This is a genomic window from Rhizobium sp. M1, assembly GCF_002531805.1.
GTDB classification, from domain to species: Bacteria; Pseudomonadota; Alphaproteobacteria; order Rhizobiales; family Rhizobiaceae; genus Rhizobium; species Rhizobium etli_C.
The window spans coordinates 57,672-114,018 of record NZ_NWSW01000022.1 but is presented as its reverse complement, the minus strand read 5'-3'; the positions used below and the strand labels follow the sequence as shown (position 1 = coordinate 114,018).

The 56,347-nt window shown below is 62.1% G+C and carries 55 protein-coding genes and 3 pseudogenes (2 of these 58 only partly in view); 21 read left to right on the top strand and 37 right to left on the bottom strand.

The window, feature by feature from the left end; translation table 11 throughout:
- A protein-coding gene (locus tag CO655_RS21990; protein WP_097666594.1) for an efflux RND transporter permease subunit crosses the window boundary here: on the top strand, positions 1-2,126 show its 3' portion. The gene continues 1,027 nt to the left of window position 1, outside the view; only the last 2,126 of its 3,153 coding nucleotides appear in the window; the start codon falls outside the window, past its left edge; it ends in the stop codon at positions 2,124-2,126.
- Between the two features lie 265 nt (positions 2,127-2,391).
- On the opposite strand, the gene CO655_RS21985 is transcribed toward CO655_RS21990, so the two are convergent.
- From CO655_RS21985 to CO655_RS21940, 10 genes are all read right to left on the bottom strand, one after another.
- Entirely contained in the window at positions 2,392-3,813 is a 1,422-nt protein-coding gene (locus CO655_RS21985; protein ID WP_097666593.1) for a mandelate racemase, read from the bottom strand.
- Positions 3,810-4,826 (bottom strand): hydroxyacid dehydrogenase, encoded by a 1,017-nt coding sequence (locus tag CO655_RS21980; RefSeq protein WP_097666591.1) that lies wholly within the window; start codon positions 4,824-4,826, stop codon positions 3,810-3,812. Before CO655_RS21980 ends, CO655_RS21985 begins: the two co-directional genes overlap by 4 nt.
- 4 nt (positions 4,827-4,830) lie before the next feature.
- Positions 4,831-5,649 (bottom strand): TIM barrel protein, encoded by an 819-nt coding sequence (locus CO655_RS21975; RefSeq protein WP_097666589.1) that lies wholly within the window; start codon positions 5,647-5,649, stop codon positions 4,831-4,833.
- 11 nt (positions 5,650-5,660) lie between these two features.
- Positions 5,661-7,526 carry a glycosyl hydrolase gene (locus tag CO655_RS21970; RefSeq protein ID WP_097666587.1) on the bottom strand — a complete coding sequence of 622 codons (1,866 nt, stop codon included), beginning with the start codon at positions 7,524-7,526 and terminating at the stop codon, positions 5,661-5,663.
- 64 nt (positions 7,527-7,590) lie between these two features.
- A complete protein-coding gene (locus CO655_RS21965; protein WP_097666585.1) occupies positions 7,591-8,424 on the bottom strand; it encodes a 5-deoxy-glucuronate isomerase in 834 nt (277 codons plus the stop codon).
- Complete coding sequence (locus CO655_RS21960; protein WP_176539287.1) at positions 8,424-9,482, bottom strand: oligopeptide/dipeptide ABC transporter ATP-binding protein; 1,059 nt, start codon at positions 9,480-9,482, stop codon at positions 8,424-8,426. The genes CO655_RS21965 and CO655_RS21960 overlap by 1 nt, the downstream gene beginning before the upstream one ends.
- Complete coding sequence (locus CO655_RS21955) at positions 9,482-10,546, bottom strand: ABC transporter ATP-binding protein (protein ID WP_176539286.1); 1,065 nt, start codon at positions 10,544-10,546, stop codon at positions 9,482-9,484. The genes CO655_RS21960 and CO655_RS21955 overlap by 1 nt, the downstream gene beginning before the upstream one ends.
- On the bottom strand, positions 10,521-11,654 hold the full coding sequence (locus tag CO655_RS21950) for an ABC transporter permease (RefSeq protein WP_097666579.1): 1,134 nt from the start codon (positions 11,652-11,654) through the stop codon (positions 10,521-10,523). The genes CO655_RS21955 and CO655_RS21950 overlap by 26 nt, the downstream gene beginning before the upstream one ends.
- 12 nt (positions 11,655-11,666) lie before the next feature.
- Positions 11,667-12,653, bottom strand: a complete 987-nt coding sequence (locus tag CO655_RS21945; RefSeq protein ID WP_097666577.1) for an ABC transporter permease — start codon at positions 12,651-12,653, stop codon at positions 11,667-11,669.
- 104 nt (positions 12,654-12,757) lie between these two features.
- Positions 12,758-14,683 carry an ABC transporter substrate-binding protein gene (locus tag CO655_RS21940; protein ID WP_097666575.1) on the bottom strand — a complete coding sequence of 642 codons (1,926 nt, stop codon included), beginning with the start codon at positions 14,681-14,683 and terminating at the stop codon, positions 12,758-12,760.
- Positions 14,684-14,874: 191 nt separating this feature from the next.
- Between CO655_RS21940 and CO655_RS21935 the strand changes: the two genes are divergently transcribed.
- Positions 14,875-15,882, top strand: a complete 1,008-nt coding sequence (locus tag CO655_RS21935; RefSeq protein ID WP_097666573.1) for a LacI family DNA-binding transcriptional regulator — start codon at positions 14,875-14,877, stop codon at positions 15,880-15,882.
- A 24-nt stretch (positions 15,883-15,906) separates the two neighbouring features.
- Positions 15,907-17,250, top strand: a pseudogene (locus CO655_RS21930) (alpha-L-fucosidase); the annotation flags it as partial.
- 28 nt (positions 17,251-17,278) lie between these two features.
- Here CO655_RS21930 and CO655_RS21925 read toward each other — a convergent pair.
- Both CO655_RS21925 and CO655_RS21920 read right to left on the bottom strand, forming a co-directional pair.
- Positions 17,279-17,506, bottom strand: a pseudogene (locus CO655_RS21925) (FCD domain-containing protein); the annotation flags it as partial.
- Positions 17,507-17,616: 110 nt separating this feature from the next.
- Entirely contained in the window at positions 17,617-18,675 is a 1,059-nt protein-coding gene (locus tag CO655_RS21920; RefSeq protein WP_097666569.1) for a LacI family DNA-binding transcriptional regulator, read from the bottom strand.
- 145 nt (positions 18,676-18,820) lie between these two features.
- Between CO655_RS21920 and CO655_RS21915 the strand changes: the two genes are divergently transcribed.
- From CO655_RS21915 to ugpC, 5 genes are all read left to right on the top strand, one after another.
- Positions 18,821-21,142, top strand: coding sequence for an alpha-L-rhamnosidase (locus tag CO655_RS21915; RefSeq protein ID WP_097666567.1), 2,322 nt, complete (start codon positions 18,821-18,823; stop codon positions 21,140-21,142).
- A gap of 37 nt (positions 21,143-21,179) precedes the next feature.
- Positions 21,180-22,463, top strand: coding sequence for an extracellular solute-binding protein (locus tag CO655_RS21910; RefSeq protein ID WP_097666565.1), 1,284 nt, complete (start codon positions 21,180-21,182; stop codon positions 22,461-22,463).
- Positions 22,464-22,529: 66 nt separating this feature from the next.
- Positions 22,530-23,408: a sugar ABC transporter permease gene (locus CO655_RS21905; RefSeq protein ID WP_097666563.1), complete on the top strand. Its 879-nt coding sequence runs from the start codon at positions 22,530-22,532 to the stop codon at positions 23,406-23,408.
- The gene (locus CO655_RS21900) at positions 23,405-24,232 is read left to right on the top strand and encodes a carbohydrate ABC transporter permease (RefSeq protein ID WP_097666561.1); all 828 of its coding nucleotides are present in this window, start codon (positions 23,405-23,407) and stop codon (positions 24,230-24,232) included. Before CO655_RS21905 ends, CO655_RS21900 begins: the two co-directional genes overlap by 4 nt.
- 4 nt (positions 24,233-24,236) lie before the next feature.
- Positions 24,237-25,214 (top strand): sn-glycerol-3-phosphate ABC transporter ATP-binding protein UgpC, encoded by a 978-nt coding sequence (gene ugpC / locus CO655_RS21895; protein ID WP_097666559.1) that lies wholly within the window; start codon positions 24,237-24,239, stop codon positions 25,212-25,214.
- A gap of 22 nt (positions 25,215-25,236) precedes the next feature.
- Here ugpC and CO655_RS21890 read toward each other — a convergent pair whose 3' ends face one another.
- The 4 genes from CO655_RS21890 to CO655_RS21875 form a co-directional block, all read right to left on the bottom strand.
- Positions 25,237-25,587: a type II toxin-antitoxin system RelE/ParE family toxin gene (locus CO655_RS21890; protein WP_097666557.1), complete on the bottom strand. Its 351-nt coding sequence runs from the start codon at positions 25,585-25,587 to the stop codon at positions 25,237-25,239.
- A gap of 2 nt (positions 25,588-25,589) precedes the next feature.
- On the bottom strand, positions 25,590-25,841 hold the full coding sequence (locus CO655_RS21885; RefSeq protein ID WP_096769271.1) for a transcriptional regulator: 252 nt from the start codon (positions 25,839-25,841) through the stop codon (positions 25,590-25,592).
- Between the two features lie 97 nt (positions 25,842-25,938).
- Positions 25,939-27,231, bottom strand: coding sequence for an FAD-dependent oxidoreductase (locus CO655_RS21880; RefSeq protein WP_097666555.1), 1,293 nt, complete (start codon positions 27,229-27,231; stop codon positions 25,939-25,941).
- 1 nt (position 27,232) lies between these two features.
- Positions 27,233-28,630 (bottom strand): PLP-dependent aminotransferase family protein, encoded by a 1,398-nt coding sequence (locus CO655_RS21875; protein ID WP_097666553.1) that lies wholly within the window; start codon positions 28,628-28,630, stop codon positions 27,233-27,235.
- A gap of 229 nt (positions 28,631-28,859) precedes the next feature.
- Here CO655_RS21875 and CO655_RS21870 point away from each other — a divergent pair, with 229 nt between their 5' ends.
- From CO655_RS21870 to CO655_RS21850, 5 genes are all read left to right on the top strand, one after another.
- Positions 28,860-29,942, top strand: coding sequence for an ABC transporter ATP-binding protein (locus tag CO655_RS21870; RefSeq protein WP_097666551.1), 1,083 nt, complete (start codon positions 28,860-28,862; stop codon positions 29,940-29,942).
- Positions 29,943-29,991: 49 nt separating this feature from the next.
- Positions 29,992-31,041 (top strand): ABC transporter substrate-binding protein, encoded by a 1,050-nt coding sequence (locus CO655_RS21865; protein WP_097666549.1) that lies wholly within the window; start codon positions 29,992-29,994, stop codon positions 31,039-31,041.
- A gap of 65 nt (positions 31,042-31,106) precedes the next feature.
- On the top strand, positions 31,107-32,363 hold the full coding sequence (locus CO655_RS21860; protein ID WP_097666547.1) for an ABC transporter permease: 1,257 nt from the start codon (positions 31,107-31,109) through the stop codon (positions 32,361-32,363).
- A complete protein-coding gene (locus CO655_RS21855) occupies positions 32,363-33,184 on the top strand; it encodes an ABC transporter permease (protein WP_097666545.1) in 822 nt (273 codons plus the stop codon). Before CO655_RS21860 ends, CO655_RS21855 begins: the two co-directional genes overlap by 1 nt.
- 14 nt (positions 33,185-33,198) lie before the next feature.
- Positions 33,199-33,588, top strand: a complete 390-nt coding sequence (locus CO655_RS21850) for a RidA family protein (RefSeq protein WP_097666646.1) — start codon at positions 33,199-33,201, stop codon at positions 33,586-33,588.
- Positions 33,589-33,600: 12 nt separating this feature from the next.
- Here CO655_RS21850 and CO655_RS21845 read toward each other — a convergent pair.
- From CO655_RS21845 to CO655_RS21790, 12 genes and pseudogenes are all read right to left on the bottom strand, one after another.
- Positions 33,601-34,401 (bottom strand): annotated as a pseudogene (locus CO655_RS21845) (PhnD/SsuA/transferrin family substrate-binding protein).
- A gap of 41 nt (positions 34,402-34,442) precedes the next feature.
- Entirely contained in the window at positions 34,443-35,897 is a 1,455-nt protein-coding gene (locus CO655_RS21840) for an NAD-dependent succinate-semialdehyde dehydrogenase (protein ID WP_097666543.1), read from the bottom strand.
- Positions 35,898-35,907: 10 nt separating this feature from the next.
- On the bottom strand, positions 35,908-36,987 hold the full coding sequence (locus CO655_RS21835; RefSeq protein WP_097666541.1) for an ABC transporter ATP-binding protein: 1,080 nt from the start codon (positions 36,985-36,987) through the stop codon (positions 35,908-35,910).
- Positions 36,984-37,784 carry an ABC transporter permease gene (locus tag CO655_RS21830; RefSeq protein ID WP_097666539.1) on the bottom strand — a complete coding sequence of 267 codons (801 nt, stop codon included), beginning with the start codon at positions 37,782-37,784 and terminating at the stop codon, positions 36,984-36,986. Before CO655_RS21830 ends, CO655_RS21835 begins: the two co-directional genes overlap by 4 nt.
- A gap of 1 nt (position 37,785) precedes the next feature.
- The gene (locus CO655_RS21825) at positions 37,786-38,658 is read right to left on the bottom strand and encodes an ABC transporter permease (protein ID WP_097666537.1); all 873 of its coding nucleotides are present in this window, start codon (positions 38,656-38,658) and stop codon (positions 37,786-37,788) included.
- A 113-nt stretch (positions 38,659-38,771) separates the two neighbouring features.
- Positions 38,772-39,782, bottom strand: a complete 1,011-nt coding sequence (locus tag CO655_RS21820) for an ABC transporter substrate-binding protein (RefSeq protein WP_097666535.1) — start codon at positions 39,780-39,782, stop codon at positions 38,772-38,774.
- Between the two features lie 46 nt (positions 39,783-39,828).
- Complete coding sequence (locus CO655_RS21815; RefSeq protein ID WP_097666533.1) at positions 39,829-40,152, bottom strand: NIPSNAP family protein; 324 nt, start codon at positions 40,150-40,152, stop codon at positions 39,829-39,831.
- Positions 40,153-40,157: 5 nt separating this feature from the next.
- Positions 40,158-41,621 carry an aldehyde dehydrogenase gene (locus CO655_RS21810; protein WP_097666531.1) on the bottom strand — a complete coding sequence of 488 codons (1,464 nt, stop codon included), beginning with the start codon at positions 41,619-41,621 and terminating at the stop codon, positions 40,158-40,160.
- 4 nt (positions 41,622-41,625) lie between these two features.
- On the bottom strand, positions 41,626-42,666 hold the full coding sequence (locus CO655_RS21805; RefSeq protein ID WP_097666529.1) for an LLM class flavin-dependent oxidoreductase: 1,041 nt from the start codon (positions 42,664-42,666) through the stop codon (positions 41,626-41,628).
- The gene (locus tag CO655_RS21800) at positions 42,663-43,598 is read right to left on the bottom strand and encodes a flavin reductase family protein (protein ID WP_097666527.1); all 936 of its coding nucleotides are present in this window, start codon (positions 43,596-43,598) and stop codon (positions 42,663-42,665) included. The genes CO655_RS21805 and CO655_RS21800 overlap by 4 nt, the downstream gene beginning before the upstream one ends.
- The gene (locus CO655_RS21795) at positions 43,595-44,440 is read right to left on the bottom strand and encodes an alpha/beta fold hydrolase (protein WP_097666525.1); all 846 of its coding nucleotides are present in this window, start codon (positions 44,438-44,440) and stop codon (positions 43,595-43,597) included. Before CO655_RS21795 ends, CO655_RS21800 begins: the two co-directional genes overlap by 4 nt.
- A gap of 12 nt (positions 44,441-44,452) precedes the next feature.
- Positions 44,453-45,055: an amino acid synthesis family protein gene (locus CO655_RS21790; RefSeq protein WP_097666523.1), complete on the bottom strand. Its 603-nt coding sequence runs from the start codon at positions 45,053-45,055 to the stop codon at positions 44,453-44,455.
- Between the two features lie 790 nt (positions 45,056-45,845).
- On the opposite strand from CO655_RS21790, the gene CO655_RS21785 reads away from it, so the two are divergent.
- From CO655_RS21785 to CO655_RS21765, 5 genes are all read left to right on the top strand, one after another.
- Positions 45,846-46,232: a hypothetical protein gene (locus CO655_RS21785; protein WP_245423871.1), complete on the top strand. Its 387-nt coding sequence runs from the start codon at positions 45,846-45,848 to the stop codon at positions 46,230-46,232.
- On the top strand, positions 46,229-46,600 hold the full coding sequence (locus CO655_RS21780; RefSeq protein WP_097666519.1) for a hypothetical protein: 372 nt from the start codon (positions 46,229-46,231) through the stop codon (positions 46,598-46,600). Before CO655_RS21785 ends, CO655_RS21780 begins: the two co-directional genes overlap by 4 nt.
- 221 nt (positions 46,601-46,821) lie before the next feature.
- Positions 46,822-47,136 (top strand): metalloregulator ArsR/SmtB family transcription factor, encoded by a 315-nt coding sequence (locus CO655_RS21775; RefSeq protein WP_028759067.1) that lies wholly within the window; start codon positions 46,822-46,824, stop codon positions 47,134-47,136.
- Positions 47,133-47,492, top strand: coding sequence for an SRPBCC domain-containing protein (locus CO655_RS21770; protein WP_097666517.1), 360 nt, complete (start codon positions 47,133-47,135; stop codon positions 47,490-47,492). The genes CO655_RS21775 and CO655_RS21770 overlap by 4 nt, the downstream gene beginning before the upstream one ends.
- Positions 47,493-47,534: 42 nt before the next feature.
- Positions 47,535-48,146 (top strand): ATP-dependent Clp protease proteolytic subunit, encoded by a 612-nt coding sequence (locus CO655_RS21765; protein ID WP_097666515.1) that lies wholly within the window; start codon positions 47,535-47,537, stop codon positions 48,144-48,146.
- A 192-nt stretch (positions 48,147-48,338) separates the two neighbouring features.
- Here CO655_RS21765 and CO655_RS21760 read toward each other — a convergent pair whose 3' ends face one another.
- The 3 genes from CO655_RS21760 to CO655_RS21750 form a co-directional block, all read right to left on the bottom strand.
- On the bottom strand, positions 48,339-48,806 hold the full coding sequence (locus CO655_RS21760) for an NUDIX domain-containing protein (protein ID WP_097666644.1): 468 nt from the start codon (positions 48,804-48,806) through the stop codon (positions 48,339-48,341).
- 313 nt (positions 48,807-49,119) lie between these two features.
- Positions 49,120-49,815: a GntR family transcriptional regulator gene (locus CO655_RS21755; RefSeq protein ID WP_097606171.1), complete on the bottom strand. Its 696-nt coding sequence runs from the start codon at positions 49,813-49,815 to the stop codon at positions 49,120-49,122.
- Positions 49,816-49,960: 145 nt separating this feature from the next.
- Complete coding sequence (locus tag CO655_RS21750) at positions 49,961-51,331, bottom strand: FAD/NAD(P)-binding protein (RefSeq protein ID WP_097666513.1); 1,371 nt, start codon at positions 51,329-51,331, stop codon at positions 49,961-49,963.
- A 202-nt stretch (positions 51,332-51,533) separates the two neighbouring features.
- On the opposite strand from CO655_RS21750, the gene tauA reads away from it, so the two are divergent.
- Genes tauA through CO655_RS21735 form a run of 3 tightly spaced genes read left to right on the top strand, consistent with a single transcriptional unit; the run spans position 51,534 to position 54,241 of the window.
- The gene (tauA, locus tag CO655_RS21745) at positions 51,534-52,547 is read left to right on the top strand and encodes a taurine ABC transporter substrate-binding protein (RefSeq protein WP_097666511.1); all 1,014 of its coding nucleotides are present in this window, start codon (positions 51,534-51,536) and stop codon (positions 52,545-52,547) included.
- A 54-nt stretch (positions 52,548-52,601) separates the two neighbouring features.
- Complete coding sequence (locus tag CO655_RS21740) at positions 52,602-53,390, top strand: ABC transporter ATP-binding protein (RefSeq protein WP_010030314.1); 789 nt, start codon at positions 52,602-52,604, stop codon at positions 53,388-53,390.
- Positions 53,387-54,241 carry an ABC transporter permease subunit gene (locus CO655_RS21735; protein ID WP_097666509.1) on the top strand — a complete coding sequence of 285 codons (855 nt, stop codon included), beginning with the start codon at positions 53,387-53,389 and terminating at the stop codon, positions 54,239-54,241. The genes CO655_RS21740 and CO655_RS21735 overlap by 4 nt, the downstream gene beginning before the upstream one ends.
- A 204-nt stretch (positions 54,242-54,445) precedes the next feature.
- Here the strand turns inward: CO655_RS21735 and CO655_RS21730 are convergent, their stop codons facing one another.
- The 6 genes from CO655_RS21730 to msuE all read right to left on the bottom strand — a co-directional run.
- Positions 54,446-55,021: a shikimate kinase gene (locus CO655_RS21730; RefSeq protein ID WP_097666642.1), complete on the bottom strand. Its 576-nt coding sequence runs from the start codon at positions 55,019-55,021 to the stop codon at positions 54,446-54,448.
- Positions 55,022-55,191: 170 nt separating this feature from the next.
- Positions 55,192-55,773, bottom strand: a complete 582-nt coding sequence (locus CO655_RS21725) for an alpha/beta fold hydrolase (protein ID WP_097666507.1) — start codon at positions 55,771-55,773, stop codon at positions 55,192-55,194.
- Positions 55,773-55,922, bottom strand: coding sequence for a hypothetical protein (locus tag CO655_RS33925; RefSeq protein WP_176539285.1), 150 nt, complete (start codon positions 55,920-55,922; stop codon positions 55,773-55,775). Before CO655_RS33925 ends, CO655_RS21725 begins: the two co-directional genes overlap by 1 nt.
- A 12-nt stretch (positions 55,923-55,934) precedes the next feature.
- Positions 55,935-56,099, bottom strand: coding sequence for a hypothetical protein (locus tag CO655_RS33920; RefSeq protein WP_176539284.1), 165 nt, complete (start codon positions 56,097-56,099; stop codon positions 55,935-55,937).
- 12 nt (positions 56,100-56,111) lie between these two features.
- The gene (locus CO655_RS21720; RefSeq protein ID WP_064811799.1) at positions 56,112-56,300 is read right to left on the bottom strand and encodes a hypothetical protein; all 189 of its coding nucleotides are present in this window, start codon (positions 56,298-56,300) and stop codon (positions 56,112-56,114) included.
- A gap of 34 nt (positions 56,301-56,334) precedes the next feature.
- Positions 56,335-56,347, bottom strand: partial view of an FMN reductase gene (gene msuE, locus CO655_RS21715; RefSeq protein ID WP_097666505.1) — the 3' portion only. 548 nt of this gene lie beyond the right edge of the window; 13 of the gene's 561 nt are visible here — the last part of the coding sequence; the start codon falls outside the window, past its right edge — the gene reads right to left on this strand; it ends in the stop codon at positions 56,335-56,337.

The window sequence follows — 56,347 nt, the reverse complement described above, 5'->3', positions numbered from 1 at the left end:
CGATCATCGTCGTCTGGCTTTTCCTGCGGGACTGGCGGGCAACGATCCTGTCGGCCGTGGCGCTGCCCTTGTCTGTCATACCGACCTTCCTTGTCATGTATTTCGCCGGCTTCAGCCTGAATATCGTCACGCTGCTTGCGCTGTCGCTGGTGGTCGGCATCCTCGTCGACGATGCCATCGTCGAGATCGAGAACATCGCCCGCCACCTGCAGATGGGCAAAAGGCCGCTCGATGCCGCTCTCGAAGCGGCCAACGAGATCGGGCTTGCCGTTATCGCAACCACCTTCACGCTGGTCTCGGTCTTTCTGCCGACGGCCTTCATGAGCGGCATACCGGGCCTCATTTTCCGCCAGTTCGGCATCACCGCTGCCGTCGCCGTCCTCGCCTCGCTCGTGGTCGCGCGCCTCCTGACGCCGATGATGGCCGCCTATTTCATGAAGGCCCATCCGACCGAGGAGAAGGATGGCCGGATCATGCGTGCCTATATATCAATCGTGAAGGCCGCCATGAACCGCCGGAAGACGACCGTGGCCGTCACCGCCATCGTCGTGGCGCTGTCGCTTGCGACCATCCCCTTGCTGAAATCGGGCTTCCTGCCGGCGTCCGACGACGCGCGAACCCAGATTACGCTGACCATGCAGCCGGGCGCCACCATCGAGCAGACGGATGCCACGGCCAGGAAGGCCGCGGATATTATCGGCAAGCTTCCCGACGTGACGCATGTCTTTTCCGCCGTCGGTTCGACCTCCTCGGGCGGCGGCCCCGACGCCAGCACCACGAGCGATGTCGGATCGGCGACGATCGTTGCCGTGCTGCCGCCCATCGACGAGCGCGACCGCAAGCAATCGGAAATCGAAAACGATATCCGACAGGCGCTTTCCGTCCTCCCCGGCGTGCGTGTGGAGGTCGGCGGCGGCGGCAATGGCACGAAGCTCGAGATCACGCTCGCAAGCGACGATGCCAACGTCCTCGACAGCGCCAGCACGGCGCTTGAGGAACAGCTCCGCTCGCTGCAGGGCATCGGCGCGGTGACATCGACCGCGGCCAGGCAGGCGCCCGAGATCCAGATCACGCCCGATTTTGCACGCAGCGCCGCGCTCGGGGTCACGTCGAGCGCTATCGCCGAGGCTGCGCGCGTGGCGACGAACGGCGAATATTCCTCCGATCTGCCGAAGCTCAACCTGCCTCAGCGGCAAATCCCCATCGTCGTCCGCTTCTCGCCCGAGACGCGCACCAATCTGGACGACATCAAGAATATGCGGGTGGCGGGAACGAACGGCAACGTCGATCTCGGATCGATTGCCGATGTGAAGATCGGCGGCAGCCCCTCCGAGATCGACCGCATCGATCGGATGCGCAATGTCACCCTTTCCGTCGAACTCAACGGCCGCATCCTCGGCGACGTCAACCGTGAGGCGCAGGCGCTGCCTGCCCTCCAGCACCTGCCGGCGGGCGTCACCCTGGTCGAACAGGGCGAACTTCAGCGCAGTTCGGAGCTGTTCCAGAGTTTTGCTCTTGCCATGGCAATCGGCGTGTTCTGCATCTATGCGGTCCTCGTCCTTCTCTTCCACGATTTCCTGCAGCCGCTCACACTGCTGATGGCTCTGCCGCTCTCGCTCGGCGGCGCGCTGGTGCCGCTGGTGCTGACCGGAACGAGCTTCTCCATGCCTGTTGTCATCGGCCTGCTCATGCTGATGGGCGTGGTGACGAAGAACTCCATCCTGCTCATCGAATATGCGATCATGTCACGTCAGCGGGGCATGGCGAGGTTCGACGCCCTGGTGGATGCCTGCCACAAGCGCGCACGGCCGATCGTCATGACCACCATCGCCATGGCCTCAGGCATGCTGCCGGCCGCACTCAGCCTGATGGGCGGCGATTCGAGCTTCCGCCAGCCGATGGCGATCGTGGTGATCGGCGGCGTGGTGATGTCGACGCTGCTCAGCCTGATCGTCATCCCCGTCATCTTCACCTTCGTCGACGATTTCGAACAGATCCTCAAACGGGTCCTGCGCCGGCTCGGACTGGCCCAGGACATCGCCGGGGATAAGCCGTATGCGTCCAACGATCACGCAGCGATCGCCTTCCAGCCCGAGCAGGCAAGACGAGGGCAAGGTCACAGATGATGTCCGCTGCCCGACAAGGCAACAGCCGGTGACGGCAAGCTCTTCGGTCGCGTTCTCTCCCCCACGGGAACAAGACCGCGGGACGTACTCCCCCGCAGGCGGCCCCAAGCCGCCTGCGCGTCCTGCATCCCGATCAGGAGGTACAGAAATGGTTCGGAAAGAGCGTGATGCCCTGTCGGGAGACATATCAATTGGTGGAACGGGGTGATCCGATCTCCCAGTTCAACAGAGCAGCGCTGCTGCCTATGCTGAATGTTGCCAAGTCTCACGACAATGGCTTCATCGATCCGAAATCGGGTAAAGCGCCGCTCGCGTAGCCGACGGCCCCGAGCGAAGCGATGGCGATCCGGCCGTCGCGGATCGACAGCAGCGGCCCGTCCCGCCCCTGCTCGTAGAGATCGGAATGGGCAGCGGCAAAACGCACCTTCTCCGCCTGCGGCGCGCCCTGCATGCCGGCCACATAATGATGGCCGTTGCGCTCGACATGGGAGAGGCCGAGCAGGGAAACCAGCGCCAGATCCTGTTGCACGGCAAGCCCGGCCTGGCAGGTCAGATCCTCGCCGGAGAGAAACAACCCCGGCACGCCTGCCGTTTTGATGCGGATCGCTTTCAGCAGCGAGCGGTAAATGCCCTTGCAGGTCTTCGAGGAGACGCCGGTATAACCAAGCCGCCGGGCGCGGGCGAAGGCGCCGTCGCCATCGTCGCTCTCATCAATCAGGAAGGGCAGTTCCGCGGCCAGATTCCCGAGCGGTGTTTCCATGGTGATCGCGCGCGAGAACGGCTGTTCGACAAAGGCAATGGCCGCACGCAGCCGCGCCGGCCGCGGCATGGCCGCGATCCGCACCAGCAGGGCGGCAAGCTCGTCGACTGCTGTGAACTGTTCGTTGCCATCGACCGTCACCCGATAGTCCGGCAGATGGTCCAACACGGCGGCGATGCGCGCCAGCCGGTCGATATCGGCATCGGCCGCGCCCGAAAGCTTGATCTTGAACCAGCGATTGCCATAGCGCGCGATCACCGCCTCGAGGCTCTGCGGCAGGTCGTCATCGACGGGATCGACGATCTCGCTTTCGGTGATCGGGTCGAGAAGTCCGATCGTATGCCGAGCCGAGATGGAACCGGCGGGACGAAAGCCGGCCAGCACAGCCGACACTGCATCCGCGTCGATATCGCCGGGCAGCATCGGGCCGCCGATGCCGATGAGGTTGCGGCTCACCGCCTCGAAAAAGGAAAACCCCGCAAGACGGCAATAGGCATCGAGCGCCGCGCGGGCGATCAGCGAAGGACCGAAACCGGCGGCCAGTGGATTTCCAGGCAGGCGCCGCACGGTTTCCATCTCGTTCAGACGGGCGGCGGCGAACAATGTCATCGGGGCGGACGGTTCCCGCGACGCAGCCGTGGCGACGCGGATAGAGCCACGCAATTGATCGACATTCTGCGCCGGCGTCAGCGCCGGGTTTTTGTCGAACCATTTCGGCACCATCATTTCGGCGGCGGCGCCGATGGCGGTTTTCCCTGCCTCATCCTCTACGCGCACCCTGAGAAAGGCCTGCGGCGCCTTTTCCAGGGTTGCCGCGCCGAAGCGAAACGGCAGGCGCAGCCTGATATCGCGCTCGAAGGCATCGATCTCGACAATTCTGATGCGCGGCGCCGTCACGGAACCTCCGATGCTTCGGTCCATGGTCATGCCATCCGGTCCAGCATGGCGCGCGACACTTCGTGCTGGAGCGGCTCCCGGCGCAGCAGCCGGCCGATCTCGTCGACCATGGCCTGCCCTTGGGCGAAATGTGCCTCTTCGGTGTGGCCGGCGGCATGCGGCGAAATGGTGACATTGGTCAGCTGGGGGTCGCGGAACGGACTGTCCTGAGGCAGCGGCTCATTGTCGAAGACATCGAGAGCCGCCTCGATGCGGCCGGACCTGATTTCGGCGAGCAATGCGGCTTCGTCAACCAGCTCGGCCCGCGCCGTGTTGATGAACAGCGCGCCTGGACGCAGCAGCGCCAGTTCGCGGGCGCCGATCATCCGGCGCGTCTCGGGCAGGACGGGCGCATGCAGGGAAATCACATCGCTCTGGGCAAGCGCGTCGTCCAATCCTGTTCTGACGACGCCGAGCGCTGCGGCCCCGCCGTCGTCGAGATAGGGATCGACGACAAGCACGCGGCAGCCGAATGGGACGAGCAGACGCATGGCTGCCCGCCCGACATATCCGGCCCCGACAATACCGACCGTTCTGGCGCCGAGCAATCTTTGCGGCACGGCGGCGCGGACATCGAGCCATTCACCGCCTCTGCGCAATCGATGATGCAGCCGGTGAATGCCGCGCATGGCGAGAAGCGCTTCGGCGACGACGAATTCGGCAACCGAGGCGGCAATTTTCGAGGCGGCATGGCTCACGCGCAGGCCGTCATCGAACAGACGGGCGGGAACGAGCGTGCGGATGCTGCCAGCCGAATGGGCGACGAGGGCAAGTTGCGGATGGCGCTGGCGCGCGGCCGGATCGAAGGGCGGCGTGCCCCATCCGGTCAGGCATGCCGTAGCGCCCTGCAGCAACCGGTCGGCATCGGCGGCATCGATCGTGGCGCCGGTCGGCCAGCGCACCTCGCCGAGGCCGTTCAACCGGGCGGTCGCCGCATCGTCGAGCACCATGCGGCGGGTCTTTTCGGTCAAAAGGACGGCGATGACGGGGGCCTGTCTGCGCATGGTTCTACTCTTTCGCTGCAGCGACGAGGCGCCTGAGATGGGCAAGATCGGCGCGGGCCTTGGCGAGCGCCTGGTCCCGGGGAACCCGGTATTGCGAATGCATCGAGAGCACGCCGGCAAAGCCGGTGGCAACCAGATGCGGGACGATGTGGTTCCAGGGCACCATGCCTTCGTCGAGCCCGTACCAGTCCGAATGCCAGGCACGCTGGCCTTGGGCGCCGTAAGCGCCGGGAAACCAACCGCAATTCTTGACACCCATGCAGCAGAACCAGGGATCGAGAAGATCGAGGGTCAGACGCCAGTCTTCGCTGCCCTCGCGAATGAGCTGGTTGGCCGGATCGGGATAAGCGCCGATCCTGATCGGATCGCGCCCGGCCAGCAGTTGCGCCGCCAGCGCGCCCGAGGTGTGCAGGGTCCCGCCGTGAAGCTGGATGGTGAGCTTGATGGCGAATTTGTCGGCCAGGTGTTCGAAGCCATCGAGGTCGCCGCGCGCTTCGTCGAGCTGCGCCTGCCAGCGCCGCGACGGATCATACTGCCAGAAGCCGAGCCGAACCTGTCCAATGCCGGCCTCGCCGCAGCAAGCAAGCAGTCGGGACGCGGCATCGTCCGGCTGCGTGGCGTCGATGGTCGCCATCGGGATGCGCAGGCCGGCCGCAGCAAAAAGCTTGACCGCCTTGACGATTTCCTCCGGCCGGTCGGGCGAGACGGCGTGACCCTCGCGAACAAGAAAATCGGCACAGTCGAAGCCCAGCCCCGCCGTGATCTCCGCCGCCGTCTGTAACGGCAGGCCTTCCAGGGTCTTGGTGAAATAGGCGATATCCATCGTTGCATTGCTCATCGACGAGAAGCACAGAGCTCGCTGTGGCGGCCGAATGCATCCCGGGCGCGCACCGCGTATTGCGCGCCCGCCGGCGGCGACATGTGCAGGAATGCCGTCGAGATCAGCGGCGCGGGGCTGACCTTTTCAAAGGTCTCGCCATCCCTGCTGACGAGGACATCGTAGAAGATGGCGGGGCGGCTATCGCCGGCCGCCCAGAACAGCATGCGCTCCTCCCGGCCGCCGAGACCACGGTAGCGTTCGACGGTAAGGCCGGTGGGTGCGGCCGGAGACGCGCCGGCGTCGGGAACGACGAGCACCTGCGTCAGCGACGGCAAGGGTACATCCAGATCGACGCTGATCCGGCCCTCGTCGCATTCAACGACACTGATCGGATGCAGCAAAGCCGGTTCCTGGGCGCGGCGCAGTTCGCCAAACTGCGCTTCATCAGGTTCGGGCGGCGCGCCGACCGGCTCGAAGGGTCCGCGCGGATTGCTTTCGTCGCGCTGGGCCTCCCAGACTTCCATCGGATTGGTGAATTCCTCGTCGATGCGCAGCAGGCACAGCGCGTGGCGGCCGGGAGTGAGCCCGTCGACCTCCAGGCGGACGGCGGTCCGGCCCGAACGGTTGATGGCATCGACGCTATGGATGAGGCTGATCGAAACACCACCGCCCGGCAGCCGTGTCGGCAGGATCGCCAACCCATCCTGATCGGGTGTCAGCGGCGGCTCGGCCGTTACCTTGCAGACGGTGTCGCCGAGCGTCGCCAGCAGCTCCATCGACGTAAGACCGGGCTTTTTGATGATGTCGAAGGGTGGCGCCGTGTCGATGTCGGTGGCCAGCCTGTCCAGATCGGTCTTATGCTCCCACTGCGCCTTGGTGAAATTGCGCGAACCGAAATAGGCGAAGATCGTGCGCTGGCTCCAGCCGCCGATAAAAGCGTGGTCATTGCTGAGGAAGGTGAAATTCGCCGCTTTCGGGGCGATGATGCGCCGATCGTGCTGTTCGATGATGCGGGCAATGATGCCGGCATAATAGGCCTTGCCGTGCCAGCTGTGATGATCGCTCCAGCCGAGCTGCGGGTCGCATTCGTCATTGATGATCGGCAGGCCGGCAAGGCGCGGATGGTGCTCCTTGAGATAATCGACGACGAGCAGCGTGCGGTCGACAATGGCATGGGTTTTCGGGGTCAGGTCGTCCTTGCTGCCGTTGACGCCCTTCTCGTGGATCGAGATGTAGTCGAGGCGCGGCGGGCCGCCGCCGGTCAGGCAGCTCGTGCCGCTGTCGCAATGGGCCATCAGGGCGCGAAAGATCGGCGAGAGCGTGCGGGCGGTACCTGGGCCACCCATCGGCAGGCTGGGATCGACCGCATCGAGCCCTGCGACGCAGGCGTCGTAATAGTTGGTGTAGCCCTTGATCCCATAGGTCCACCAGCCGGAATCGGCCTCGTTCGTCGTTTCGAAGTACCAGGTGCGCAATTCGTCCATGCCGTAGCGCGCGCCGTAGCGATCAGCCGTCACCGTCACCAGATCCCGCCAGCGCTTGACCTGATCCATGTCCTCATAGTCGGTGAAAAGGCCCGAGGGATTGCCCATCAGCTCGAAGAACGGCTTCAGGCGGTGTTCGATCATCACGTCGAGCGCCCGGTCGAGCAGGGACCAGTCATAACCGGCGCTGCCGGTCGAGCGCAGCAGATTGTAGAGATAATGGACGCGCAGATATCGGATGCCCTCGTTCGGCAGGCCGCCGATATAGGCGAGCATCTGGCGCATTTCGGGTTCGAGCAGCAGCTCGGCCGGCGAAAATCCGGTGCCGCGCCAGAACCGGTTGAACGGGCGCACGGCTTGGCCGGCATCAACGTTTATTCGCGTACGCTCGCGCATGGATCGTCTCTCCTAGGACGGAAATGGCGGTGCCGACTGAGCCGGCAGGCGGCCAATGGCCTGACTATTTGAATTTGTCGCGCATCGCATCGATGCCGGGGATGGTTTTGGTCAGATGCTGATGGGCGGGATCGAAGCGCTGGATCAGTCCGCGGCGATGTTTGCCGACCAGGATGGTGAAAATGTAGCCCCGATGGCCGGGCGAGGTGACGGTCGGGTGGTAACCGCGATCGACCAGGACGGTATCGCCATCACGGGTCATCAGGATCTTGACCGGACCGTCGTCGTCATAGGTGATCTGGCTGCCGAAGCCGGTCTCCGGCAGGAACCGGTAGTGATAAAGTTCCTCGTGCAGGGTCTCGGCGTCGCCGTCTTCGGTGTCGTGCTTATGCGGAGGATAACCCGACCAGCAGCCCTCGCCGGCATAGAGCTCGCTCACCAGCAGATTGCCGCAGCGCCCGTTCTGCCCTTGGCCGAGCAGGTGGACGATCCGCCGCTGGCTGTGCGTATCGGGCGAGCCGACATTGACCGCGTCGACCTCCTCAGGCGTGACGCGGAACGGGGCGTAGCGCCTGTCGCAGATGCCGCCGGCAATGGCGACTTCGGCCGGGCCGCCACGAGCCGATACCCGGACGTTGGCGTTGACGGGCGCGTAAACCGAGTCCGCATCGCCTTCCCAGATATCGGCTCGCCGGCCCACCGCCCCGAAGCTGACGTCATCCACCTCGATATCCACCTGCCCCGACAGCACGACGTAGAGGCTTTCGTGCAAGGGCAGCCGCCGCGTCTCCCGGCCATCCAACGGAAGCGCGAGGAGATCGAAGTAGATGAGATCGAGCGTCCCGGAGGAGGTATCCACAATGGGACGCTGCTCGGAGCGTGGAATGAATTCGGGCATCAATTGAACTCCGGAACGATACGGTCGGCAAAGGGATTGAGCGACAGGGATTCGGCGTAGTGACAGGCGGCCGCGTGCCCATCGGCCGTCACTGCGCGCAGGGCCGGCACCTCCTGCCTGCAAAGCTCGGTGGCGTAACGGCAGCGCGGATCAAATGCGCAGCCGGGAGGCGGATGCGCGGGGTCTGCGACCTCGCCCGCCAGCCGGATGCGCTTGCCGTGACGGCGCATCCTCGGATCGGCGATCGGCACGGCCGAAAGCAGCGCTTCGGTATAGGGATGGCGCGGGCGCGAAAAGATCTGCTCCGTCGGTGCCTTTTCGACCACCCGGCCGACATACATGACGGCAATATTGTCCGAGATGTGCCGAACGACCGAGAGGTCGTGGGCGACGAAGAGATAGGTCAGGCCGAACTGTTCCTGCAGATCCTGCAACAGGTTAATGGTCTGGGCCTGCACGCTGACATCGAGCGCCGAGACCGCCTCATCGGCGATGACAAGGCGCGGGTTGGACGCCAGCGCCCGGGCAATCCCGATGCGCTGGCGTTCGCCGCCCGAAAAGGCATGCGGGTAGCGGCGCATATATTCGGGCCGCAGGCCCACACTCTGCATCAGCTCGGCGACCCGGTGCTCGAGTTCCCGGCCCTTGGCGATGCCGTTGACGCTCAATACCTCGCCGATAATGTCGATGACGGGAAGACGCGGATTGAGCGAGGATTGCGGATCCTGGAACACGATGCGCAGGTCACGGTGGACTTCATCGAGGGCGGGACCGGAGAGGGCCGCGAGATCCACCGTGCCGCCGCTGCGATCGCGATAGCGGATCTCGCCGCTGGTCGGCTGGTAGATGCGCAGCACGGTGCGGGCGAGCGTCGACTTGCCGCAGCCGGATTCGCCGACAATGCCGAGCGTCTCGCCGTCATCGACGCGAAGCGAGACGCCGTCGACCGCCTTGACGTGGCCGACGACCCGTCGGAACGCGCCCTTGCGGATGGGGAAATGCATCCTGAGATCGTTCAGTTCGAGCAGGGGGCTTGGCTGCGTCATGGGATCGGCCATCATTGTCTTCCCTCGTACAGCAGGCAGCTGGCGACGTGCCCGTCACCGATGACGACGGATCCGGGGTCTTTCTGATCGCACAGCCCCGCCCTCGCCTGCCTGCACCGGGGATGAAAGCTGCAGCCTTCGGGCCGGTCGAAACGCGAGGGCACCATGCCCTCGATGGTCGCGAGCCGTTCGGTCGATTGCCCGTGCATGCGCGGCACCGATTGCAGCAGGGCCTTGGTGTAGGGATGAACGGGCGCATGGAAGATCGTGTCGACGTCACCCGCTTCCACCACCCGGCCGACATACATGACGACGACCTCGTCGGCGATTTCGGCCACCACGCCGAGATCATGGGTGACGAACAGTACCGAGAGCCCGAATTCGGCCTGCAGCGAGGCGAGGAGATCGAGGATATTGGCCTGGGTGGTCACATCGAGCGCCGTGGTCGGCTCGTCGGCGATCAGCAGTTTCGGGCGACAGGCGAGCGCCAGCGCGATGCAGACGCGCTGGCGCATGCCGCCGGAAAACTGGAAGGCATAGCTTTCCATGCGTTGGGCCGGCCGGGGAATGCCGACGAGAGCCAGCGTCTCGATCGCATGCTCGCGTGCTTCCTTCTTTCCCATTTTCAGATGCAGGCGGATCACCTCCATCATCTGGTTGCCGATCGTATGGACGGGTGAAAGTGCTGCCATCGGCTCCTGGCTGATCAGGCCGATCTGGGCGCCGCGGATCGCCCGCATATCGCGGCCGCGCGGGTCGAGCGCCGCGAGATCAATCGCGGGGGCTGCCGGATCGGGCCGGTAGCGGATCGCGCCCGAGACGATCCGCCCGCCGCGCGGGACCTGGTTGAGGATCGAGCGGCCGGTGATGCTCTTGCCCGAGCCGGATTCGCCGACGACGCAGACCGTCCTGCCGCGCGGGATGGAGAAGGAGACGCCGTCCACCGCCCTCACCGTACCCGCGCCGCCGAAGAAATGGGTCCTGAGGTCGTCGACCTCGATCAGCGGGTCGCGATCGGTGCGCCCACGGCCGGCCGCGGCGAAATTGGCGTCAGTATTCATAGGGATCTGCAGCATCGCGTAATCCATCACCAAGGAAATTGAGGGCGAGCACCGTGACGATCACCGCCAGGCCCGGAAGAAACAGCCAGGGTGCGCTCGTGACCGCGAGAATGTTCTGCGCCTCCTGCAGCAGCACACCCCAACTGACCACCGGCGGCCGCAGGCCGATGCCGAGGAAGGAAAGTGCGGTTTCGGCAAGGATCATCGTCGGGATGGCGAGTGTGACCGAGGCGATGATGTGGCTCATGAAGGACGGGACCATGTGCCGCCAGATGATGCGCATCCTGGAGCAGCCATCGAGATGGGCGGCGATGACGAAGTCTTCGGTCTTCAGCGACAGGAAGCGGCCGCGCACCACACGTGCCAGGTCGGTCCAGCCGATCAGCGACAGGATGATCGTGATCCAGAGATAGACCAGGATCGGATCGGCGCTGATCGGCACGGCAGCCGCAAGGCCCATCCATAGCGGGATGGTCGGAATCGAGTTGATGAGCTCGATCGAACGCTGGATGACGTCATCCACCCAGCCGCCGTAAAGACCGGAAATGCCGCCGAGGATGATGCCGAGGACGAGGCTGATCGCCACGCCGATCAGGCCCACGGACATCGAAACACGTGTGCCATGCACCGTCCGGCTGAAGACGTCGCGGCCCAGCCGGTCGGCGCCGAACAGATAGAAGGGTTTACCCGCCTCGACCGGGCCGATCAGGTGACGGTCGAGATCGAACAGTCCCCAGAGCCGGTAGGGTTCGCCTTTGACAAAAAAGCCGACGGGAATGACGACGGCCGGATCGGCGACATAATTGCGGCTGAGCGCGATCGGGTCGACCTTCATCGAATAGCCGTTGACATAGAGTGGATGAAACTGGCCCGTCGCGTCGTAGCCGGCGACTTTGAGCCGCTGGGGCGGCGCATAAGTGTAGCGGGAATCGTAGGTCTGCGATGAAACCGGAGCGATAACCTCGGCAAAGAGGGCGACCAGGTAAATCAGCAGGATGACGACGCCCGCCCCAAGCGCCAGCCGGTGGCGGCGGAAGCGGCGCCAGATGAGTTTCCACTGGCCGGCGACCGCATCGGAATTGCGAACACGTTCAGGAATCAGGGCGATGGCTTGATCGGTCATTGGTATCGTTCCTCAGCAATTGCGAATGCGTGGATCGAGCCAGGCGAGCAGCAGGTCTGAGATCAGCGTGCCGATCAGCGTCAGCATGCTCATCAGCAGGATGAAGGTGCCGGCGAGATACATGTCCTGGGCAAACAGGGCGTTGAGCAGAAGCGGCCCGGTGATCGGCAGGCTGAGGACGATGGAGACCACCACCGAACCCGAAACGAGGTGCGGCAGCACCCAGCCGACCGTCGAGACGAAGGGGTTGAGCGCCACCCGCACCGGATATTTGAGCAGCAGCCGGATTTCGCTCAAGCCCCGGGCACGCGCCATGTCGACATAGGGCTTGTTGAGCTCGTCGAGCAGGTTGGCGCGCATGATGCGGATCAGCGCCGCCGTCGCACCGGTGCCGAGCACGACGACCGGGATCCACATATGCGAGATGAGATCGCCGAGCTTGGCCCAGCTCCAGGCAGCGTTGATATAGAGGGGCGAAAACAGCCCGCCGACGCCTTGACCGAAATACTGGGCCGAGACGAACATCAGCACCAGCGCCAGCAGGAAATTCGGGATGGCAAGGCCGAGAAAGCCGAAGAAGGTGGCGAAGTAATCGCCGAGCGAATATTGCCGCACGGCCGAATAGATGCCGATCGGAAAGGCCACCGCCCAGACGAAGAGCAGCGTGGTGACCGCGACCACCATGGTCAGGCCCATGCGTGCCCAGATCAATTCGCTGACCGGCTTGTTCCAATCGAGGGACTGGCCGAAATCGCCATGCAGCAGGATGCCGCTGATCCATTTCCAATATTGCACCGTCCAGGGTTGATCGAGGCCATAGCGCTCGCGCAGGCCGGCGATGACGCCGGGATCGATGGTCTCGTTCTGCGAGGCAAGACGCGCGGTCATCGCGGTCAGGAAATCGCCCGGCGGCAGCTGGATGATGATGAAGGTCACGACCGAGATCGCGAACATCATCGGGATCATGTAAAGCAGACGTCTGATGATGAAGCCGGCCATATTCAAGCTCCTTCAACCGGCGATCGCCGCTCGGTCTGGGTGATGGGGCGGGGCTGCTGCCGGAATGGCGCCACGGACGCCATTCCGCCGATCGGATGTCTTTTTTATTGCTGGTAGTAGAAGGTCTCAGGCTTTGCCGGTCCCGGCGTCATGTAGAAGGACGTGCTGGGAATGACCTTCGGAACGTTATGCATATTGGTCTTGACGATACCGACGCGATCCGGCTCGAGATTGGTGCCGATGACGTAGAACTCGTCCCGGGTGATCGCCAGCAGCTCCTTCATCGCTTCAAGCTGCTTTTCGAGCGTCGGCGCTTCCTGCACCTGCCGGTAGAGATCCATCTGTTTCTTGGCGGCCGGGCTCGGTTCCTGAGCGTTCGGATCCTTGGGATTCTGGTAGTAGAGGCCCCAAGCGGTGGCGAAGCTCGATTCATATTCGTGCGGGAAATACCATTTGGGATCGAGCAGGCCGAGGAAGTCATAGCCCCCGCCGCCGACCCATCCGAGGCCGTCATTTTCGTTGTTCTGCAGGCGGGAGAAAATCAGCGAGCGTTCTGCCGGGCGCGGCTGCATGTCGATGCCGACGGCCCGCCAGTAGCGCTGGATCAGTTCGAGGGCGTCGACCTGGATCGGGCTTCCGGTCAGCGCATCGATCGCGAAGGTGATGCGCTTGCCGTCCTGACCGAGGCGATAGCCTTCGCCGTCTTTCTTGGTCAGGCCGGCCTTGTCGAGATATTGATTGGCGAGGTCGACGTTATATTCCAGATATTGCGTCGCCATCTTCTCGTCGTAGAGCGCCGTGCCTTCGCGGGGCGCTGCCTGATAGGGCTTGGCCTGCCCGGCATAGATCAGCTGATTGAGCTCCTCGCGATTGATGGCGTAGCTGAGGCCGATGCGGAAATCCTTATTGGAGAAGACGGCGCGCAAGGCTGGGTTCTTGTGGGTCTGGTTGAGCGTGATCAGCAGGGCGTTCGACCAAGCCGGCCGGGCGATGAACAGGCCGTAGCCGCCCTTCTGCTGGTTCTGCACAATCACCGTGCGGGCGTCCGTCGTCTCGATGAAGCGGTTCTGCATATCGATTTCGCCGCTGATCGCCTTGAGGATGATTGCCTGCGTATCCTGCATCACGTCGATGGTGATGCGGTCGAAGTAGGGCAGCTGGTTTCCTGATGTATCCACCTTGGCATAATAAGGGTTGCGCTCGGCGACGACCTGGGTCGTGCCATTATAGGGCGCGGTCAGCACCCAGGCATCGAGCGTCGGACGGCCCAGATCGCGCCAGCGGCCGGGGAACCCGATCTTGTTGTTGAAGAGCTGGACCCAGTCGGTCGCGCCGGCCGCCTTCACCAGGGCGTCGATGCCATCGGGATTGAAATCCTTGTGGAATTGTTTGAGGTAATGCGCGGGTGCCGCCGCCAGGATATCGGAGCCGCGCACGGTCGCCATGTTCATCAGGAACAGGCCGTTCGGTGCGGCAAACTTGAAGACGACCTTGTCGTCGGCGAGCTTTTCGACCTTGACCGGCTCTCCGCCGGCCGTCAGCCAGTCGGGTGCCGCAGGGGTGATCTTCGTGTTGCGCAGCACGTTCTCGTTCCACCAGACCAGGTCGTCGGCCGTGAAGGGCTCGCCATCCGACCAGTGTGTGCCCTCCCGCAGGGTGAAGGTATAGTCGGTGGCGTTCGCATTGACCTCGACGCTCTTGGCGATGTCGGGGATCACCTCGGTCCATTCCGGATTCCAGCGGACCAGCCTGGTATAGCCGATCGAACGCTCGATCTCGCTGTCGCCGCCGCCGAAGGTGGCCGTGCGCCAGGTGCCGCCATAGGTGCCGACCGATTCAAGCGGCGTCAGCACCAGCGGCTCCTTCGGCAGCCGTTTTTCCACCAGCGGCAGCTTCCCGGCATCGACGAGCGCCTTGAGTTCCGGCGCCTCCTGAAAGCCGAGCGCGGCGCCGGCCCAGCCGGCACCGATGAGGATGGCCGCGGCAATGGTCGAAACGACCTGCCGTCGTAGAATTCTGGCGTGCTGCATTCTCTCCTCCCGATGATGTCGTTCTAGGTTATCGTTAACGTATTCTCCTCTTTTTCTAACGTTATCGTTACCGTAATTCTTTGTCAAAGAGATTCTCTCGCCCACGTGATACGCCGAGGCAGCCTTGGCTTTTCAGGAAATTATGTTAGTTATCGTTATCGTAAATTTCCGCCCTTCTCAGAGACAATCCATTGAGCCGTCCCAAAGACCTGGAATCCAAGATAACCATCGCTGATGTTGCCCGCGCCGCCGGCGTGTCGCCGATGACGGTGTCGCGCGTGCTGAACGACCAGGGCGGAGCGAGTGCCGAAACCACGCAGCGCATTCTTTCGGCCGCGAACGAACTCAATTACCGCCCCAATCCTTTTGCGCGCGGATTGCGGTCCGACCGGTCGAAGACCATCGGCCTTCTCGTTCCCGACATCACCAATCCGTTTTTTCCCGAGGTCATCCGGGGCGCCGAGGATGCGGCGAGTGCGGCTGGCTACAATCTGCTTTTGTCCAATGTCGTCGAAAACAGCAAACGGGAAGAGGAACTCATCGAGGCGCTCCTCAGGCATCGGGTCGACGGGATCATCGTCTGCAGCGCGCGACTGCCCGACGCCGCCCTGCACAAGGCGCTCGCCCACCACCGCGCCGTTGTGCTCATCAACCGCGAGGCTCCCCCCGAAGTCGCCGGAACGATCGTCACGGACTACGAGACTGGAGCCTCGCGGGCCATCGACCATCTGGTCGAACGCGGCCGCCACAAAATCGCGATCATTGCCGGGCCGCGCAGCTCCTTCGGCGGCAAGAGCCGTCTCGTTGGCTTCCGCAAGACGCTGGCAGCCCATGGGCTGAAGGCGCACGACATCGTCTACTGTGATCCCACGGCTGCCGGCGGACAGACGGCGGCGGCGCAATTGCTGGCGGAAACACCTGATATCGATGCCCTCATCTGCTACAACGACCTCAATGCGATCGGCGCCATGAAGGCCTGCCGGGCAGCCGGCATTTCGATCCCCGAGCAGATCGCCCTGATCGGTTTCGACGACATTCCGGCTGCCGAACTTCTGTCTCCGGCGCTCACGACGCTGCGCGTGCAGAAGCGGGAAATGGGCGAGGAAGCCGTGCGCCTGCTGCTCAGCCGCATCGCCACCAAAAATCGTCAGCACGGCATCGTCATCGTGCCCGAACTCATCGTCCGCGAAACGACATGATCCGACGATCAACAGGAGGAGGAATATCCCATGGATGCCGGCAATCTGCAGTCATTGGCGTTGCCCGAGGAAAAGAAGGCCTGGTTCGTTCACGACCGTTTCGGCATGTTCGTGCATTGGGGTCTCTATGCCCTGCCGGCCCGCCATGAATGGGTCAAAAGCCGCGAAGAGCTTGATGACGCCGATTATCAGAAATATTTCGAGCATTTCGACCCCGATCTCTACGACCCCCGCGAATGGGCCAGACGCGCCAGGGCCGCGGGCATGAAATATGTGGTGCTGACGACCAAGCACCATGAAGGTTTCTGCCTCTGGGATACCAAGGCTACCGACTTCAAGGTGACCAACACGCCTTATGGCAAGGATCTGCTGCGCCCCTTCGTCGACGCCTTCCGCGCCGAGGGCCTGAGGATCGGCTTCTACTATTCGCTGCTCGACTGGCATCACCCCGATTTCACCGTCGATCCGCGCCACCCGCAGCGCAATCATCCCGATGCGCTTGAGATCAACGAAGGCCGGGACATGCAGCGTTATGCCGCCTTCATGCGCGAGCAGGTACGCGAGCTGCTGACCGAGTTCGGCCGGATCGACATCCTGTGGTTCGACTTCAGCTACCCGCAGTGGAAGCTCGGAGACTTGGTCGGCAAGGGTCATCGGGATTGGGAAAGCGAGAAACTCGTGCGCCTAGTGCGCGAGCTTGCACCCGACATCATTATCAACAACCGCCTCGATCTCGCCGGCCTGCAGCCCGACATTGTGACGCCGGAGCAATATATGCCGCGCGCCTGGCCGAAACGCGACGGCAGGCGCGTCGTCTGGGAAGCCTGCCAGACGCTCAGCGGCTCCTGGGGCTATCATCGCGACGAGTACACCTGGAAAAGCACGGAGCAGCTGGTGCAGATGCTGATCGGCACTGTTGCGATCGGCGGCAATCTGCTGATGAATGTCGGCCCGACGGCGCGCGGCACACTCGATCACCGCGCACTATCAGCACTTGGCGCCTATGAGGAGTGGATGACGCTGCATGAGCGCAGCATTGTCGGCTGCACCCAGTCCGACTTCACCGCTCCGCCCGATTGCCGCCTCACCCAGAACGGCGACCGCCTCTACATCCACCTCTTCAACTGGCCCTATAAGCATCTGCATTTCGATGCTCTGGCTGGCAAGATCGAATATGCGCAATTCCTGCATGACGCCAGCGAGGTCACCTGGCTGCGCCCATCGGCCAACACGCTGTGGGCGAACACCCAGTTCCCCGTCGGCGAGGACGAACTGACATTCGTGTTGCCAGTGCGCCGCCCCAAAGTCGTGGTCCCGGTCATCGAGGTCAAGCTCAAGGCAGGGAGCGACTCTGGCGCTCAGGATTGATGCATTCGCTGTGCCCTGATCCGGCGCTTCAGGACAAGCTGATCGCCATCGGCCGGTCGAGGTCGCGGGCGAGATAATACTGGATCTGGCGGACGATCTGGCCGGCGTGGGCGATTGCCAGCCGGTCGGCCCGCTCGGCATCGCCGGCCTCGATCGCGGCGATGATTTCCTCGTGTTCATCGATATATTGGCGCGGCAGGCGGTCATCGAAGGTCGAGTAGTGAAGGCGAAGGATGCGCCCGCCTTCATCGAGCAATATCAAGGCCGTCAAGGAAAGTGCGCCGATCCGCGCCGCTTCACACGTCCCTCGAATCTCAGCTGCCTGAACCGATGGGCCGGCAAGCTCGATAGCTGCTGCCGGCCTCTTCATCCGTCGTGTTTCGTATCCTTGGACCGGGTCAGACTGTTGCGGCTGACCAGCGACGGCACTTGGAGAATATGCTCTGAAGCGGTGCGGCCCTCGATCCGGGAGATGAGGGCCCGGGTTGCGATCTGGCCGAGCTCCCTGCCCGACTGGTCGATGCTAGCAAGATTGACGAGGCCGAGCGCTGCGGTCGAGGAGTTGTCATATCCGACGACGGCGAGGTCCTCGGGCACGCGCACGCCCATCTCCATCGCGAGGCTGAGAAGCGTGATCGCATCGAGATCGCTCCAGCAGAACACGGCGCGCGGCCTGTCCTTCCTCGCCAGGAATTTTCGCATCGCGTCTTCCCGCCTCGGTGAAGCGATAGGAATCTTTCCGATCGGCGCCGAGCCGAGCCCACCCCGCTGCATTGCCCGGCGAAAGCCGATCTCCCGCTGGCGGACGACGGATACCGCGTGCCCTTCGCGCTCGCCGAGACTGAGCATTTCGATGTCGCGATAACCGCAGGCCAGCAGCGCCTCCACCGCAATCTCGGCGCCGCGCTGATCGTCGGCATTGACGGTGTCGAAGGCCATGGCGCCGGCATCGTGATAACCCACAGTGACGATCGGGATCTGGACGGCGAATTTTGCAATGATCTCGGAGGGCAAGCGCGGTGCAACGAGGATGAGGCCGTCCATTTTGTAGTCGATCATCGACTCGATCAATGACGTCTCCAGCTGCACGCGCGCATCGCTGACGCCGATCATCGCCTGATAATGCGAAGGCGCCAGCACTCCGTTGACGCCGGCGATCACTTCAGGGAGGAAAGGATTGCGGATGTCGATCAGAAGCACGCCGATGGTGAAGCTGCGCCCGCGCAATCCGCGCGCCGCCCGCGAGGGACGATATCCGAGCGCCTCGATCGCGTCGGTTACCTTGGCCCGCAACGCTTCGCTGACGCCGTAAGCGTTGCGCATCACCTTGGACACTGCTGCGACCGATACGCCGGCATGGGTGGCCACTGTGCGGATCGTCACGCGCTCGTTTCGTTGCAGCTTTTGTTTGTCTTCGACTGGCATGAAATCTCTGCACTCGCGGCCGCGGACCGTCAATATTCGCCCGCAGAATCACCATGGCAGACTGGCGAGGAAATTTCTATTGCGCTCCCGAAGAAAATGTAGAACGTTATATGGAGAACGTTCTACAAATCATCGGGAGGACTTGATGAACTTTCAGCCAGCAGCCATCAGCGGCAATCCCGGTTCGCGCACATGGTCGGGGGAGATGATCGCGCCGCTGTCGGATGGCGGCCAGGGAACGGCCGCAAGCTTTGTCTCCAAAACCTTCGATCACGATGGTGCCGGCCCTCCGATCGAACTCTTCATCTCGGCGCTCGGCCTCTATCGCTGCTTCATCAATGGTGAGCGCGTCGGCGAGGATCTGCTGACACCAGGCTGGACGAATTACGACGATCGCATCGCCTATCAGCGATATGATGTTTCCAGCCTGCTCAAGCCGGGTCTCAACCGCGTCGAGATCTGGCTTGCCGACGGATGGTACCGCTCGCCTTTGATGTGGGGCGCCAAGGCGATTGCGAATTGCTGGGGCGACAGGATCGGCACCATCGCCGACCTGGTCGGACCGGGCGGCGTCGTTCTTTCCACCGATACCACATGGCGCAGCGGCGCTTTGCCGATCCTGAAGTCGGGGATCTATTTCGGCGAGGTCTACGATGCCCGCGAAGCAAATCTCGTCGAGACCGACGGTACGGAGAGATTACAGTTCGACAAGGCGCTGCTGGTCGCCCATGAAACAGCGGCGGTTCGGGAATTACGGCCGCTCGACCCGGTGGAAAGCTGGATCGATGATCATGGTGGGACCGTCTATGATTTCGGCCAGAATGCCGGCGGCTACGTCAGATATACCGTCCGCGGCACTGCCGGGGCTAGTGTACGGGTGGAGCATTCGGAAGTCCTCGGCCCCGCTCGCCATTTCGACAATCGCAATTATCGCACGGCCGCGGCGCACACGCTCTACACGCTGCGCGGAGACGGCGACGAGACCTACGCGCCGCATTTCACCTTTCATGGCTTTCGCTACGCCCGGGTAACGATCACTGGAAACGCCGAGATTCTCTCGATCGCCTCCATCCCGATTTCCTCAGTGCCCGAGCCGGCCGGCGGTTTCACCTCCGGCAACCCTCTCGTCAATCGCCTCGTCCAGAACACCATCTGGTCGCAGCGCGCCAATTTCGTCGAAGTACCCACAGATTGCCCGCAGCGTGACGAGCGCCTGGGCTGGACGGGCGACGCCCAGGTGTTTGCCGCAACGGCATGTTGGCTGAGCGACAGCCAGTCCTTCCTCAGGAAGTATCTGCGCGACGTGGTGGCCGACCAGCGCGAGGACGGCGCCGTCTCGCATTTCTCGCCGGACCCGACGCGTCTGCATCCCGCCGACTTTCCGGGTTATGCCGGCTCGACCGGCTGGGGCGATGCGATCGTCGTCATTCCCTGGGTTCTCTACACCCATTACGGCGACCGGGCGGCTCTTTCGGAGTGCCTGGATTCGATGGTGCGCTGGGTCGATTTCGTCTGGTCGATCTCCGACGGTCCGATCGTGCGCCCGCCGTCGCACTGGGGGGCGCGCGGCTTCACCTTCGGTGATTGGCTGCAACCGGTCGGCGACAACAGGAAGCCGCGCCCGACAATTGCTGACGATTGCGCCGCCACCCTCTACCACTTCATCTCGACAGATCTTCTGGCAAAGATCGCCGCCGTTCTCGGCGAAGACGCGCTTGAAGAGCAGATGAAGCGGCGCGCCGGAGAAATCAGACAGGCTTTCGCCAGCGAGTTCATCACCCCGGCGGGGCGGCTCGCCCATAACGACCAGACGTCCTATGCTCTCGCCTTCCTTTACGACCTGATACCGGCGGAGCATCACCAGGCGGCCCGGCAGCATTTCCGGCAGGTGATCATCGATGCCGACTACAAGATCGGCACCGGCTTCATCGGCACCCCTGCCCTTTTGCCGGCCCTGACGAAGCTCGGCATGGACGACCTCGCCGAAAAGGTCTTCCTGCAGGACGACGTGCCGGGCTGGCTCTACCAGGTCTCCAAGGGAGCGACGACGATCTGGGAGCGCTGGGATTCCATGGCGCCCGACGGCACCATCTACGAACCCGATATGAACAGCTACAATCATTACGCCTATGGCGCCGTCTGCCAGTGGCTGTTCGAATGCGTCGCCGGCATTTCGCCGAAGCCGGATGCGCCGGGGTTTGCCGAGGTCATCGTCGATCCCGCGCCGATCCCCTCGCTTTCCCCGGTTTCAGCCTATCACGATATCAGCCAGGGGCGCATAGAGGCCGGCTGGCACTGCACCGGCAACGAGATCACCTATGTGCTGACGCTTCCGGAGGGTTGCGTCGGCCGCTTCCGGCCCGGCCGGCGGCACCAGAACCCGTCGCTCAATGGGGAGGCTGTCATCGAGGAGGCGGTTCTTCCCCCGGGCACGCACCGACTGGTCTTTTCCCTACCCGATTTCTGAGGAGCATACAGGTCACACCGTTCAGAGGAGGAACGTCATGACACATCGGATAAGGCTCATTCTCGCGGGCGCATCCACGCTTCTGGCGCTGGCAGCGGCCAACCCGTCGCATGCGGAAGTCACCCTGTCATTCCTGATCGACAACAGTCCCGATACGGTCGCGGCCGCCGAAGCGCTGGTTGCCGCCTATCAGGCCAAGGCGCCTGATGTAACGATCGAAATCGAACAGCGGCCGGGCGGCGGTGAAGGTGACAACATCGTCAAGACGCGTCTGGCGACAGGCGAGATGCCAGACGTGTTCCTCTATAATTCCGGCTCGCTGCTGCAGGCGCTGAAACCTGCTCAGGCGCTTGTCGATCTCAGCGGCCTTCCCTCGCAGGCAAAGGTGGATGACGGTTTCAAATCCGTCGTCCGCGCCGGTGACAAGCTTTACGGCGTTCCGTTCGGCACAGCGATGGCGGGCGGGATTCTCTATAACAGAAAGATCTATCAGGATCTCGGCCTCTCCGTTCCGAAGACATGGGCGGATTTCATGGCCAACAACACCAAGGTCAAGGCATCGGGCAAGGTCGCCGTCGCGCAGACCTATCGCGACACCTGGACCTCGCAGCTCTTCGTTCTGGCCGATTATTACAATCTGCATGCCGCCGTGCCGAACTTCGCCGCCGACTATACCGCCAATAAGGCGAAATACGCCGAGACGCCGGCGGCCATGAAAGGCTTCGAGCGGTTGAAGGATGTTCACGACGCCGGCCTGATGAACGAGGACTTCGGCGCGGCAAGCTATGACGACGGCCTGAAAATGGTAGCGACCGGCGAGGCGGCGCATTACCCGATGCTGAGCTTCGCAGTCGGCGTGCTCAAGCAGAACTATCCGGAAAACCTCGGCGATGTCGGCTTCTTTGCGCAGCCGAGCGACGACGCTGCTGTCAATGGCCTGACGGTGTGGATGCCGCCTGCCCTCTATATTCCCGCCGCCAGCCAGCATATCGAAGAAGCGAAGAAGTTCGTGGATTTCGCCGGGGGCGTCGAGGGCTGCAAGATCATGGTCGAGACCAACACGGTTCAGGGTCCCTCGCTGGTCGATGGCTGCGGTCTGCCTGCCGATGTGCCCCCTGTCGTCAAGGACATGCTCCCTTACTTCGAGACCGAGGGCAAAACGACGCCGGCGCTGGAATTCGTTTCGCCGGTCAAAGGGCCGTCACTCGAGCAGATCACCGTCGAAGTCGGCTCCGGCATCCGCCAGCCCGCCGATGCGGCGAAACTCTATGACGACGATGTGCGCAAACAGGCCAAGCAGCTCGGTCTGCCCAACTGGTAGCGGTCTTTCGGGCCATCTAACCTCGCGCCTGATGGGGCGAGGTTCCACCCGATCGAAGAGGTAGTCATGACCGAGACACGCCCCCGCTCGCGCAAGTCGCCCTACCCGCTGTGGTTTTTCATTCCGGCTGCCATCATATACGGCGTGCTGTTTCTGGTTCCCACGGTCTCGTCTCTCTGGTTCAGCCTGACGCGCTGGGATCTGTCGACGGCCGAATTCATCGGGCTCGAAAATTTTCAGCAGTTCTTCTCCGAGCCGTTCCTGATCAAGGGACTGATCAACACCCTGATCTATGCCGTGACGACATCCGGGCTGAAGACGGTCTGCGGGCTGCTGCTGGCCGTGCTCCTGACCGGCAATATCTTCGCCCGCGGCTTCCTGAGAACGCTGGTCTTCTTTCCTGTCCTGGTCTCGACGATCGGCATCGGCATTACCTTCGCGGTGATGATGCATCCGACGAAGGGCATCATCAACGTCACGCTCGAGACGCTCGGCATTCCTGGACCGGGATGGCTGACCAATCCGGCGCTCGCCCTGTTTTCGGTAGCCCTGGTCGACCTATGGAAGGGTGTCGGCCTCGCTACCCTGATCTTCATCGCCGGTCTAGCCGCGATCAGCCCCGATTACTACGAGGCGGCAAGGATCGACGGAGCGACGCGCCTGCAGCAATTTTTCCGGGTCACCCTGCCGCTTGTGCGCCCCGCCACCATCACGGTGGTGACATTGTCGCTGATCGGCGGCCTTCGCTCGTTCGACCTGATTTGGGCGATGACCCGCGGCGGACCTGGTTTCTCCTCCGACGTGATCGCCTCGGTCATTTACAAGCAATATCAGGCAGGCTTCTACGGTCTGTCGACTGCCGGCAACGTCATACTGTTCGCGCTGATTGCCGCAATCATCCTGCCACTCACTTTATGGTTCAACCGGCGCGGGGTCGAAGAATGAGAAGCATCCGTCCCTATATGACCGGCGCGATATCGCTTGCCGTTGCCGCGATCATCTTCGTCATGCCTTTCGTTTTCGTCGCTCTGCAGGCGGTGAAATCGAAATCCGAAGCGTCCCATCTCGATTTCGAGTTGCCGGAGCGATGGCTCTTCTGGGACAATCTCGTGGCCGTCTTCAAGGCGCGCGATTATCAGCTTGTGCTCGCCTATTTCAATTCGACGCTGATCACCGTCGCTTCCGTCACGATCCTCATCCTGCTGTCAGCGATGGTAGGCTATGTGATGCAGCGCCGCAGGACCGCCTGGAACAAGGTCGCATCCGTTGCCCTCTTCATGGGCCTGATGATGCCGCCCGCCGTGGTTCCGACGATCGGCCTGCTGCAGGAGATCGGCCTCTTCAAGACGATGACAGGGATGATCCTGATCCAGGTCGCCTATAACCTCTCCTTTTCGATATTGCTCTACCGCTCGTTCATCTCGACCATCCCGCGCGATCTCGATGAGGCGGCGCTGATCGACGGCGCCAAACCCCGGCAGATCTTCTTCCGGGTGGTCCTGCCGCTTCTGAAGCCGGTGACCGTGACCAATATCGTCGTGCAATCGATCGCGATCTTCAACGATTTCACCAACCCGCTCTACTACTTGCCGGGCAAGGAGAACGTGACGGTGCAGCTGACGCTCTATAATTTCCAGAGCATGTATTCGAGCCAGTACAATCTCCTCTTCATGAACATCCTCCTCGTGACAATCCCGCCGCTGATCGTCTTCATCTTCTTCAACCGGCAGATTGTCGCGGGCATGACATCAGGCGCAGTCAAAGGGTAGCAGAATGGCTGAACTCACACTCAAACAGGTTCGCAAGAGCTTCGGCGCCCTTGAAGTCATCAAAGGTATCGATCTGGAGGTGGCCTCCGGCGAATTCGTCGTATTCGTCGGCCCGTCGGGATGCGGAAAATCGACACTGCTGCGCATCATCGCCGGCCTGGAGGAGACGACGTCCGGCACGCTGACCATCGGCGGCAAGGACGTGACCTATGCCGAACCCTCCGAGCGGGGCATCGCCATGGTGTTCCAGAGCTATGCGCTCTACCCGCATATGACGGTTGCCGAGAATATCGGCTTTGGCCTTTCACTCGCCCGCCGTCCAAAGGCGGAAATTGCCGCCAAGGTCGCGGCGACTGCGGAAACGCTGCAGCTCACGCAGTTGCTGGAGCGAAAGCCGAAAGCACTCTCCGGCGGACAGAGGCAGCGCGTCGCCATCGGCCGGGCGATCGTCCGCGATCCCAAGGTCTTCCTGTTCGACGAGCCGCTTTCCAATCTCGACGCGTCGCTCAGAGCCCAGATGCGTCTTGAGATCGCCGATCTCCACGCCCGGCTGAAATCGACGATGATCTATGTCACCCACGACCAGGTCGAAGCCATGACGATGGCCGACAAGATTGTCGTGCTGAACGGCGGTTCGGTCGAGCAGGTCGGCAGTCCGATGGAGCTCTATCGCAATCCGGCGACCCCTTTCGTCGCCGGCTTCATCGGCAGCCCGAAGATGAACCTCTATGGCGGCGAGACGGCGCGACGATTGAATTGCACGACCTACGGCATAAGGCCGGAACATATCCGGCTTTCGGAAAATGCCGGGCAATGGCAGGGCAGAGTCCGCCACATCGAAAGGCTCGGCGCCGATGCTATCCTCTACCTCGACGTTCCCGAACTCGGCGAGATGGTCGTGCGCGCCGAAGGCGAGACGCCGTTTTTACCCGGTATGATGGTCTGGGCAAATCCGGTGGAGGGAGCGGAGCATCGGTTTTGAACGTGGACGAAGATAGTCCGCGTCACGGCTGCTTGCGTGAGAGAGCCGCCAAGTCCTCTTTGAGCCGGACAGGCAGATTCATTCGTTCGTGAAGAATGCTCATGACACCGAGATCACCATTCTCGAGCTCCCGAAAGAACACATAGTGATGCTCGTAGCGACCGAAATAGGCCGAACGTTTGATGTCTGCCGGGACGGCCGGACGTTGTGGAAGTTGTTGCCAGATCGGTCGATCCCCGCATAGGCGCTGCAAATAAGCATGCAGCCCGAGAATGTAAGCGTCCGCCTGCTTTTCTCCCCATGCCTCGAAGGTATCGCGCCAGATCTTGTCCTGCGCGGCGTCGGCGCGCGGATAAAAGCGATAAGCCGGCATGGCTATCGGCGCTTGTTGCGGCGGATGACGTCTTCAGCCGAAACGGCGACAAACTCGCTGTCGTCGGCCCGCATTGCGGGCGCAAGCTCTTTTTGCAGCATATCCCACGCCTCATCACGCGTCTGCAAATCTCGCCGGATCAGAGCACGGATATATTCGCTGGCATTTTCATAGAGGCCGTCATCGCCGATCTGCTGCTGGATATGATCCTGCAACTGCCCACTGACTTTCACATGAATGCTGCCCGACGCCATCGGCATACCCTTTCACTCTCCCTTATCATGGGCGGCGTAGCATATATTGTCAATATTCATCACCGTCAGTCCTCGGGGAACGGGAGCCATCAGAGGCTCAAAAGCTATCGGGACGCAGCGGCGTCAGATCGATGACTGGGCATTGTCCGGCGACAAGTTGGGAAATCAGATAGCCGGTCAATGCGGCCAGCGTCAGGCCGAGATGGCCGTGACCGAAAGCATAGGTGACGCACGGCGAGCGACCGGAGCTGCCGATGACGGGAAGTGAATCCGGCATGGATGGGCGAAAGCCCAGCCACTCGTCGCTACCTTCGCCGGCCGACGGCAAGAGCTTTCTCACCCCTTCGCGGATCATCGCGGTCCGCTTCGGGTTCAAGGGAGCGGCAAGCCCGCCGAGTTCGACGGTTCCGGCGGCGCGCAATCCGTCCGCCATCGGCACCATGTAGAAGCCGTGCTCTGGATAGAAGACCGGGCGCGACAGAAGATTGCCTGCCTGCGGGAACAGGACGTGATAGCCGCGCTCGGTATCGAGCAGCACGCGATCGCCGGCCGCTGCCGCAAGCTTGCGGGAATGGGCGCCGGCGGCCACCACGGCGTGGTCGGCAAGGATCGCCCTGTCCGCGATCCTGAGGCCGATGCCGTCATCGCGCGGCTCGATTGCCGAGACTTCCCCGCGGACGATCTCTCCTCCGCCGTTCACGACCGTTTTCGCCATCGCGAAGGCGAGCTGCCTGGGGCTCGAAAACACATAGGCGTCACCGAACAACACGCCCTTGTGGTAGAGCGGCGCAAGATTGGGCTCCATGCTCTGGATATCGGTGCGGCTCAGCCGATCCATGGCGACGCCATGGCGTTCACGCAGCGCATACTCGGCATCGGCTGCCTGGAATTGCGCTTCCGTCTTGTAGAGATAGAGGCAGCCCTCATGCCGCTTCAGCCGTTCGGCGCCGGCCTGCGTCACCAGCGGTTGCCAGGCGGCATCGGCGTGAGAGAGCAGCGTTGCCAATGTCGCGGCGATCCGCTCGACCTCGGCTTTCGTGCTCGACGCCAGGAAGGCGCTGAGCCACGGCGCCAGTTGCGGCAGGTATCTCCAGACGATTGCCAGTGGACCGAGCGGATTGAGCAGCATTCCCGGCACACGCCAGATGACACCCGGCATAGCCACGGGAACGACGCCGTGCGGCGCGAAGGTGCAGGCATTCCCATAGGAACAGGCCTGCCGGCAGGACGCATCGCCCAACGGCGGCGCCGGATCGATGATCGTGACCCGATGCCCCATTCTCTGCAGCCAGAGGGCCGAGCAGAGGCCGACCAGTCCCGCGCCGACAACTGCCACATGCCGGCGTTCAGCGTCGGGCAAAGGTTGAAGCGCGGGGAGCGGCCTATTCATCCTAGACCAGGCCGGCCAGAGCGCGGGGACGATCGTTCAGAGTGGCGGCAATGATGCGCAGCGCCGTTGCCAGTTCGTCCCGCGACGATGCGCAGCCGACATTGACGCGAACGGCATGTTCGACGGGCTGGCGGTCGCAGGCAAACGCGGTGGCCGGCATGACGGCAACGCCGTGGGCGCGCAGATTGGCGGCAAAATCCTCGCACCGCCATGGCGCCGGCAGTCTGAGCCAGAGAAACATGCAGCGTGGATCGGCGGAGAAGGAATGGCCGGCAAGCATCGTCGCAACGATCGCATGGCGGGCGCGCAACTCCGCGAGCTGAGCCTTCAGGATCGCTTCTGCCGTGCCGTCCTCGAGCCAGCGGGTCGCGAGCAGCAGCGGCAGCGGAGAGGGCATCCAGGCGGTCGTGCGGACCGCCTCGGCCGACAGCAGCGCTCGCCCGGGCGGGCAGGTCAGATAGCCGACGCGCAGCCCCGGCGCCAAAGCCTTGGACAATGCGGAAATATGGTAGGTCCTGGCCGGAGCCAGCGTGATCAGGGCGCTTGCGCGGGTCCCGAGCATCGGTCCGTAGACATCGTCCTCGATGATGACGAGATCGTGCTTTTCCGCGACCTCGACCAGTTCCCGCCGGCGGGCCTCGCTCATGGTGACGACGGTCGGATTGTGCATGGAGGGGACAGTGAAAACGGCGCGCACCCGCTCTCGGCTGCAGATATCGTCAAGCTCCGCCGCCGACATACCGTGTTCGTCACTACCGATGCCGATAATGCGGAAGCGGAACATCTGGGCAAGCGCGATCAGGCCGTAATAGGTCAGCCGATCGCAGACGATGGTGTCGCCAGGCTCGATCAGGCTGCTGATGACAGCCAGAAGAGCGTGCTGGGCACCGCTGGTGACGACGATATCGTCTTCGGACGGGTCGAAGCCGTTGAGCGATATCCATTTTCTCGCCGCCAGGCGCGCCCAGGCCGGCCCCTCCGGCGGCTGGTATTCCTGCATCTGGCGGAAGCGAGGGTCGGACGAAAGAGCCGGCAGGGATTGGGCGAGGCGCTGCTGAAAATCGTCGACGGCCGGCCGGTTGACCGTCAGGTCGATGATGCCGGCCGGGCTCGCCGCCCGGTCGACCCGCGGCATGGCGCCGTCGCCGGTGACGATCGTGCCACGCCGGGTGCTGCCCATGACAAGATTGAGGTTCTGCAATTCGCGATAGGCGCGCGTGACGGTCGAGACGTTGAGCGACCGCTCCCGGGCGAGGTCGCGCTGCGGCGGCAGCTGGCTGCCGGGCGGCAGGGCACCCGAACGGATCCTTGCCTCGAGCTCGCTAGCGAGTTCGAGATAGGCCGGCATGCGTGTTTTCCGCTCCTGGTTTGTCTGGTTCATTTCCGATCGTTCAGACATACAATCCCTGAAAATACGTGTACAATTCCACGACTGAACGCAAGGCCGCCGTCGCCATTCAGCTTGATTTCCTGCGGCATAACACGCTTTCTCAATATTTTCGAGGCCCGCAGGCGTTACCATACAAAATTATTTGTGTGGCTTGACAAGCGTAAATCGACCGAGACAATATGCCCTTGCATCGAGACAAAGAGGCAGGGATCCCGGCCGATGCCAACAGGAGGAATTCATGAGCGAACGCTTCATCGCTTTCGAAGGCGTGCGTAAATCCTATGACGGCGTCAGCTATGTCGTACGCGGTCTGGATCTCGACGTCGCCAAGGGCGAATTTCTGACCCTTCTCGGCCCTTCCGGATCCGGCAAGACCACGACGCTGATGATGCTGGCCGGCTTCGAGGCTCCGAGCAGCGGGACCATCACCCTTGCCGACACCAGGATCGACAGCGTTCCACCGCATCGGCGCAATATCGGCGTGGTCTTCCAGAATTACGCCCTCTTCCCGCATATGACGGTCGGAGAGAACGTCGCCTTTCCGCTGAAGATGCGTCGGCTCGGCAAGGCGGAGATTACCGAGCGGGTTCGCCGCGCGCTCGACATGGTGCGCATGGCGAGTTTCGAAACGCGGCGGCCCAACCAGCTTTCGGGCGGACAGCAGCAGCGCATCGCGCTCGCCCGCGCGCTCGTCTTCGAGCCGCAGCTGGTGCTGATGGACGAGCCGCTGGGCGCGCTCGACAAGCAGCTTCGCGAACATATGCAGCTGGAGATCAAACATCTGCACGCCCGCCTCGGCATCAATGTCGTCTACGTCACCCACGACCAGGGCGAGGCGCTGACCATGTCGGATCGGGTCGGCGTGTTCAATGATGGCATTCTGCAGCAGATCGCGGCCCCGCATGCGCTCTACGAAACGCCGGCCAATCCCTTCGTCGCAACCTTTATCGGTGAGAACAATGCCATATCGGGCGAAGTCGTCGCGATCGACAATGGCTTCTGCCGGATCCGCGCACCTGACGGCTCGATCATCATCGGCCAGGCCGGAGAAGGCTTGAAGGAAGGCGCGCGGGCAGCCCTGGTGCTGCGGCCGGAGCGAATCCAGCTGGCGCCGGCGGCCGACATTGCGAACCGTTTCACCGCCATGCTCAGGGAAATCATCTACCACGGCGACCATGTGCGCTTACGTGTCGCCGCCTGCGGCTGCGACGACGTCTTCATCAAGGTCGCCGCCGCGCAGGATATTCCGGTTCGCTCGCTCGGTTCGACCGCCATCATCGGCTGGGCATCGGAGGATTGCCGGGTGCTCGGGCTCTCCTGACCCAGGTGCTCATTCTTTCGTAAACGCAGCAACAAAAAGGGGAACCACCATGATGCGTTTAAACTGCATGCTTCTCAGTTCCGTCATCGCTCTTGCGACCGCCGGAGCCGCATTTGCCGAGGAAACGCTGACCGTCACGTCCTGGGGCGGCGCCTATACGAAGAGCCAGGAGGAGGCCTTCTTCAAGCCCTTCGCCAAGGAAACCGGCACGAAGATCCTCCAGGACGAATGGGACGGCTCGACCGCCAAGCTGAAGGGCATGGTCGAGACCGGCCAGGTAACCTGGGACGTCGTCGACGTCGAACCCAGCCATGCGCTGCAAGGCTGCGACGAAGGCTGGCTCGAGACGATCGACTATTCGAAGATCGGCGGCAAGGACGCCTTCATCGATGGCGCGGCGATGGATTGTGCGGTCGCAACCATCGTCTTCGGCACCATCTATGCCTACGACGCCGCCAAGTTCCCGAACGGCGGGCCGACGACCATGGCCGATCTCTTCGATACCGCCAAATTCCCCGGCCCGCGCGCCTTGCGCAAGTCGCCGAAGACCACGCTGGAATTCGCGCTAATTGCCGACGGCGTCAAACCTTCCGAAGTCTACGACGTGCTCGGGACGCCGGAGGGCGTCGACCGCGCCTTCAAGAAGCTCGACACGATCAAGAAGGATGTGAAGGTCTGGTGGACCGCCGGCGCACAGCCGCCGCAGCTTCTCGCCGATGGCGAAGTGGTGATGACGACGGCCTGGAACGGCCGCATCTTTGACGCCGTCAAGAACAGCGGCAAGAACTTCAAGATCGTCTGGGATGGCCAGGGCATGGACTTCAATCTCTGGGCCGAGCCGAAAGGCTCGAAGAACAAGGAGCTGGCGGACAAGTTCGTCGCCTTCACCGTCAATCCCGACGTGATGGCGCAGCAGTCGAAATATATCTCCTATGGCCCGACCCTGAAGGCGGCCATCGCCAAGGTTCCGCCGGACATTCTCGCCGATCTGCCGACAGCACCGGAGAATACGAAGAACGCGTTTGTCGTCTCCTCGGAGTTCTGGGCCGACCATGATGAGGAGTTGACCGAACGCTTCAACAAGTGGCTCGCACAGTAACCTCGTCGGGCGAATAGTCCCCCGGCTTCGTCCGCCCCTTTCTCTACCGCAAAAAGGCATGAGCGATGGTGACCGCGACAATGAATGAAGGCGACGGCTCGATGATTGCCGCCGGCGTACGGGTGAAAAGCCTCGGCGGTGCGAAAAGCAAGGCGCAACTGAGAGCGCTGTTGCTGGTCGCCCCTCTGCTGGTCTTCCTGATGCTCGTCTTCGTCCTGCCCATCGCCCTGCTGTTGACCCGCGCGGTCGACAACAGGGCGGCTTCCGCCGCCCTGCCCTATACGATGTCGGCGCTTTCGGCCTGGGATGGAGGGTCCGCGCCGGACGAAGCGCTGTTTGCCGCCTTCGCTGCCGATCTGAAACAATCACCCCGCGATCAGATCGCCGAGGTGGCCAAACGTCTCAATTATTACGAGACGGGCATGCGCTCGATGCTCTTGAAGACCGCGCGCACCATCCGCAACGCCGAGCCGCCCTACAAGGCCGCCTTCGTTGCCATCGATCCCAAATGGGAGACCCCGCATTACTGGACGATCATCAAGAACGCGTCGCCGCCCTTCACCGACTACTACCTGCTCGCCTCGCTCGATCTGGAGCGCGACGCCTCGGGCTCGATCGGCAGGGTCTCGGCTGAGAATGCGGTGCATGTCGATGTGCTGATCCGCACCTTCGTCGTCAGCGCGTCGGTCACCGTGATCTGCCTGTTCCTCGGCTATCCCCTCGCCGCCCTGATCGCCCGCTCGAAAGGCGCCGTTGCCAATACGCTGCTGATCCTGGTGCTGCTGCCGTTCTGGACCTCGCTTCTGGTGCGCACCAGCGCCTGGGTCGTGCTGCTGCAGGGGCGCGGCGTGATCAACTCGGCGCTCATCTGGCTGGGTCTCGTCGATCCCGCGCGGCCCCTCGACCTGATCTACAATCGCGTCGGCGTCCTGATCGCCATGACCCATATTCTGCTGCCCTTCATGGTGCTGCCGATCTACAGCGTCATGAAGAGCATACCTCCGGTCTATGTGAGGGCCGCCTCGTCGCTCGGCGCACCGCCCATATCGGCCTTCTTTCGCATCTACCTGCCGATGAGCATGCCGGGCGTCAGCGCCGGCGGCTTGCTCGTCTTCATCCTGGCGCTCGGCTATTACATCACGCCGGCTCTGGTCGGCGGGCCGGGAGACCAAATGGTGAGCTATTTCATCGCCTATTATTCCAACCAGGTCACCAATTGGGCCATGGCGGCGGCTTTGAGCACGATCCTGCTGGTGGCGGTGCTCATCCTCTACGCCGTCTATAATCGCATCGTCGGCATCGACCGGCTGAGGATAGGCTGATGACCAACTTCCTGTCTTTCCCGCGACTGTTTTCGCTCCTCCTGTGGCTGGCCGGCGGCCTGGTGATCCTGTTCCTGATCGCGCCGATCGTCGCGATCGTGCCGCTCTCCTTCAACGCCGAGCCGTTCTTCACCTACCCGATGCCCGGCCTGTCGCTCAGATGGTATCGCGAATTCTTCGATTCCAACGTCTGGCAGCTGGCGCTGAAGAACAGCATCATCGTCGCCGTCTGCGCCACCGTCCTGTCGACCTTTCTCGGCACGCTTGCCGCGATCGGCCTCAGCCGGCCCTCCTGCCCGGCGCGGGCAACGCTGACCGCCATTCTGATCTCGCCGATGATCGTGCCGGTCATCGTGTCGGCGGTCGGCATCTATTATGCCTTCGCTGCCGTCGGGCTGCTCAACAGCCTGACCGGGCTGGTGCTGGCGCATACTGCGATCGGAGCGCCCTTCGTGGTGATCACCGTGACCGCGACACTCGCAAGTTTCGATCACAATCTGATGCGGGCGGCGTCCAGTCTCGGCGCGACCCCTGTCGAGGCGACCTTGCGCATCATGCTGCCGGTCATCGCCCCGGGCGTGGCCTCCGGCGCCCTCTTCGCCTTCGTGACGTCGTTCGACGAAGTGGTGATTGCGCTCTTCATCGCCGGTTCCGAGGAACGCACGCTGCCGCGGCAGATGTGGAGCGGCGTGCGGGAAACGCTGAGCCCGACGATCGCCGCCGTCGCCACTCTCCTCATCCTGTTTTCGACGCTGTTCCTCGCCACCATCCAATGGTTGCAGCGCCGCGCCGAACGCCAGAAGATTACGCATAGGGATTGATGAAGGAGGCGAGCATGCAGATCGAACGTTACGAGACCGGAAAACGGATGAGCCAGGCCGTCACCTGTGGCGGCTTCGTCTTCCTCGCAGGCCAGGTCGCAGTCGACGCGCCGAGCGCGTCCATCCGCGAGCAGACGACCAATATCCTGACACGGATCACTCGACTCCTGGACGCCGTGGGCAGCAATCCGACACGAATCCTCAGCGCGACGATCTGGCTTGCCGACATGTCGACATTCGAAGACATGAATGCCGTCTGGGACGATTGGGTGCCATCCGGCCATGCGCCGGCGCGCGCCACGGTCGAAGCAAGACTTGCCGCGCCGGAATTCGCCGTGGAAATCGGTATTATCGCAGTGGCCGGGGCTGACGCGGCACCCGCGTCATTCCGCCGAGGCCAATAGGCATTGAAAAACTCACGCTCTCAGTTGGGGCAACGTGTCGACAGCCAACGATAAAAGCGGCTCGTAGTCGGCGTCGGAAAGGACGGCAAAATCAACGAGTCCAAGCGTGGCGCGCATGGCCGCCAATGACGGCTCTCTGATGGCAGCATCCAAAGCACGTCGGAGGAGGAGGATTATTTGGCTCGATGCATTGCCGGATGTGATGAATGGCAGACCGGGAGCCTTTGGCTTTTCGGCGATGATACGGATACCCTCGACCTGGGCGGGATCCAACCAGCGGATATTCTCAAGAGTGATACAATCGATGGCCGCGCTTTCTGCCCTGCCCTCGATAACGGCGGCAATGCTGCCGCCGTGGCTGCCTGTTTCGATTATCCGGCCAAAGAAGCCGCCGTTGCGCGCAAGCGGAGCGACGGCGGCGCGAAAGAGATTGCTCCCGGAGTTGCTGTCAGGAGCGTTGATCGCAGCGGTGGTACCGCGCAAATCCTCCAGCACTCGAACGGGAGAATTCTTCCGGACAACGCTGAAGCTGCGCATCAGCGGCCCATCGCAGCCGGGATGGCTATATATGGGAGTGGCCACCAGCCGCACCCGACCGCGCAGACTCGTGGCAAAAGGATAGCCACATGCCTGCGACAGAAGAAGATCCGGCCTCAGCCAGACTTCGTCATAGGGAACCGTCTGATCGAGTGCTTCAGGCAGGCCAGTGAGACCTGCTTACGAGAGATAATGCCTCAGGAACGACCAGAGCTCGGCCGTCGCCTCCGCGAGCGGCCGGGATGTGAGATACATCGAGATGCTTACGAGATGCATGCCGATCTTTCTTTGCGGCGAAGCACAGTCGCCGATCTAAATCAGGCAATGCCGCCCAGGCATACATATTTGAGCTCGGTATATTCGTCCAATCCGTGCCTGGAGCCTTCGCGACCAAGACCCGACATCTTGACGCCGCCGAACGGTGCCTCAGCGGTGGAGACGAGACCGGTATTGACCCCGACCATTCCATATTCGAGCGCTTCGGTCACGCGGAAGACCCGCGACAGATCGCGCGCATAAAAATAGGAGGCAAGTCCGAACTCGGTGTCATTTGCCTGCTCGATGACGTCCTGCTCGTCGCGGAACCGGAAAAGCGGCGCAAGGGGCCCAAAGGTTTCCTCACGCGCCACCTGCATGCCGGCAGCAACGTCACGCAGAATGGTCGGCTCGAAGAAATGGCCGCCAAGCGCGTGGCGCTTGCCTCCCGTTACGATCCCGGCGCCCTTTGCCACGGCGTCCTGAATGTGGCTTTCGACTTTGGCAACGGCATTGTCGTCGATGAGCGGGCCAAGCACGACGTCGCGCTCCAGACCGTTGCCGACCTTCAACTGCGAAACGGCCTCGGCGAGCTTGGCTGCAAATGCCTCGTAGACGCCGTCCTGGACATAAAGCCGGTTGGCGCAGACGCAGGTCTGGCCGTTGTTGCGGAATTTGGCGATGATGGCGCCTTCGACAGCCGCGTCGAGATCGGCGTCATCGAATACGATGAAGGGTGCATTGCCGCCGAGCTCGAGACCGAGCTTCTTGATCGTCGGCGCGCATTGCCGGTAAAGCAGCTCGCCCGTCCGCGTGGAGCCGGTGAAGGTCAGGACCCGGACGTCGCGACTGGCAGTCAGCGCCCCGCCGATTGCGGCTGCGTCACCTGTGACAATGTTGAGAAGCCCCCCCGGCAGGCCGGCGCGCTCTGCGAGGACGGCGATCGCGATCGCGGAGAACGGCGTCTGCAGCGCCGGCTTGAGAACGACGGCGCAGCCGGCGGCAAGCGCGGGGCCGATCTTGCGCGTGATCATCGCGTTCGGAAAGTTCCAGGGCGTGATCGCCGCCACGACGCCGGCCGGCTGGCGCAGCACAAGGATGCGCTTGTCCGGCTGATGCCCCGGTACGATCTCGCCGTTGATGCGTCGTGCCTCTTCGGCAAACCATTCGATGAAGCTCGCACCATAGGTGATTTCCCCCTTGGCTTCAGCCAAGGGCTTTCCCTGTTCCAGCGTCAGGATCATCGCCAGATCGTCACGGTTTTCGATCATCAGGCGATGCCAAGCCTTGAGAACGGCGGCGCGCTCGCCGGCGGTCTTCTTCGCCCAAAGCTTCTGGGCGATGACGGCGGCCCGGATGGCATCTTCGGTTTCCGTCGCACCGAAATCTGGGACCGCGCCCAGCACCTCACCTGTCGCCGGATTGCGGACCATGGCCGACGCGCGACCTTCCGCTTCGATCCAGCGATCGGCGATGGGGCATGCCTGGCGGAACAGCGAGGGATCATTGAGTTTCATGGGACAACTTTCAACAGAATACGTGAGCGGCGCCGGGATCGAAATCGAGATGGACTATATCTCCACGATTGAGCCCGGCAATAGCCTCATGACCGAACGGCAAGCGAACCGAAAGCGCCTCGCCTGTCGCCGTCTCCGTCGAGACGTGGATGTTGTTGCCGAGAAAGGTAATGTCGCTGACCGTCGCGGCAAGACCTGCGCCGGCGGCTCTCGCGCGCGACAGCCGAATGCGCTCCGGTCTCAGCATCAGCGCCGCCCTTGCGCCGGAGGTCCCTTTTCCATGCACCGGAATCTGATCGAAGACGGTCCCGCCGCCAAGCGAAATCGTGGCCTGCCCATCCGATGACGACAGCAGATCGCATGAAATGAAGTCGCTGTCGCCGATGAATTCAGCAACGAACCGCGTCTTGGGATTGGCATAGAGTTCGGGGCCCGTACCGATCTGATCGATGACGCCCTTGGAAAAGACGGCAATGCGGTCGGAGAGCCGCAGCGCCTCTTCCTGGTCGTGCGTGACATAAAGGATCGTCACTTCCGTCTGCTGGTGGATGCGGCGGATCTCATGCTGGATTTCCTCGCGCAGCTTCTTGTCGAGCGCCGACAGCGGCTCGTCCATCAGCAGCACCGGCGGATCATAGGCAAGAGCCCTGGCAAGCGCGACGCGCTGCTGCTGACCGCCGGACATCTGCGCCGGCTTGCGATCCTCGAAGCCTTCGAGTCGGACAAGGCGCAGCATCTCCTTCACCTTGCTGTCGATCTCGGCCTTGGACTTGCGCCGGACCTTCAGCGGAAAAGCGATGTTTTCACCGACCGTCAGATGCGGAAACAGGGTGTAGCGCTGGAACACCATGCCGATGTTGCGCTTGTGCGACGGCGTGGCGAGCAGCGTCTTGCCCTCGAGTGTGATGTCGCCTTTGGTCGGGTTTTCAAAGCCGGCCAGGATGTAGAGCGTCGTGCTCTTGCCGGATCCGGACGGACCGAGGAAGGTCAGGAACTCTCCGCGCCGGACGTCGAGATTGACATCGTGCACGGCAACCACAGGGCCGTATTCCTTGCGTATTCCGCGGATCTGAAGGAATGGTTCGTTCATTGTTTCAGTACCTTACGCGCGATGGCAACCAGCGCCATCAAGATGATCGTCAAAAGGATGAGAAGGGTCGATGCGGCAGCGACAACCGGCGTCAGGTCTTGCCGCAGCGTCGCCCATACCTTCACCGGCAGCGTCTGCAGCGTCGGGCTGGACATGAAGATCGCCACCACCACCTCGTCCCAGGATGTCAGGAACGAGAAGACGGCGGCCGAGAACAGCCCATGGCTGATCGCCGGCAGGGTGACCCTGATCTTCGCTTCCAAAGGCGAGGCGCCGCAGAGAACCGCCGCATCCTCGATCGACTTGTCGAAACCTTCCAGCGCACTCGATATGGAGAGGATCGAGAAGGGCAGCGCCAGAACGAGGTGCGAAATGACGAAGCCTACCAGCGTGCCGCCAAGGCCGATCCTCAGAAAGAAAGCATAGAGGGCGACGGCGAGAACCACGACCGGAAGGATCATCGGGGTGAGGAACAGCGCTTTCAGCGCATCGCGGAAGATGAACGAACCGCGCACCAGTCCGAAGGAGGTCACCAGCCCGAGCAGCACCGACAGGATCGTCACGATGACGGCGATCTTGAAGCTGGTCAAAGCCGATTCCAGCCAGCGCGGGTCGGCGAAGAGCTCGCCGTACCATTGGAACGTCCAGCCGGGCGGCGGAAAGATCAGCCATTGCGAGGAGCCGAAGGACAGCGCCGCGATGAAGACGATCGGCAGCAGCAGGAAGGCCGCAGTCAGAAGCGTGATCGCCAGCAGGACGTATTTCCACCAGCCGAGGCGGTCGAAATTGAGCAGCATATCAACGTCCTCCCGGGTTCTGGTTGCCGAAGAAGCGCAGCTGCACGGCATAAAGCGACAGGGTCACCACCAGGAGCACCAACGCCGCCGCACCGCCCATTCCCCAGTTGACCAGCGACTGCACGAACTGCGCGATCAGTTCTGCCAGCATCATGTTGGCGGTGCCGCCGAGAAGCGAGGGCGTGACGAAATAGCCGAGCGACATCACGAAGACCATCAGGGCGCCGGCCGCCATGCCGGGCATCGCCAGCGGCAGCAGAACACGCGTCAGGCACTGCCAGCGGTTGGCGCCGCAAAGGGCGGCCGCCTGCAGCGTCGACGGGTCGATCTTCTTGATCACGCCGTAGAGCGGCAGGATGATGAAAGGCAGCATGATATAGGTCATGCCGATCGTCACACCGGTCAGATTGTTGACGAGCGCCAGCGGCTGGTCGATCAGGCCCATCCCCATCAGCATCTTGTTGATGAGCCCGGTGCGCTGCAGAAGCACCATCCAGGCATAGGTACGGGCCAAAAGGTTTGTCCACATCGACAGAAGCAGGATCGCGAAGATCACCGAGGTCAGCCGCCCGGGCATGATTGCCAGCGCCCAGGCGACGGGAAAACCGATCAAGAGCGAAAGCACCGTGACGAAGCCCGAGACGATGAAGGTATTGGCGAAGATCTTGAGATAGGTCGCAGAGCCGATCAGCTGCGCATAATTTCCAAGCCCCGGAACGGGTTCCAGGACGCTGCGCAGCAGCAGTATCGCCACTGGCGCGACGAAAAAGATGCCCACGAAGGCAAGAGCCGGAACGACCCCGCCAAAACCTGTTGCTCTGCGCGCCTTTGGCAAAGGCATGATTGCGCCGGAGGCATCGCTATACGTCGACATGACAGTCCTTCCCACCCGTCAATTCTGACCGCGCCGAGGTCCGATGGACGGGTACCGCCGCTGCAGGAGGCACGGCGAACATTTCGCCGTGCCCGTTCACCTCAAGTTTCAGGCTATTTCGCCTGCCAGGCGTACCACTTCTCGCCGATGGCATCGCGATTATCAGCCCAGTAGTTCATATCGGCATTCACCTGGCTCGCCGTCTGCTGATCCGGCAGGGTTTTGGCTGTTTCCGGGTCCATCAGCTTGGCCGAGTCAAGGTTGATCGGCGCATATCCGGTGGCCTTTGCCAGGGCGGCCTGCGCTTCTGCCGAAGTCGCCAGTGCAATGAACTTCATCGCAGCCTCGGCATTCGGCGCGCCCTTCGGCACGACGAGCGCATCGGCGGCAGTGATGTTCTGTTCCCAGGACGTCTCCACCTTGATGCCAGTCGCGGCAAGCGCCGTCATGCGACCGTTCCAGACGCTGCCGAAGGGCGCCTCGGCAGAGGCCAGCAGCTGCTGCGACTGGGCGCCGCCCGACCACCAGATGATATCCGACTTGATCGTATCGAGCTTCTTGAAGGCGCGGTCGAGATCGAGCGGATAAAGCTTGTCGGCAGGCACGCCGTCGGCAAGCAGCGCCGCTTCGATCACGCCGGGAGCCGACCACTTGTAGAATGTGCGCTTGCCGGGAAACTTCGTCGTGTCGAACAGGTCGGCCCATGTCTTCGGGCAGGCTTTGACGGCATCGGCATTGCAGCCGATGACGAAGGAATAATAGAAGCTGCCGACCGAATAGTCGGTGACGAAGCGCGGATCGAGCTTGGATTTGTCGATGACGGAAAAGTCGAGTTTCTCGAGCTGGCCGTTCTTGCCGGCCTGGGCGGCATAGTCGCCTTCGACGTCGACGACATCCCAGTTGACTTCGCCGGCCTCGACCATCGCCTTGAGCTTGCCATAGTCGGTCGGACCGTCCTGCACGACGGTGATGCCGGTTTTCTCCGTGAAGGGGCTTGCCCATGCGGCCTTCTGCGCGTCCTGGGTCGTTCCGCCCCAGCTCGAGAAGACCATGTTGTCGGCGTGCGCCGGCGCGGAGACCGCGACGAATGCGGCAACCGCCGCGAAAGCAAAAGTTGTTTTCATGTTCCCTTATCCCTGTTCTGGTTGTCCTACGGTATGCCTTATGTCGTCAGCGCGCCTCGCTCCCGGGAGAGAAACTTGCCGGCTTCATAATCTTGTTTTCCGCCACCTCGATCAGGTCGCGGATCTTGGGCAGGAAGGCCTGCCATCGCGGATCGGCCAGAAGCCGCTGGCGTCTCGCCTCCCGGTCGTCCAGGCTCGTAAAGGCCCAGATGTGGACGATCTCGTTGATCGTGCCGATCTCCGAGAAGAAGTAGCCGACCAGCGTGCCGAGATGGCTTTTCTGGATCTCGATGCCCTCTTCCTCGACGACCTTGAGATATTGCGGGATCGTTCCGTTCTTCAGCCGATAGGTGCGGACCTCGTAAAACATCGGCGTCACCTCATCACGAAGGGATCGGGGATCGGATCGTCCGAGGTCCTCAGCCAGATCGTCTTGGTGCGGGTATAGTCGAGTGCCGCGGCCATGCCGCCTTCCCTGCCGTGGCCCGACAGACCGAAGCCGCCAAAGGGGGCGATCGGCGATACCGCGCGGTAGGTGTTGACCCAGACGATACCGGCGCGAATGCCCTTCATCAGACGGTGCGCCCGGGTAAGGTTCTGAGTGAAGACGCCGGAGGCCAGGCCGTAGCGGGTGTCGTTGGCAAGCCGCAGCGCCTCGGCTTCGGTCTCGAAGGACACGACGGAGAGGACCGGCCCGAAGAACTCCTCGATCAGCGACGGCGAAGCGACATCGTCGCAATCGAGGATCGTCGGCGGAAAATAATAGCCTTCGCCGTCGATTTTGCGGCCGCCGGTGACGAGCCGGGCGCCGCTTTCAACCGATCTCTCGACGAGGGCGCCGATATTGTCCTGCTGGCGCTTGGTAGCAAGCGGCCCGACTTCGGTCGCCATGTCGAGCGGCGCGCCGATCCGGATCGCTTCCGCCTTCTCGCGCAGCAGGGCGACGAACCTGTCCTTGACGCTGCGCTCGACGATCAGGCGCGAGCCGGCAACGCAGCTCTGTCCAGTCGCCGCGAAGATGCCCGCCACCTGGGCGTTCACGGCACTTTCGAGGTCGGCATCTGCAAAAACGATGAAGGGCGATTTGCCGCCGAGTTCGAGCGAGGTGGAAGCGAGGTTTTCGGCCGAGTTGCGCACGACATGCCGGGCGGTTTCGGGACCGCCGGTAAAGGCGACATGGGCGACCTTCGGGTGACGGCCGAGAGCCGCGCCGCAGGAGGCGCCGAAACCGGTGATGATGTTGACGACGCCGGCGGGAAAGCCGGCTTCATGCACGAGACGCGCGAATTCGAGAAGCGGCGCCGGGCCGTCTTCCGAAGCCTTGACCACCATGGTGCAGCCGGCCGCGAGCGCCGGGCCGATCTTGACCGCCGACAGGAAGAGCTGGCTGTTCCACGGCACGACCATGGCGACGACGCCGATCGGCTCGCGGCGGAGCCAGACATCCATATCGGGCTTGTCGATCGGCAGGTAGGAGCCTTCGATCTTGTCTGATATGCCGGCATAATAACGATAATATTCGGCGACATAGGCGATCTGCGCTGAGGTTTCGCGGATGATCTTGCCGGTGTCGCGCGTCTCCAGTTCGGCAAGGATCTGCGCATTTGCGGCAACGAGGTCCGCCAGCTTGTAGAGCAGCTTGCCGCGTTGCGTCGCCGTCATCTTCGCCCAGGGGCCGTCGTAGAGCGCCCTTTCGGCAGCGTCGACAGCCCGATCGACATCACTCTCGCGCGCTTCCGGCATTTCTGCCCAAACCGCGCCGGAAGCCGGATCGATGCTCGAATAGGAAGCTTCGCCATCCGAGAATTCGCCGTCGATGTAATGCTGGAAACGCCGCATGGCCTTACTCCTGAAATGCCGGCATGACTTCGGCGATGAAGCGCTCGAGCGAAGCTTTCTTGCGCTCGAAACTCATGCCGGTGTCGATCCAGAAGGAATATTCGTCATAACCGAGCGCTTCATAGGCCTTGAGCCGACCGATGACGGTCTCGGCGTCTCCAACGACATTGTTGGTGCGCATGACCTGATCCGAAAGCATCGCATTTGCGCGGACCTGCTCGTCGGGAATCCGCTCGATCAGGCCTTGGGTAATCGGCTTCTCGTTCTTGAACCAGGCGAAGAAGTAGTTGTAGTAGACGCTGAGTTCATGGGCCGCCTGGGCGACGTCTTCTTCTGACGAGCCGACATAGGTGTGGCGCAGCAGCATGATCTTCGGCCGCTCGATATCGGGGTTCTTGGCGCAGGCATCGTTGAAGCGGTCCATCAGCGACTGGACCTCGTCATCGCCCTGCCAGAGCGGCGTGACCTGAACGTTGCAGCCATTGGCGACGGCAAATTCATGCGAGTTCGGGTCGCGCGCCGCAACCCAGATCGGCGGGTTCGGCTGCTGCAGCGGTTTCGGCGCCGAGGTCGTCGCGGGAAACTTGAAGAACTCGCCGTCATGGGCGTAGTCGCCCTTCCATATGCCCTTGACCGCCGGAATGAGCTCGCGCATGCGCTGACCGGCGCCCCAGGCATCGAGACCCGGCAGCAGGCGCTCGTATTCAAAGGAATAGGCGCCGCGGGCGATACCGATGTCGAGCCTTCCGTCGCAGATGATGTCGGTCATCGCCGCTTCGCCGGCAAGCTTGATCGGATGCCAGAAGGGGGCGATCACCGTCCCCGTTCCGAGCCTTGCCCGCGATGTGCGGCGCGCCAGATCGGCAATGGTCACGAACGGATTGGGGGCAATGGTGAAATCCATGCCGTGATGCTCACCCGTCCAGATCGCATGCATGCCGCCCTTGTCGGCGATCTCGCAGAGCGCGACGAATTCCTCATAGAGGCTCTTATGGCTCTGGCCGGCGTCGAGCCGTTCCATATGGACGAAGAGGGAGAACTTCATGCTTTTGCGCCCTTGGCTGGAATGGGATGAATTTTGCCGCCGGTCTCGTCACCGAAATAGACGCCGAAATTGCCGATCGAGCTTTCCATCGCGAAGCGGTTGACGATGTCGGCGGTCGAACTGGTCTTGAACTTTGCCGCGGCCAATGCGTCGGGCTTTACGAACCTGCCGCCGGCAGGCTCGCCGTCCCCGGCAACGGCGTGATAGACGATGTGCTGCTTGCCGTCGCTCTTTCCCTCGTAGACCGAGTAGAGAAAACCGATGCTGACCGACAGCCCGGTGAGCGTCTCCAGGTATTTTTGCAGCGCTTCGGTCGGGTTGCCGTCATAGGCGTCGATGCTCGGCAGGGAAAGCACATCCTCGCCCAGTAGCAGAACCTCGCCGCGGCGTTCGACGACGGCGGCAAGCTCGATATTGCCTTCGGCCGCGGCGGAAACCGCCTTGCTTGCAAGCGTCGGGGTGAAATAGCCGCCGCGCGCATAACCGAGACCGTTGCGGCCGCTATTGTCGAAGGATTCGATGCGGCCCATCAGAATGACATGGTCGCCGGCCTCGACGACCTGTTCCATGGCGCATTCGAACCAGGCGGCGACATTCGAGAAGATCGGGCAGCCGGCCGATCCCTTGGCCCATTCGACCGCTGCAAATCTATCTTCGACCGGCCGCGCAAAAGTGTTGGACACGTCCTTCTGCGTTTCCGACAGCACGTTGATGGCGAAATGCGGCGTACCGGTCATGGTGGCGAAGTTGCGCGACGTCTTGGCAAGGCAAACGAGGAGCAAGGGTGGATTGAGCGAGACCGATGTGAAGGAGTTCGCGGTGAAGCCGATCGGATTTCCTTCCCCGTCGCAGGCGGTGACGACGGTCACGCCGGTCGGAAAAGCTCCGAATGCATCTCGCAATGCTCTTGGATCGACAGTCTGGATTGTCATCGTTCATCCTCCCCGAACGACAGCCACTCGGCGAGCAGCGAATTGACGATATCAGGCGCGGTCAGGTTCACCATGTGTCGATGGCCTTCAACGATGCGGACCCAGCCCTTGGGCGCAAGCGCCGCCATCTGCTCCGCCATCAGAGGCGTGGAATTCGGATCATCGGACCCCGTCAGGAACAGGGCCGGACCAGCCACGTCTTTCCAGCGATCGGCATAGGTCTCGTCTCCGCCGGCAAAGGCGGCGTAAGCGACCGCATAGCCCTCCGGATCGACGAGGCTCAGCCATTTCCGTGTCAGTTCACGGGCAACGATGCTATCGGGATCATCGCCGAACCAGCGCGCCAGGGGACCTTCCTTGTCCACGCCCGTCACCGGGATGGCCGCGGCCCGTGCGAGCACGGCAGCCTTTGCATCGGGGTCACGCCTGTAGACGCCGTTGAGGTAGGCGACACGGCTGATCCGTTCGCCGAACGTTGCCGCCGCTCCTCCCGATACCAGCGCACCCATCGAGTGACCGGCAACATTGACAGTCTCGATCGCCATCTCGTCGAGAAAGCGCCCGAACCAGGTGACGAACTCCTCGAGGCGGCTGCCCGCCGGCAGTTTTACGCTCTCGCCATGTCCCGGCATGTCGACGGCGATGACGCGATGGCCGGCCGACAGAAAGGCGATCTGCGGCGCCCAGGCCTCGAGCCGCATGCCGACGCCGTGAATGAGAACCAGCGGCTCGCCGCTGCCGGCCTCGTGATAGGCTGTTCCGCTTGCCGTCTTCTTTCGGGGCAAGTCACCGGCGGCGCTCTTTGCTGCAGCGGCGCCTGAGATCGATCCGGCTGTCAGCATGTCAGAGCCCTTTCAAACGCCCGCAGGATTGGCGACGTCCTGCCCAAGATCTTTCAGATCCTGATAGCGGTCGCCGATGCGGTGATGCGGACGCCCGCCCACCGAAGCGCCAAGAGCCACGACGATCTCGTCGGCGGCAGGCGCGTCGGGGATCGAGGTCTGGATGGTCAGGTAGTGCGAACGACGGCCTTCGTCGTTCTTGTCCATCAGCGGGATCATGATCGGCGCATTGGCGGGGCCGCGGGTGTTGCAGAAGGCAAGATAGGACTTGGCGCCGACGGCATGGCGATAAAAATTGCCGAAGCGCAACGTGTGAATGAGCGCCGACGCATGCTCGATTTCACCGTCCAGGCCGACGACGGCAGCCTTGCCATAGGCTTCGACAGCGTCACCGGAACCCACCGCATCGATGATCATCTTGGTCAGCAACTCACCGAGAACCGGAGCGCCGGCGTGAATCTCAGGCTTGAGGTCTTCGACAAAGCCGCGGCCCGCCCAAGGGTTCTTCACCACCGCGAAGGCAGTAAACAGCTTCAGCGGCACCGCCGCGGCCTTCCCGCCCTCGATCAGCGTCGTTTCGATTTGCAGTCCCGTCTTGCGAATTTGAATGGCCATCGAACACCTCATTTCTCAGTTTCATATTATGGTATACCATAATATATGAGTGTCAAGTTCGTTCCCTGCGAAGACGAAGATTTAGATGAATCCAAAAAATATTTATTCAAAACAACGGCTTGTCAGTTGACTGCGATCACCGCGGATCCGCCGCTGTCAATGTTGGCCGAATCCGAGACTTCCCCGGCAGGGCACAGGTTCCCGACGACAGAGACGCCACAGCCATCCCAGTTCATATGATACCGCCTCATATATTATTTATTATGGCATACCATCACATTGAGAAAAGTTGAGTGTCAAGCAGGGAGTATGGATTCTCGTGAATTGCGCGGATCATGAGCCCGAATGCCGTCTGGCATTCGGCCGGTATGTGGATGCACTTCTGACAGTTCCTGCCGTGAAGGTTGCGGCTGCTCGTTCAATGTCCTTGCTCCGCAAGGGACCTCGATACCGCTTGACTCATTTGTCGACGGGCGCTTATCGAGCTCTGATCACTGATTTTTCGTCTGGGGAGGATGAGAGTGTCACCACGGGAAAAACGCATGCGGATGCTCCGTCAGGTCGTGATCTTCGGCATTGTGTTGGCCGCTTTTTTGGGCTTCGCCGCCTACCGCCTGGAGACAGGTAATTTTGGATAAATACCACGTCCTTTCGCAATGAATGCGTATGTGTCCCGGAAGGACTATGACCGCAGGGTCGGGAGAGAGAAAAGCTGTGTCGTCAATCAATCCGGAACTCTTCCGCGCATTGCCGAAAGCGGAAATCCACGTGCATCTTGAAGGGTGCTTCAATGTCGAAACCCTCGTTCCGCATCGACCATGGCGTTCGCGCAATCGCCGACGATGCGACCGTTGAACTGCTTGTTGAAAGGCAGGTTCCGATCGGCGTCTGCCCCACGTCGAATATCAACTTGAAGGTCTTTCCTTCGATCGCAGAGCACCCGATCGATCGGCTTGTTCGAGCGGGTGTCCGGGTTTCGATAAACACGGACGATCCGAGCCTGATGGGTACCAATCTGCCTCTCGAATATGCCCGTGTCGCCAGCGCTTTTTCTTGGGACAAATCCGCCATTCGCGACGTGGCGCGCACATCGATCGAAGCGAGCTTTGCCTCGGAGAGCGTTAAAGCCGGCCTGCTCGCGCGCCTTGCAACCTGGCAGGAGTCGCCTGGCCTTTGACGCAAATTGCCTCGCTCGATGTGCAGAGAAGGTTGCCGGTTTGGCACGCGCTGTCGGACGTGTTCCTCGACACCGAATTACAGGCAAGGGACTATCATCGGATCGCCAAGACGCTCGACATATCCGGATACTCCCTCGCGGAACTCCGATCGATCCTGGAGGACGAGGTGGCCCCGGCATTTGCATCAAACCTCTGGTCCGTTGCAGGAGAATGGGCCGGTTGGAGCGAGAACGATGTCCAAACCATAATGCTCAAATCACTGTCGCGGCGACCTCTTCCTCTTCTGTCATGGCTGAAATGGTTGATGCGTCGACGCCATATCGAGCAAGAGTGGGAGAAGATCGAGCAATTCCTCGAACAGGGATGAGGCCACCCTCGCAATACCGCAGCGGAGTGACGCCGGGGGCAAAACGCTGTCGCAAAAGACACCCGCTTCAGGCGGAATTTTACGACCGGCATTTGCGACACGAATTTGAGTGCGATTTCAGCTCGCGATATTTCTAGTGAAAAGTCAGGAGTTGCGGGACAACGGAAAGCCCGTTGCGAAGCAGACTTGCGAATCGCATAAGTCTGTGCTTATGTGTCTGCATGATCGAGAATGACATTTTCCGAGCCTTGGCCGACCCGACCCGCCGCGCGATCTTCGAGAAACTGGCGGCGGGCGGAATGAACGCCAGCGCCTTGCGCGCGGGCATGGAGATCAGTCAGCCGGCAATGTCGCAACACCTCTCGGTTTTGCGGAGCGCAAAGCTCGTGAGGGAAGAACGGCAGGGGCGTTTTGTGAATTATGAAGTCGATCCGGAGGGACTGGCTCTCATCGCACAATGGTTGGCGAAATATCGTGCCTACTGGCCTGCCCGCATCGAAGCTCTCAAGGTCTTGCTGAAGGATATGGACCAATGAACGACGGAAAGGCCACCGAGCAGAAAGACGGCATCGAGCTGGAATTCGATCTGGATGAACCGCCGCAAAAGGTCTGGCGTGCAATCAGCATCCCCGAATTTCGGGAAAGCTGGTTGCCAAAAGACGCTTTAGCCGATCCCGAACCGGCCGCTATCACACCTGGCAAGGAAGTCCGTTATAGCCTGCGCGACGACGCTCCACCTTTCCTTGAAAGCACGGTGACGTTCACGATCGTCCCGAACGCGACCGGCGGCACCCGCCTGCGCATTATCCACGAACTGACCGACGCGAGGCTTGACCGGACGGCGAAAGCGGCCGCGAACAGCAACAGTCCGCCCCTCATGCTCGCCGCCTAACGCAGCAAGCTCCCTTAAATTCTGGAAGATTGGAGTTCGCCGATGCGCGAAGCGATGCAACTCGTCCCTATGGTCATAGAACAATCCAGCAGAGGGGAGAGGTCTTTTGACATTTACTCCCGTCTTCTGCGCGAACGCATCATTTTCCTCAACGGCGAGGTTAACGATACCGTTTCCGCTCTGGTCTGCGCGCAATTGCTGTTTCTTGAGGCCGAGAATCCAAAGAAGCCGATCAATCTTTACATCAATTCGCCGGGCGGCGTCGTGACCAGCGGCCTCGCCATGTATGACACCATGCGCTTTATCCGCGCGCCGGTTCATACGCTTTGCATGGGGACAGCCCGGTCAATGGGATCGTTCCTGCTGATGGCAGGCGAGGCCGGCGAAAGAGCTGCATTGCCCAACGCCAGTATCCTCATTCACCAGCCCTCCGGTGGCTTCCAAGGGCAGGCTTCGGACATGCTGATTCACGCCGAAGAAATCCTCAAGACCAAGCAGCGCATGACGCGGCTCTACGCGGAGCATTGCGGACGCTCCTATGAAGACTTTGAGCGTGGGATGGATCGCGACCGTTTCATGACGGCGGAAGAAGCATTGGAATGGGGTCTTATCGACCGCATTCTAACGGTTCGGGAAGACACGGACAGCCTATAACCTGTCGCGGAAATCCCAACAAAAGCTGGAATTTTGCGCCTGAGTTTTGCGACGCGCAAAGCTGCACAGAACCGAAAATATTGCGCCATCAAATGCCGGGACTAAACAGCTAGGTCCACCTAAAACCATCCCGCTCTAAGGGGCACAGATATACGGCAGCTGACAGGGGCTGCTGTTCCGCAGATGGAGTTCTCAGGTTTGGATATGCAGCAACGGGTTCGGTTGCCGGTCAACGAACTCTTTCTTGATATGCTCGAGAGTGGCCCGCTGTCCGGCAAACCGCAGCAAGGCGGCCGCCTTATCCAAGGACAGCCAGCGAAAATCATCGTGTTCGTCGTTGAGCCGTACCGTGCAATCCGTCGGTGCAAAGGCGACAAACACCGGCGTCAGCGTGATTGCATCTCGATCGACCTCATAAAACTGCTCGCAAATATCAGCGGAATAGAGTGCTTTCAGCGCGAGGCCTGTTTCCTCCTTCGCTTCCCGAAGGGCAGCCTGCCAAGCCGTTTCTCCGTGCTCGATGCCACCAGCGATCTGGCACCATTCCCCACTGAGGGTGCTACCGGTCCGGCGCAAAAGAAGGAGTTCAAAAGTATCGTCTCGGGGCCTCAAAATGAACAGGGAAATGGCAAAGGATCTGATGGGGATTTCACGTTTCAACTTTATCCTCCTGACCGATATTTTAATGAATTGGCGAGCCAGGTCGTTCTGCTTCACGAGGACCAGAACTTTGCCTTCGTCCGATTGAGCAGCCGCTCTTCGTTATTTCGCAATTCGCCTTCGGCCCCGACGAGCCGGCCGAGCTATCCCGTTCTCCCCATGTTGGGCCTACCGTATATCGGTGCCCCTTTAATGTTCAGGGCCTCGTCGGCGGAACGTGATCGCGAATACCGGACAGGCATCGACAAATGGCGATGCGGCAGACGGCCTCGCTACCGTCTCCTGCGAAGACCGCAGCGGTCGACGCCCTGACCTATTCGGCGGGCTTCTGAGCGGACAGCACCGCTTCGGCAATGGCACTCGCCGCCGCGACATGATCCATCGCCGCCTGTTGGGCTCCCTCGCCGTCGCCGCGGCGGATGGCATCGACGATCTTCGACATCTGCAACGGCCCTTCGATACCGCGCCGTTCCGTCTTGATCGTCATCGAGCGCAGATGGTTGATGCGCACGGTGAGGAGGTTGACGACGCCCCAGGCGACATGCCTGTCGACCATGGTGAACAGCGTTTGATAGAAGGAAGAGGTATTGGCCAGCACGCCGGCCATATCGTGGTCGCGATAGCTGTTGCGGATTGCGGTCAGGGATTCATCGAGCGCGGCGACGATCTCGGGGCTGCCGCGTTCTGCGCAGAGCCGCGCCGCCATGCCTTCGAGCGCGCCGCGGATTTCATAGATCTGCTTGGCTTCCTCGATATCCAGCTGGGCGACGATCGGTCCCTTGTTCGGCAGATTGGCAACGAGCCCTTCCGATTCCAGATGTCTCAGAACCTCGCGCACCACCGTCCGGCTGACGCCGAGCTGGGCGCAGAGGTCGCGCTCGACAAGCCGGTCTCCGGGACGGAAGTATCCGTTGACAATGGCCTCGCGGACCTTGTCGAGCGCCAGTTCCCGCAATGTCTTCGCAGGACGCTCGACCCTGATTGCTGCGTCCTTCAGAGCACCGCTCATACCGTACCTCAGTGTTGGATTGACTTCGCAGGCTCAAGCTTTGCTGCGGCAGCCGAATTCAGGAATCGTATTATGGCCTACCAAATACTGTAGCTGTCGGCGGCCGGCAATTCAACAGCACCGTGCCGATCCCGAGATTGGCGGTCTATTCGTCGGAATTGGGTCTCGCCCTGACGATCTCTTCGGCCACCGCCTTCGCCTGCAGCCGGATGTCAGGGACGGCGGTGATCTCCCAGAATTGTCCCGCCGTCAAGGCGCCGACGGCAAACAGCCGCGCGGGCGAGCTCCGGGACGGAGCAGTCACCTCGGAAGCCGCATCCACCTGAATGCCGAGGCCAAGCGGATCGGGAACGATCAGCTGAAACCGGCTCATTTCCTTCAGAAGCGGCGAATGGCTGATCCCGGCGCGTTCCATTCCCGTGCAGTTGACCAGCCAGTCCGCCTTGATCTCGGCGATCTCACGCTTGGCCCTGATCCTGTAGCCAGCAACGAGCCTGCCTTCCCTGGCCTGGAGCGATCTCAGGAAGCCCGCGTGAAAGCGAACGGTTCCGTCCGAGACCAATTTCTCGAACCCGGCGAACACGTCGGGCGCGACCCGGTGCCGGTGGATATTCCACCAGGGAAGCGCATGGCGCAGGAATCGTGCCCGCTCCTCGTTCGAAAGCCGTTGCCAGAGAGCCTGCGTCACCGGCCTCAGGCCGTCCATCACGCTCCGCCAGTCGGCGACCTCCCTGCTCTTTTCCCGCAAGATCTTCAACAGGCCGCTGATCGTGGCGGGAAGCGTGTGAACGTCGATCGGCAGAGGCGCCGGCGGCGTCCTTGCATGTCCGAGCGGCGCCAAGCCGCGCCGCGAAAGCACGTCGATCCTGCCTCTATGACCATGGGCCCGAAGCGCGAGAACCTGATCGATCATCGTCAGACCGGAGCCGAGAATACAAACCCTATCGGACGGTCCGACGCGCCTCAGCCAGGAGAGCCGCCACGGGTTCTCGACGATCCGCGATCGCAAAAATGGCGGGGCGCCAGCCGGATCGACCGGAAGGTTCGCGTTTCCGACGCCAAGACAGAGCACCACATTCTTCCCGGCGATCTCGTCGCCATTGCCGAGGTGGAAGGCGAGCGTGCTCGTGAAACGCTCCACACATCCTGTCGCCTTGGCCTTGATGAAATCGACCCGGCAGCGTCCCTCCCGCTTGCGCAGCAGCCGCGCAAGCGTATCCCTGACATAAAGCCCGTAATCGCTGCGCGAGGCGAAATCGCCGGCCTGCATCAGCCGCCCATGACGTTTCAGCCAGTCGACGAAGTCATCGGGATGATGCGGCAGCAGGCTCATGCGCCCGGCGGGAACGTTGAGCCGATGGAGATAGAGCTCCGTCCTATATGCCGTTCCGCGCCCGAAACCGGGATCGTCGCCGACGACGGCAACCTTCGCCGAAGCGGGAAGCTGCTCGATGAGATTGCAGGTCACAGCGATCGCTGAAAAACCGGAACCGACGACGATCACATCGTATATCAACGCATTCTCCCCTGAAGCTCCGAAACGCTGGCTCTTGTCGCACCCCGACCCGGGGATCACTCAAGCGGCAGAATCACGAAAACAATTATCTCTATAGTCTATAAATATAGTTTGTTATTTCTCCCGCCAGCCCCTTCTCGACGATTACCCTTTTGAAGGTGAGATCAAGGGGCCGAGTGGCCCGCAAACAAAGGGGCTCAGGATGAATTTCAAGAATTTGGTTGCCGCGATTGCCTTGGGCGTCGGCACTCTTACAACGGCAATCGCCGCTGAGGCGGCGGACAAGAAGGTCGTCGTCGGCTATCAAACCGATGCCTTGCCGTCGTCGGTGGCGATCGCCAACGGCGAATTCGCCAGGGATACCGGATACGACATCGATTTCCGCAGGTTCAATTCAGGCGCCGAGATCTTTGCGGCCATCGCCTCCGGCGACGTCCAGGTCGGTTATGTCGGCTCCAGCCCGTTTGCGGCTGCGGTCTCGCGCGGGCTCGAGGTCAAGGCGTTTTACCTCGCATCCATCTCCGGCATCGACGAGGCTCTGGTCGTCCGCAACGGCTCGGGCATCGAAAGCCTGAACGATCTGAAGGGCAAGAAGCTTGCCGCCGCGCCTGTTTCCACGGACCACTATCAGCTTCTGGCGCTGATCAAATCGCTCGGCCTGACCGAGAAGGACGTCCAGGTCTTTGCAATCCCGCAGCCTGAGATCGTTGCGAGCTATAACCGCGGTGATATCGATGGCGGCTTCGTCTGGGATCCGGCGCTGACCGAACTCAAGAAGAACGGAAAGGTTCTGGTGACCTCCAAGGACGTCGCGGACAAGGGTGCGCCGACATTCTCGGCCTGGGTGGCAACCTCGAAATTTGCCGCCGACAACCCGGAATTCCTGAAGGGCTTCGCCTCGGTCATCAACAAATACTACGCTTCCTTCGCATCGGACAAAGCCGCCTGGGGTTCCGACAGCGATAACGCCAAGTCGCTCGCCAAGCTTCTCGGCGGAACGCCGGAGCAGCAGGCCTCGGCGCTCAAGAACCTGACGCTGCTGAGGCCCGAGGTCCAGGCGTCGGACGCCTGGCTTGGCGGCGGCGAAAAGGCGGGCGCCGGCAAGATCCTCAAGGACACGGCATCGTTCCTGAAGGAACAGGGCAAGGTCTCCGGCGTGCTGGAAAATTACGGCGCCTTCGTCACTGCAGACGCGCTTACTGCCGTTAGCAACTGATCCTCCCTGAGGCCGGCGCGCTGTCGCGCCGGCATCGAACCTGCGAGCGGCACCATGCTTAAAGTCGATCACGCCAGCGTTTTCTTCGCAGCCCGCGACGGGCGAACCGTCCATGCGCTCGATCGCGTTTCCTTCGATATTCCCGAACGGGGGTTCGTCGTCGCGCTCGGCGCCTCGGGATGCGGGAAATCAACTCTTCTCAACGCGATTGCCGGTTTTCTCCCGCTGTCGGATGGCCGGATCACGCTCGATGGCCGCGCGGTCGAACGGCCGGGCGCCGATCGCGGCGTCGTCTTTCAGAAAGATGCGCTGCTGCCCTGGAAATCGGTGGCCGACAATGTCGCGCTCGGCCTGAAATTTGCCGGCGTCAACCGCAAGGAGCGGCAAGCGCGCGCGCTCGAACTGCTCCGGCTCGTCGGTCTCGACGAATTCGCCAATGCCTTTCCCTACGAGCTGTCGGGCGGTATGCGCCAGCGGGTCGGCATCGCCCGGGCTCTTGCGACCAATCCGGATATTCTGCTCATGGACGAGCCGTTCGGCGCGCTCGACAGCCTGACCCGCGAGCAGATGCAGGAACTGTTGGTTTCCGTCTGGAACAAGACGGCGAAGAAGATTTTCTTCATCACCCATTCGATCGAAGAGGCGCTGTTTCTCGGTACGCAGGTCCTGGTCATGTCGCCGCGGCCGGGGCGCGTCGTCGCCCGCTTCGATCTCGATTTCATCCGTCGCTTCGCCGAGACCGGCGACGCCCGATCGATCAAGGCGTCGCCGCAATTTGCCGAGCTGCGTGAGGAGATCCGCGCCATTCTCCACAGCAGCGAAGATTTGAGGAGCGCCGCATGAGCGATATAACGCAGACATCGCCGGTTGCGGCGCAGAGAGAGAACCGCCAAGTCAAACTGGTGAAGATGGCGAGCTTCGGCGCCGGCGAGAAATCGACGGTGGCGATCAGCGTTGCCACCGCCCTGGCGATATTGCTGCTGTGGTGGCTCGTCTCCGCGCTGGGTGTCGTGCCGCACCTGTTCCTGCCGCGTCCGGACGAGGTGCTGACGCAGATCGGCCTCGTCTATCGCGACGGTTATGCCGGCGCGTCGCTGTCCGAACATATCCTTGCGAGCCTGTTCCGCATCGTCGTCGCAGCGCTCATCGCCATCTCCGCCGGCATTCCGCTCGGACTGCTGATGGGTCTGAACCGCTGGGCGAAAGGCGTGCTCGATGCGCCGATCGAGTTCTACTGGCCGCTTCCGCCCCTCTCCTACCTGCCGCTGATGATCATCTGGCTCGGCATCGGCGAGACGTCGAAGATCACGCTGCTGGTGCTGGCGATGTTCGCGCCGATCTGCCTCTCGGCCCAGGCGGGCGTCCGTTCGCTGCCGATCGAGCGCGTCAACGCCGCCCGTTCGCTGGGCGCGAGCCGGCTGCAGCTGTTCATCGATATCGTCCTGCCCTCCGCCCTGCCCGAAATCCTCACCGGCATCCGCATTGCCCTCGGCGTCGGCTGGGGCACGCTGGTCGCGGCCGAATTGATCGCCTCGACGCGCGGGATCGGTTTCATGATCATGTCGGCATCGCAGTTCCTGGCAACCGACGTCGTCTTCGTCGGCATCGGCATCATCGCGATCTGCGCTTTCACTTTCTCGGCGGCCATCCGCTTCCTGGAGGCGTTCCTCGTGCCCTGGAAAGGCAAGCTCTGACAAGGGGAGCTGAACGGATTTCAGCCATTCACGCCATTTATTGTCAGGAGCTTGGCTGCGACGAGCTCCTGACGCCGGCATAAATTGCGATCGCGGACGGCCATGTATCCGTAAGCTCTCGCAAGTACGCGCCACCATTTCCAATGGCAATTGGCAGGAAACGCGCTCACCCTTCGGGCCGACCCAAAAGACCACGGCACGGGCCTACGGTACAGGGTGGACGTTCAAATAGGACATCAAAGCCTGCACCGCTTCCGCCGCGACCTTTTCGTGCGGGCCATCGTCGGACGCCACCGTCACGTCGGCCAGAGCATAAGTTGGGTAACGGTCATCGATCAATTTGCGCAGGGCGCCTTCGGAATCGGGCGTTTGCAGCAGCGGCCGGTTGGCCCGCCGGCGCACGCGGCGGATCAATACGTCGAGATCGGCTTTCAGCCAGATCGACACCCCCTGCTCCGCGATCCGCGCACGGGTCGCGGCATTCATGAAGGCGCCGCCCCCGGTCGCCACCACTTTCGGCCCTTGGGCCAGAAGCCGCGCGAGCACTCGTCGCTCGCCCTCGCGGAAATAGGGCTCGCCGTGCCGGGCAAAGATTTCCGGGATCGTCATAGCGTGCGCCGTTTCGATTTCGGTGTCGGCGTCGGCAAAATCGAGCCCGAGACACGCCGCCAGCGGCCGGCCGACCGACGTCTTGCCCGAGCCCATCATGCCGATGAGCACAATACAGCGCCCACCCAGGGCAGCGAGCAGAGCCGCTTCCGGCTGAGAATTGAGAGACATGTTCATGGCACCCTGACAACCCCAGGAAACGGCTATCTATTGATTTGCTCGGCCGCATCGGCCCGGCACCGCTGCAGGCAGCGGATCAGCATCGCGGCTTCTCGGGTCGGCCTTCGGATCATCGCCGAGGCGAAGGAGATCATGGACGATATCGGACATTCCGCTTCCATTCACATCGCAAAGGCCGGCCGCGCGGAAATGCTGCGCCTTCGATGACCAGTGCGCGTCTTCAAGGCATCCAGCAGCCGATAGCCGGTTCGCCAGCGACCAAAACCGCTGGCGATATTGATGTGCCCGGCAAGGCCGATATTCCTGGTCTCGGCGTTCCATAGGCGGCCAAACAGCGCCAGCCGATCGACCGTCATGTAAACGTCATTCATGCTGCCGACGACAATGCTCGGAAATGGCAGCGGCGCCGTCGGCATGCTGCCGAACGCAATATGCCCGGGATGCAGAATTTCCGTGGCCGCCAGATCGCATGGAGCAACCAGCAATGCCCCTTTCACGCGACGGGCAGCGCTTCGACCGGCCAGCCGGGCGGCGAGCAGGCATCCGAGACTATGGGCGACCAAGTAGGCCTCACCGGCCTCTTCAAGCGCGCCTTCCAATCGCGGCAGCCAGCTGTCGAGGTCCGGATGATCCCAGTCGTCCTGGGCGACGCGCCGGCTACCCGGCTGATCCTGCAGCCAGTGCTCTTGCCAATGCCCCTCACCCGAGCCGAACAATCCGGGAAGAATGAGGACTTCGCTCATCAGATCAGTCCGATCACCAAGGCGAACAGGAAGGAGAAGGAACCGGCGATCGTGCAGATCCCCGCCGCATGCCTGAACTGCGACATGACGCCTCCCGTTGCTCTCCTGGTGTCGTGCCGACGGAAGCCGGTCTCAACGACGATCGCCATCCCACATCCTCCTCAATACCAAAGTCCGGGCGTCGCGCCCCAATAATGGAGCTCGTATTCGCGCGCCGACCGGTCCTGCTCCTCGACCCTGTTGACCAGTGCGTTTGCAGGCCTCTGCGTGTTGCGCCGGAAGCGGCCGATCGCAAACTTCAGCCAGAAATGGAAATCAAGCTTCATGCGAACCTCCTGTCAGGAACTGGTCGGTTGAGAAATCAACGAATGACGTTGCGCATTGGCGAGAAGATCGCGCAGCGATGCGGTCGGCCCGTAGAGCATCAGCAGGCGGTTCTCTTCGCGCTTGGCCAGCCGATATCGGCGAGCAAATTCAAAGACGCTCCAGATTTGCTCGCTTGATCCCTGCGGGCCTGCATCATCCATCGCTGCCTCCTGAGAATGAAGCTCGTGACGCGCCTTATTCGGCCGCC

Excerpts from the sequence above, each read along its gene's own strand:
- CO655_RS21865 (WP_097666549.1), top strand. The coding sequence starts at position 29,992 with ATGATGCGTTTAAACTGCATGCTTCTCAGTTCCGTCATCGCTCTTGCG.
- CO655_RS21785 (WP_245423871.1), top strand. The coding sequence starts at position 45,846 with ATGTCGAAACCCTCGTTCCGCATCGACCATGGCGTTCGCGCAATCGCC.
- CO655_RS21875 (WP_097666553.1), bottom strand. The coding sequence starts at position 28,630 with ATGTCTGAACGATCGGAAATGAACCAGACAAACCAGGAGCGGAAAACA.
- CO655_RS21790 (WP_097666523.1), bottom strand. The coding sequence starts at position 45,055 with ATGGCCATTCAAATTCGCAAGACGGGACTGCAAATCGAAACGACGCTG.
- CO655_RS21855 (WP_097666545.1), top strand. The coding sequence starts at position 32,363 with ATGACCAACTTCCTGTCTTTCCCGCGACTGTTTTCGCTCCTCCTGTGG.
- ugpC (WP_097666559.1), top strand. The coding sequence starts at position 24,237 with ATGGCTGAACTCACACTCAAACAGGTTCGCAAGAGCTTCGGCGCCCTT.
- CO655_RS21825 (WP_097666537.1), bottom strand. The coding sequence starts at position 38,658 with ATGTCGACGTATAGCGATGCCTCCGGCGCAATCATGCCTTTGCCAAAG.
- CO655_RS21725 (WP_097666507.1), bottom strand. The coding sequence starts at position 55,773 with ATGAGCGAAGTCCTCATTCTTCCCGGATTGTTCGGCTCGGGTGAGGGG.
- CO655_RS21960 (WP_176539287.1), bottom strand. The coding sequence starts at position 9,482 with ATGGCCGATCCCATGACGCAGCCAAGCCCCCTGCTCGAACTGAACGAT.
- CO655_RS33925 (WP_176539285.1), bottom strand. The coding sequence starts at position 55,922 with ATGGCGATCGTCGTTGAGACCGGCTTCCGTCGGCACGACACCAGGAGA.
- CO655_RS21945 (WP_097666577.1), bottom strand. The coding sequence starts at position 12,653 with ATGGCCGGCTTCATCATCAGACGTCTGCTTTACATGATCCCGATGATG.
- CO655_RS21810 (WP_097666531.1), bottom strand. The coding sequence starts at position 41,621 with ATGCGGCGTTTCCAGCATTACATCGACGGCGAATTCTCGGATGGCGAA.
- CO655_RS21920 (WP_097666569.1), bottom strand. The coding sequence starts at position 18,675 with ATGCCAGTCGAAGACAAACAAAAGCTGCAACGAAACGAGCGCGTGACG.
- CO655_RS21775 (WP_028759067.1), top strand. The coding sequence starts at position 46,822 with ATGATCGAGAATGACATTTTCCGAGCCTTGGCCGACCCGACCCGCCGC.
- CO655_RS21885 (WP_096769271.1), bottom strand. The coding sequence starts at position 25,841 with ATGGCGTCGGGCAGCATTCATGTGAAAGTCAGTGGGCAGTTGCAGGAT.
- CO655_RS21755 (WP_097606171.1), bottom strand. The coding sequence starts at position 49,815 with ATGAGCGGTGCTCTGAAGGACGCAGCAATCAGGGTCGAGCGTCCTGCG.
- CO655_RS21795 (WP_097666525.1), bottom strand. The coding sequence starts at position 44,440 with ATGCTGACAGCCGGATCGATCTCAGGCGCCGCTGCAGCAAAGAGCGCC.
- CO655_RS21980 (WP_097666591.1), bottom strand. The coding sequence starts at position 4,826 with ATGCGCAGACAGGCCCCCGTCATCGCCGTCCTTTTGACCGAAAAGACC.
- CO655_RS21985 (WP_097666593.1), bottom strand. The coding sequence starts at position 3,813 with ATGACCATGGACCGAAGCATCGGAGGTTCCGTGACGGCGCCGCGCATC.
- tauA (WP_097666511.1), top strand. The coding sequence starts at position 51,534 with ATGAATTTCAAGAATTTGGTTGCCGCGATTGCCTTGGGCGTCGGCACT.
- CO655_RS21860 (WP_097666547.1), top strand. The coding sequence starts at position 31,107 with ATGGTGACCGCGACAATGAATGAAGGCGACGGCTCGATGATTGCCGCC.
- CO655_RS21765 (WP_097666515.1), top strand. The coding sequence starts at position 47,535 with ATGCGCGAAGCGATGCAACTCGTCCCTATGGTCATAGAACAATCCAGC.
- CO655_RS21940 (WP_097666575.1), bottom strand. The coding sequence starts at position 14,683 with ATGCAGCACGCCAGAATTCTACGACGGCAGGTCGTTTCGACCATTGCC.
- CO655_RS21905 (WP_097666563.1), top strand. The coding sequence starts at position 22,530 with ATGACCGAGACACGCCCCCGCTCGCGCAAGTCGCCCTACCCGCTGTGG.
- CO655_RS21840 (WP_097666543.1), bottom strand. The coding sequence starts at position 35,897 with ATGAAACTCAATGATCCCTCGCTGTTCCGCCAGGCATGCCCCATCGCC.
- CO655_RS21835 (WP_097666541.1), bottom strand. The coding sequence starts at position 36,987 with ATGAACGAACCATTCCTTCAGATCCGCGGAATACGCAAGGAATACGGC.
- CO655_RS21805 (WP_097666529.1), bottom strand. The coding sequence starts at position 42,666 with ATGAAGTTCTCCCTCTTCGTCCATATGGAACGGCTCGACGCCGGCCAG.
- CO655_RS21870 (WP_097666551.1), top strand. The coding sequence starts at position 28,860 with ATGAGCGAACGCTTCATCGCTTTCGAAGGCGTGCGTAAATCCTATGAC.
- CO655_RS21880 (WP_097666555.1), bottom strand. The coding sequence starts at position 27,231 with ATGAATAGGCCGCTCCCCGCGCTTCAACCTTTGCCCGACGCTGAACGC.
- CO655_RS21900 (WP_097666561.1), top strand. The coding sequence starts at position 23,405 with ATGAGAAGCATCCGTCCCTATATGACCGGCGCGATATCGCTTGCCGTT.
- CO655_RS21730 (WP_097666642.1), bottom strand. The coding sequence starts at position 55,021 with ATGTCTCTCAATTCTCAGCCGGAAGCGGCTCTGCTCGCTGCCCTGGGT.
- CO655_RS21815 (WP_097666533.1), bottom strand. The coding sequence starts at position 40,152 with ATGTTTTACGAGGTCCGCACCTATCGGCTGAAGAACGGAACGATCCCG.
- CO655_RS21800 (WP_097666527.1), bottom strand. The coding sequence starts at position 43,598 with ATGACAATCCAGACTGTCGATCCAAGAGCATTGCGAGATGCATTCGGA.
- CO655_RS21950 (WP_097666579.1), bottom strand. The coding sequence starts at position 11,654 with ATGACCGATCAAGCCATCGCCCTGATTCCTGAACGTGTTCGCAATTCC.
- CO655_RS21890 (WP_097666557.1), bottom strand. The coding sequence starts at position 25,587 with ATGCCGGCTTATCGCTTTTATCCGCGCGCCGACGCCGCGCAGGACAAG.
- CO655_RS21970 (WP_097666587.1), bottom strand. The coding sequence starts at position 7,526 with ATGCGCGAGCGTACGCGAATAAACGTTGATGCCGGCCAAGCCGTGCGC.
- CO655_RS21850 (WP_097666646.1), top strand. The coding sequence starts at position 33,199 with ATGCAGATCGAACGTTACGAGACCGGAAAACGGATGAGCCAGGCCGTC.
- CO655_RS33920 (WP_176539284.1), bottom strand. The coding sequence starts at position 56,099 with ATGAAGCTTGATTTCCATTTCTGGCTGAAGTTTGCGATCGGCCGCTTC.
- CO655_RS21975 (WP_097666589.1), bottom strand. The coding sequence starts at position 5,649 with ATGGATATCGCCTATTTCACCAAGACCCTGGAAGGCCTGCCGTTACAG.
- CO655_RS21910 (WP_097666565.1), top strand. The coding sequence starts at position 21,180 with ATGACACATCGGATAAGGCTCATTCTCGCGGGCGCATCCACGCTTCTG.
- CO655_RS21740 (WP_010030314.1), top strand. The coding sequence starts at position 52,602 with ATGCTTAAAGTCGATCACGCCAGCGTTTTCTTCGCAGCCCGCGACGGG.
- CO655_RS21720 (WP_064811799.1), bottom strand. The coding sequence starts at position 56,300 with ATGGATGATGCAGGCCCGCAGGGATCAAGCGAGCAAATCTGGAGCGTC.
- CO655_RS21965 (WP_097666585.1), bottom strand. The coding sequence starts at position 8,424 with ATGCCCGAATTCATTCCACGCTCCGAGCAGCGTCCCATTGTGGATACC.
- CO655_RS21830 (WP_097666539.1), bottom strand. The coding sequence starts at position 37,784 with ATGCTGCTCAATTTCGACCGCCTCGGCTGGTGGAAATACGTCCTGCTG.
- CO655_RS21915 (WP_097666567.1), top strand. The coding sequence starts at position 18,821 with ATGAACTTTCAGCCAGCAGCCATCAGCGGCAATCCCGGTTCGCGCACA.
- CO655_RS21820 (WP_097666535.1), bottom strand. The coding sequence starts at position 39,782 with ATGAAAACAACTTTTGCTTTCGCGGCGGTTGCCGCATTCGTCGCGGTC.
- CO655_RS21770 (WP_097666517.1), top strand. The coding sequence starts at position 47,133 with ATGAACGACGGAAAGGCCACCGAGCAGAAAGACGGCATCGAGCTGGAA.
- CO655_RS21735 (WP_097666509.1), top strand. The coding sequence starts at position 53,387 with ATGAGCGATATAACGCAGACATCGCCGGTTGCGGCGCAGAGAGAGAAC.
- CO655_RS21955 (WP_176539286.1), bottom strand. The coding sequence starts at position 10,546 with ATGCTGCAGATCCCTATGAATACTGACGCCAATTTCGCCGCGGCCGGC.